We start from the raw sequence: 42,379 nt of genomic DNA, 5'->3' as shown, positions 1-42,379 counted from the left end.
CGCAGTTGTGAACTCGTTCTAAATAAACCGTCATGCGGTATCTAACTGATTAACAATCAAACAAAGAGACTGTGGCTGGACACTTTCTGAAACCATCAGGTGGTAGCGAGGTGACACCAGTCCACAGTATCTCCAATATCATAGCCGTACCTGTAGAAAAGGTAAAGAATGGTTATGAAAATATAGTATCAAGACCTTGGAGAGGGTCTATAAACACTACTACTATATAATACGAGCGAGGTAAGGATTATGTATGATATATGTATCATAGGTGCGGGACCTGCGGGAATCAGCAGCGCGGTCTATGCGGCGAGCCGGGGGCTTGATACGGTCGTCCTGGAAGAAAAGGAAGTAGGAGGGCGGCTCGGCGGCGTGTCGACCGTAACCCACTACTCAGGAATCATAGAGGGAGAGACGGGCGCGTCGTTTGCAGAGCGGCTGAAGAAGCAGGCGGAATCCTATGGGATCGAGATACGCAATGAGAAAGTGGTATCCGCCGAACTGGCTGGAGATGTGAAGAAGATTACGACGGACAGCGGAAACTATGAGGCGAAAGCAGTAATCATAGCCGCAGGCACTACGCCGAAGAAGCTCGGGATACCTGGAGAAGCGGAACTGGAAGGGCATGGAGTCGGAATGAATGCGGCGAAGGCGGCAAAGGAGTACGAAGGCAGGGACATCTTTGTCGTCGGCGGCGCCGACGGAGCGGTGAAGGAGGCGCTGTTTCTGGCCGGGTATGCGAAGAAGCTCACGATAATCCATTTTGAGGATCAGCTCGGAGCAATCCCGGAATTTACCGAGAAGGTAACGAGAGCCGGAAACATCGAGCTGCGCCTGCATACGAGGCTTGCAGAGCTTCAGGGCGACGGCCGGGTAGAGATCCTGAAGCTGAGAGATGAACATACCAAAGAGACGGAAACGATCTGTTGTGACGGCTGCGGCGTATTTATCTATGCCGGATCCACGCCGAACACCGGCCTGTATCCTGAACTCGACCAGTCAGACGGCTATCTCGTGACAGATGGCAGGCAGATGACGAGTATTCCCGGCGTGTATGCGGCAGGAGACATCTGCGCGAAACAGGTGCGGCAGGCGGCGACGGCCGTTGCGGACGGTGCGGTGGCCGCAATCAATGCGGCAGCCTGGTGCAGAAGCAATGAATAAGGATATGAAAAAAGCAGTGTTGACAAAAACTGCTTTTTCTCATATTATATGATATATATGGTAAAGACAGGGAACGAAAAGAGTAACATGTCGCGTAACTAACAGAGAGAGGCTGTCACTGGCTGAAAGCAGCTTTGAGGGAAGGGCGTGTGAAGTGCATTCGGGAGTCTGTCCGGCGAACCGGTGAAACGGGTAGCCGGACACGGGTAGCACACGTTACGTGTTTCGAGTGGAAGCGTACGCTTCTATAAGAGTGGAACCGCGGGCATGCCCCGTCTCTTAATCTATGTTAAGAGACGGGGCATTTTTTATTTCAGAGGTGTTTATTATGGGTATACTGTCTTATGTAAGAGAAGAAGTGAAAGTAATCAGGGAGAGAGACCCTGCCATCAAATCGAATATGGAAGTGTTCCTGTATCCGAGCTTCAAGGTCATATTGAGATATCGGATCGCCCATAAGCTGTACCGGAAAAAGCACTTTTTCCTGGCCCGGTGGATCTCCCAGCGTGCGGCCAGGAAGACCGGGATAGAGATCCATCCGGGCGCGAGGATCGGCAAGGGGTTTTTCATCGACCACGGCAGCGGCGTAATCATCGGAGAGACGACGGAAATCGGCAACAACGTCACCTTGTACCAGGGAGTGACCCTGGGCGGTACCGGCAAGGAACAGGGCAAGCGGCATCCGACGCTGCGGGATAACGTGATGGTGAGCGCGGGCGCCAAGATACTCGGTTCCTTTACGATCGGAGAGAACTCTAAGATTGGAGCCGGTTCGGTCGTGCTTGAGGAAGTGCCGCCCAACTGTACGGTGGTGGGAGTGCCCGGCAGGGTAGTCAAGATGGGAGACCAGAGGATACCGCGTGTAGATATGGATCAGGTACATCTGCCGGATCCTATCAGCAACGATATCCGGGAACTGCAAAAGGACAATATCCGTATGCACCGGCAGATTCAGGAGATGGAGAAGCGCATGAGGTGCATGCGGGAAGACAATATAGAAGTGTTGGATGAGGAGGAAAAGGAATAATATGAAACTGTTTAATACGCTTACAAGAAAAAAAGAAGAATTCGTACCAGTGGAGGAAGGAAAGGTCAAGATGTACGTGTGCGGCCCCACGGTCTATAATTTCATCCATATCGGCAATGCAAGGCCGATGATCGTATTCGATACGGTAAGAAGATATTTTGAATATAAAGGATATGATGTGAACTATGTGTCCAACTTTACTGACGTGGACGACAAGATCATCAAGAAAGCGATTGAAGAGAGGGTGTCCGCGGACGAGATATCCAAACGCTATATCGCAGAGTGCAAGAAGGATATGGAAGGCATGAATGTAAAACCGGCCACGAAGCATCCGCTGGCTACGGAAGAGATATGCGGCATGGTGGAGATGATCGGCGACCTTATCGAGAAAGGCTATGCGTATGAGAAGAACGGTACCGTGTACTTCCGTACGAGAAGCTTCAAGGATTACGGGAAGCTCTCCCACAAGAATCTGGATGATCTGCGTACGGGGGAACGTTCTCTGCTGGTCACAGGTGAAGAGGAGAAGGAAGACCCGCTTGACTTTGTACTCTGGAAGCCGAAGAAGGAAGGGGAGCCGGCATGGGATTCGCCGTGGAGCGACGGACGTCCCGGATGGCATATCGAGTGTTCCGTCATGTCCAGGAAGTATCTCGGAGAGCAGATTGATATCCATGCAGGCGGCGAGGATCTTGTATTTCCTCATCATGAAAATGAGATTGCCCAGAGTGAGGCGGCAAACGGCAAGGAATTTGCGAAATACTGGATGCACAATGCATTCCTCAACATCGACAACCATAAGATGAGCAAATCTCTTGGCAATTTCCGCACGGTCAGGGAGATCAGCGGACAATATGACCTGCAGGTGCTTCGGTTCTTCATGCTGAGCGCCCATTACAGGAGTCCGCTCAACTTCAGCGCCGACCTGATGGAAGCATCCAGGAACGGACTGGAGCGTATCGTCAATGCGGCGGATAACCTGAAGTTCCTCATGGGCAATGCGAAGAACGAAGAGATGTCCGCAGAGGAACAGGAGGCGTATGCAAAGTCAGAAGCGTTCGTAGAAGGCTTCGAGGCCGCGATGGAGGATGACTTCAATACGGCTGATGCAGTTGCAGCAGTGTTCGATCTGGTCAAATATATCAACACGACGGCAGACGGGGCAAGCTCCAGAGCCTATCTGCAGGCGCTGTTCGGACGGCTTGTCAAATTAACGGACGTATTGGGGTTGATTGTTGACAAAAAAGAGGATATGCTGGAAGAAGACATAGAAAAGCTTATTGCCAAGCGTCAGGCCGCGCGTAAGGAAAAGAACTTCGCACGCGCGGATGAGATACGCGACGAGCTGCTTGAGAAAGGCATTATATTAGAAGACACACGTGAAGGAGTAAAATGGAAAAAGGCATAGAATGGCAGTTTGATTCATATATGCGCGAGACTTTTCAGATGAAAGAGGTGGATATGAACGAGTATTCACCTCTTACTTTGGCGTATATTGGTGACAGTATTTTTGATCTGATAATCAAGAGCCTTGTAGTGAATGAAGGCAACCGGCAGGTGAACAAGCTGCATAAGGAGACGAGCTCCTATGTGCAGGCATCCGCCCAGTCCCGGATGATGCGGACGATTCAGGACCAGCTGACGGAAGAAGAGCATACGATCTATAGAAGGGGCAGGAACACCAAGAGCGTATCGCCGGCCAAGAACCAGACGCTGGCAGACTACAGGCGGGCCACCGGCTTCGAGGCTCTGATGGGGTATCTGTATCTGAGGCAGGATTACAGGCGGATGATGGAACTCGTCAAGCTGGGGCTTGACAGTATAAAAGGAGAGGACAAATGAGTGAACGTCAGGTAAATGAATTGATGATCGAGGGGCGCAATGCGGTGCTGGAGGCATTCCGCTCAGGCAGGCCGGTGGATAAGGTGTTCATCCTCGATGGATGCCAGGACGGCCCTGTCCGCACTATCGTAAGGGAGGCGAAGAAGCACGATACGGTGCTGAATTTCGTGACAAAAGAACGGCTTTCGCAGATGTCGGAGACAGGGAAGCACCAGGGGGTCATCGCTTATGGTGCGGCCTATGAGTATGCGGAAGTAGAGGACATGCTCGCCCTTGCCCGGGAGCGGGGGGAAGACCCGTTCCTCTTCGTGCTCGACAACATCGAAGATCCGCACAATCTCGGCGCGATCATCCGTACGGCCAATCTGGCCGGCGCCCACGGAGTCATCATTCCAAAGCGCCGGGCGGCAGGGCTTACGGCGACTGTGGCAAAGACATCCGCGGGAGCCTTGAACTACACGCCGGTGGCGAAGGTGACGAACCTGTCCAAGACGATGGAAGAGCTGAAGGAAAAGGGGCTCTGGTTCGTCTGTGCAGATATGGACGGGGAATCTATGTACCGCCTGAACCTCACCGGCCCGATTGGCCTCGTGATAGGCAGCGAAGGGGAAGGGGTCGGACGTCTTGTAAAGGAAAAGTGCGATTTTGCGGCAGGCATCCCGATGAAGGGTGACATAGATTCCCTCAACGCATCGGTGGCGGCAGGAGTGCTCGCCTATGAAATCGTAAGGCAGCGCTTGCAGAAATAGAGAGGTGTGGTTATGTCCGATTATGAGAAGATGACAGACGAACAGCTGATCCGGAACCTGAGGGGCGGGGAAAAGGCGATTGTCGATTATATTATGGACAAGTATAAGAATCTCGTCCGGAAAGAGGCGAACGCCATGTACCTTCTCGGCGGTGAAAACGACGACCTGATCCAGGAGGGGATGATCGGCCTGTTCAAAGCGGTGGAAGATTATGACGTGGAACAGGAGGCGTCTTTCTTCAGCTTCGCAAGGCTGTGCATCACCCGGCAGATGTATTCTGCCATCGAGGCGTCCCGCCGGAAAAAGCACAGTCCGCTGAACTCTTATATATCGCTCTACGACCAGGAGGATGAAAAGGGCTCCCTGCTGGAGACGATGGAGGCGGGGGGAGAGAGCAACCCGGAGGAGCTGTTTTTGAGCAAGGAGTATGTTGCGCTTTTGGAGAGCGAGCTGGAGGAACAGCTGAGCGATCTGGAGAGCAGGGTGCTCTATCTGCATCTGATGGGGACGGATTACCGCACGATTGCCAAGCTGATCGACAAAAGCCCGAAGACGGTCGATAATGCCCTGCAGCGCATCAAGAATAAGACGGAGAAGATTCTGGCCAGGGAAGAGACGAAGTAAGAAAATAGTTAAAAGATATTGACAAACAGTCATGTGATATTGTATATTATTAACGTTGCATATTACATGTATGCTGTCTTGGCGCAGTCGGTAGCGCGTCGCCTTGGTAAGGCGGAGGCCGGGGGTTCAAGTCCCCTAGACAGCTTTCAAAACATCGGAAATAAGGGCTTTACAGGGAATACATCTTCGAGAGGCCTTTCTTTCATTTATGTTGTAAAGAAGCTTTACATTCAAAGAATTTATGCTATAATAATCATAGAAGTAGGAGCAACCGCCCACAAAGTGGTTAGCCTCTAGTTGGCAAAAAGCCTACCTATACCGCCAAGTACAAAGGTAGGCTTTTTTATTTTCGCTTGTTATTCCTATCTATGTAGGCAAGCAGTGCGATGAGAAAAGTACCGCCTAAAAATAAAAGGCTGAGAACTTCGTATGTATTCATACGCACCACCTCCCCTCTTCTGTAAAGTATGGGAGGCTACCACCTTGTTGTACACGATTGCTCCGTGAATAAATGATATCATAGCAAAGATGAAAATACAATCATGTAATGTGTGTGGATTATTTGTTGTAAATGAGCTGTCAAAGTGTTCAAGTCCCCTAGACAGCTTGATTACTCCCTTTCAGGGAGTATTTTTTTCGTTGTTATGAGAGAGGGCGAAGGCTAATGAGAAAATCAACAGTTATGACAGAGGGAGTTATATGGAAGGAGATGCTGTTCTTCTCTATTCCGCTTATTCTGGGCAACCTGTTCCAGCAGCTGTATAATACGGTCGATTCCATCATCGTGGGTAATTATATCGGCAGCGAGGCGCTGGCGGCAGTCGGATCCAGCTCTTCCATCATCAACCTGCTCATAGGGTTCTGTATCGGAGCTTCGGCGGGCGCGGGCGTAGTCATCTCGCAGTTCTACGGGGCGAGGGATGAAAAGGGTTTGAAAAAGGCAGTGCACACGACCGTTGCCATATCCATAGCGGCAGGCGTCATATTGACCGTGGCGGGGATCCTGCTGGCCCCCGTCATCCTGAGGGCTATGGGGACACCGGCGGAAGTGTTCAGAGAGGCGGTCATCTATCTGCAGGTGTATTTCGGCGGAATCGTGTTTTCCGTCATCTACAATATGTCCGCAGGAATCCTGAATGCGGTCGGCAATTCCAAGCGGTCCCTCGTATACCTGATGATAGCCGCGTTATCGAATATCATACTTGATATCTTGTTCGTCATCGTGCTTAAGATGGGAATCGTGGGTGCCGCGCTTGCCACGGATATCAGCCAGCTTCTGTCCTGTATCTTCATTATATTATACCTTGTCAGGAGCAAGGAAGTATATCATGTGAACATCAGGGAAATCCGCTTTTATGACAATCTGCTGTCCAAGATCATAAGGATCGGGCTTCCGACCGGAATACAGAATATCGTCATCTCATTTTCCAACGTTATCGTCCAGTCCAGCGTCAACAGCTTCGGGGCTGTGGCGATGGCAGGATTTGCCGCCTACATCAAGATAGACGGATTCAATATCCTTCCGGTGCTGAGCTTTGGCATGGCGGCTGCCACATTTGCAGGGCAGAACGTAGGTGCCGGCAGATATGACAGGGTGAAGAGGGGCATGTTCGTCTCGGTCGGGATGGGTGTCATCTATACGATTCTGACAGGTATACTGCTGCTTACCTTTGCGCCTCAGGTCATAGGCGTATTTACGAAGAACCCGGACGTAGTTGGATACGGGGTATATATCATGCGGTTCTTCTGCCCGTTCTACTGGCTGCTCGGAATACTGCAGGTACTGTCCGGCACGATACGTGGGACGGGAAAGACGATGGAGACGATGCTCGTATTCCTCTTCTCCCTCTGCATCTTCCGGGTGGCCTGGATATGGGGGGCGCTTGCCATCGAACACAAGCTCGACTGGGTCATGACCGCTTATCCGCTGTCCTGGCTTGTAGGAGCCGTCCTCATCCTGCTGTATGCATGGAAAGGGAACTGGATGCCCATCCAAAAACGTGAATGAACGACCTTGTTCTGCCCGCTGTTTTATGATAAGATAAGGAACACAAATGCTACTGTATCCATAAGGAGGATTAATAATGGGAGAAGAGATGATTTCCAAGAATTTTATTGAACAGGAGATAGATAGAGACCTGGCGGAGGGAGTATATTCGGAGGTATGTACGAGATTCCCGCCGGAACCGAACGGTTATCTCCATATCGGACATGCCAAATCCATTCTGCTTAACTATGGGCTGTCTCAGAAATATGACGGCACGTTCCATCTCAGGTTCGACGATACGAACCCGACGAAAGAGGACACGGAATTTGTGGAGTCTATCAAGGAAGATGTGAAGTGGCTCGGAGCAGACTGGAAGGAGCACCTGTATTTTGCATCGGATTACTTCGATGTCATGTATGATTGTGCGCTCACGCTGATTAAGAAAGGGAAGGCATATGTGTGTGACCTGAGCGCCGAAGAGATCAGGGAATACCGTGGTACGCTGACAGAGCCGGGGAAGAACAGCCCTTACCGGGACCGCACTGTGGAAGAGAACCTTGCCCTGTTCGAGGCCATGAAGAACGGCGAGTATAAAGACGGGGAAAAAGTGCTCAGGGCGAAGATCGATATGGCCTCTCCGAACATCAACATGCGCGACCCGGTCATCTACCGGGTGGCACGAATGGCACATCACAATACGGGGGATAAATGGTGCATCTACCCGATGTATGACTTCGCCCATCCGATCGAGGATGCGGTAGAGAAGATAACCCATTCCATCTGTACGCTCGAATTTGAGGACCACAGGCCCTTGTACGACTGGGTGGTTAAGGAGTGCGGATTCGATCCGGCACCGCGCCAGATTGAGTTCGCGAAGCTCTACCTGACTAATGTGGTGACAGGAAAGCGCTATATCAAGAAGCTCGTGCAGGACGGAATCGTAGACGGGTGGGACGACCCGAGGCTCGTCTCTATAGCGGCGCTCAGAAGAAGGGGCTTCACTCCGGAATCCATCAAGATGTTCGTGGAGATGTGCGGCGTGTCCAAGAGCCAGAGCTCTGTCGACTATGCGATGCTGGAATACTGTATCCGTGAAGATCTGAAGCTCAAAAGGCCGCGCATGATGGCGGTGCTGGATCCAATCCGGCTTGTCATCGACAATTATCCCGAAGGTGAAGTGGAATACCTGGACGTGGACAACAATATGGAGAATCCGGAGCTTGGGACGCGCAAGGTGCCGTTCAGCCGGGAACTGTATATAGAACGGGATGACTTTATGGTCGAACCTCCGAAGAAATATTTCCGTCTCTTTCCCGGCAACGAGGTAAGGCTCATGCATGCGTATTTTGTCACGTGCCAGAGTTATGAGACAGACGAAGCCGGCAATGTGACGGTCGTGCACTGCACATATGACCCGGAGACGAAATGCGGAACCGGATTTACGGGACGCAAGGTAAAAGGGACGATCCACTGGGTTGCGGCGCCATATGCAAAGCCGGCGGAAGTACGGCTGTACGAGAACCTCGTAGATGAAGAAAAAGGGGTATACAACAAGGAGGACGGGTCGCTGAACCTGAATCCGAATTCCCTGGAAGTGCTTCAGAACTGCTATGTAGAAGACAGCTTTGGCAGTGCGAAGGGATGTGACAGCTTCCAGTTCGTGCGGAACGGATACTTCTGTATCGACTCAAGAGATTCTTCGCCGGAGCATCTGGTGTTTAACAGGATCGTATCCCTTAAGAGCTCCTTCAAGCTGCCAAAATAGACGAAAATAGACGATTATGAATAAACTGACGATAAACCTGAAGAGCGATTCCAAAATTCCGCTCTATGAACAGATATATGATTATATCAAAAATGACATCCAGACAGGACGTATCGCTTACGGGGAGAAGCTGCCTTCCACAAGGTCGCTGTCCAGGCATCTGGAAGTGAGCAGGAGCACGGTAGAGCTGGCATACGAGCAGCTCCTGTCGGAAGGCTATATAGAATCAAGGCCGTGCAGAGGATTCTTCGTATCCGAGATCGAAGAGCTGTATTCCATCAGGAAAGCGAAGCCGCAGGCAGAGCGGCAGGAAAAGGAGCAGAGGAGATACCGGTATGATTTTACGCCGAACGGGGTAGACTTGAAGAGCTTTCCGTACAATGTGTGGAGAAAGCTTTCAAGAGAGATTCTTACCGACGACAGGACGGAGCTGTTCCGTTCCGGCAATTCCCAGGGCGAATACGGCTTCCGCTGTGCCATATGCAGCTACCTGTACCAGGCGCGCGGGGTGAACTGCACGCCGGAGCAGGTAGTCGTAGGGGCGGGGAATGATTATATCCTCATGCTGCTCAGTACGGTGCTCGGGCCCGGGCATAAGGTTGCCTTCGAGGATCCTGCCTACATGCAGGCATACCGCCTCTTTAGAAGCCTGTCCTATGAGACGGTCTCCGTAGGGATGGACAAAAACGGCATGTGCATCCCGGAGCTGGCGCGTTCGGGGGCAGATGTGGCGTACGTGACCCCATCGCACCAGTATCCGACCGGTACGGTGATGCCAATCCGACGGAGGCTTGAGCTTCTCAAATGGGCACAGGAACGTGTGGAACGCTACATCATCGAAGATGATTATGACAGTGAATTCCGTTATAAGGGGAAGCCGATTCCGGCGCTGCAGGGTTATGATGCAGACGGAAAAGTCATCTATCTCGGCACATTCTCCAAATCGATAGCGCCTGCCATCCGTCTGAGCTATATGGTACTGCCTGAGCCGCTTCTGGACGTGTACGACAAGAAGAGCAGGTTCGTCAATTCGACCGTTTCCAAAGTGGATCAGCTGATCGTGCAGAAGTTCATCGAAGAGGGATATTATGAACGTCATCTCAACAAGACGAGAGCGCTGTATAAGAGCCGTCATGATGTCCTGATCGAAGAACTGAAGCCGCTTCTTGACATATGTACGATATCAGGAGAACATGCGGGAGTGCATCTGCTCCTGACATTTGCCAACGGACTTACGGAGAAGGAACTGATCCGGAGGGCGCAGGAGAAGGACATCCGCGTATATGGGCTTTCCGATTATATGATACGGTACCCGAAGGAGACGAGCCATACGGTTCTGCTTGGCTATGCGAACCTGACGGAAGAACAGATCAAGGAAGCAGTCCACATCCTTGCCGGCTGCTGGAAATAAACAGTATCTCCCAAAATGTGGTGGAGTACAAGAAAAAGATTGGGGGAAGAAAGAATGGTTAAGAATCTCACGAACGGCAGGCTACTTAAGCTGCTGTTTTTTTTTGCGATGCCGATGGTGCTTGGCTACCTGTTCCAGCAGCTCTATAATATGGTAGACTCGATGGTGGTAGGAAAGTTTGTGGGCGAGGATGCACTGGCAGCAGTCGGTTCCTCGTTTCCGGTCGTATTCCTGTCCGTAGCCATAGCGGCCGGCCTCTCCATGGGATGCACGGTTGTCATATCACAGCTTTTCGGGGCGGGGCAGATCAAAGAGATGAAGACGACGGTATTTACGGCTGTGATTGCCCTTGGTGCAATCGGCTTGCTTCTCCAATGCCATGTCGAGCTACACGGCCCAGAATATCGGTGCCGGTAAGGACGAACGGGTAGAGGAAGGATATAAGGCGAGCCTTCTGATGGTACTGATTAGGTTCAAGCGCAATCTGGTGGTCCATACCGATTGGATGGGGCATCGGAGCGATATTTTCATATGTGCGAATCAGAAGCGGGAAATGGAAGAGCAGGAAGCTGCTTGAGGAGAAGGAAGACGTAACGTAAAAAGAGCCGCCGGCAGACAGCCGGCAGCTCTTTTTCCCCTTCCGCCCTGCCTGATGGCAGAATGGGCCGGGACTGATAACTGTATATTACTTCTCTTCGGTGTCAGAAGAAGCGTCTTCTTCATTCTTTCCTGTTGAATTTAAAGGTACGTATTCCCGGTCTGCGGTTGATTTCAAGTCAGTGTCAAGGTCGAAGTCCTCGTCCTCGAAATCATCTTCAAACTCATCTTCCTCATCACAGATGTTTTTCTTCTTAAAATAATAGACAAGCCCGGCGATAGCACTGCCAATTGCGGCCAGTCCCAGTATTCTCTTACCCCATTTAGACATAATCGTAACTCCTTCCTGAATTTTACATTCATATACTATCCCTTATTGTAATACTTTTTGCTGAAAAAGGAAAGGGAAAAGGTCTCTTTTTTGGTAAAAAGGGGACCTTCATCTGTATTGTAGACAGAAAAAAAGTATGTTAAACTGTACAGATAGCGAGATAAGAAAGGAAGTAACGGATTTATGCAGAATGAAGCACCGGGTACGGCCAAAAAGGGCCTGTTCAGGATTATATTCAGCAGGATGGGCATCATCTTTCTGCTGCTTATGCTGCAGATAGGCGTGTTCATAGGAACTACGATATATCTGACAGAATATATGGCATATATATACGGTGCATTTACCATATTAGGTATCATCGTACTCATATATATCATCAATTCAGAGGGGAATCCGGCGTTCAAGATGACGTGGATGCTCTGCGTGCTGGCGCTGCCTGTCATTGGCACCTTGTTCTACCTGTACGTTAAGACCCAGTTCGGTACACGGTACATGAAGCACCGGCTTGCCCACCTCAGGCTTGAGACGGCTCCGTATATGGAACAGGATCAGGATATCGTGGATGCCATCTGGGCGAGCCGGTCTGCCAATGCGCAGCTTGCCTACTACCTGTCCAACCAGCTCGGATTTCCGACCTACCGGAATACGCAGGTGAAGTATTTTCCACTGGGCGAGGACAAGTTCCGCGCGATGGCGGCCGAGCTGAAGAAAGCGAGGAAGTTCATATTCCTGGAGTATTTTATCGTGGAAGAAGGGCACATGTGGAATACGATCCTTGAGATATTGAAGGATAAGGTAAGGGAGGGGGTCGAGGTACGGTTCATGTATGACGGCATGTGCGCCATCTCGATGCTTCCGTACAATTATCCGGAGCAGATACGCAGATATGGAATCAAGTGCAAGATGGTGAGCCCCGTGAAGCCGTTCCTCTCTACGGTACAGAATAACCGAGACCACAGGAAGATCTGTGTCATCGACGGGATGGTGGGATTTACCGGAGGGGTGAACCTGGCGGATGAGTATATCAATGAAAAGGTCCGGTTCGGCCACTGGAAGGACACTGCGGTCATGCTGAAAGGCGACGCGGTGCAGAGCCTTACGATGATGTTCCTGCAGATGTGGAACGTGGATGAGCGGCGCGCGGAAGGCTACAGCAAGTACCTGACGGAGAAGACGCCGGGGCTTAGGCGGGAGCTCGGCTATGTCATCCCTTATGGGGACAGCCCGTTTGATGATGAAAATGTAGGGGAGGAAGTTTATTTCCACATATTGAACCATGCCAAGAAGTATGTGCATATCATGACCCCTTACCTCATCATCGACAATGAGATGATTACGACACTTACCCGTGCCGCGAAAAGCGGAATCGAGGTTGTCATCATCATGCCGCATATACCAGACAAGTGGTACGCGTTTGCCGTCGCCAAGACTTATTATAAAGAGCTTATCGAGGGCGGCGTGCAGATATATGAGTATACGCCGGGGTTCGTACATGCCAAGATATTCGTATCGGATGATGACACCGCGACCGTCGGTACGATTAATCTGGATTATAGAAGCCTGTATCTTCATTTTGAATGCGGCGTATTCATCTATAACAATTCAGAAGTGGACAAGATTGAACGGGATTTCCAGAGGACGCTTGTAAAATGCCACAAGGTGACGCTGATGGAAGTGAAGAAGCGGACGATGCTGACCAAGATCATGGGACAGGTGCTGCGGCTGTTCGCACCGCTCATGTAGAATAGTCAGCCAGAAGATACGGCCCGGGGCAATATGCTCCGGGCCGTCATTTTATTGAAGGGCAAGCTTAAAGATTGCTTTCTCTTCTTTCAGCTTACTGTCTGTCTGTGTGACCGTTATCGTGATGGACGAACTCTCTGTTTTGAGTCCGTATGCCGCCTGTACGCCTGTACACTTGGCTCCGACGGGCGTCTCCTGCGGATAGTTGGAGATGGACAGCGGATAGGTGGACGCCACCTCGCCGCCTTCGTCTATGACGGTAAACTCATTATCGCTGAAATATAAGTCCATGAATCCTTCAAAGCCGATCTTTAATTGTTATTTTTTTTGTCTTTACCGCGGCAATTACATATACGATGCCGAACGCGCAGGCGATGAAGCCCCAGACAGGCAGGTCGCCAAAGGAACTGCCTGTCCCGATAGTCAGAGCCGCCCCGATAAAGTAGAACACGCTGCAGACGGCAGGTCCTGCGGCGCCGGCAGAGTTTCTCGTCGCAACGCCGATGATGCCTGCAATCAGATAAACGAATGCCAGCAGCAGCCCCGCGGTACCGCTTGTCGCATTATTCTGCTCCAGAGCATTGCTCAGCCCCGCGGCACAGGACTGAAACGATATCAGTGCAAAGAGCACGATGGAAATGATGCCTGTGACCAGCCGTCCGGTGGCGAGGGCCCCTTTTTGCTGCTTGTTTTTTTTGTCCGGATTCATAATCTCCCCTCCTCTTTCTAGTATGATAGTTTAGTTTTTGTGGCTTGTTGAACTTTGTCGGTTCAGCAAGTATATATTTTATCAATTGTAATAATGCTATGAGCATACTGATATAATGCGATTGGCATATTACAACTGTAAAATAATCGATGTAAAATTGCAGTAATAGGATGTGAGGGTTGTCATATGGATTACGTAGCACTTGGAAGAAGAATAAAAGAAGAACGTTTGAAACTGAATATGACCCAAGAACGGCTGGCGGAAGAAGTGAACCTCTCCACCTCGTATATCGGGCAGATTGAGAGAGGGGAGCGGAAACTGACGCTGGACAGCCTTATAAATATCACGAATTGTCTTGGTGTTACTGTCGATTATCTTCTTCAGGAATCCATAAGCCAGGAACAGTCATCCTACAGGGATATCTGGATGAACCTTTTGTCAGACGCGACACCTAAGGAAAAAGAGATGGTGGTGAATCTGACAAAATTGCTATTAAATTATATGGATGAATAACCAAAAAGAACTTCTGCCATTACTATACAGAAGTTCTTTTTTATATTGGTATGCACAGAGCATACACGGATCTTTTTATGGAAAAAACAAGAGCTGCAGCATCAAGAAGAAGATACAGGCGGAGAAGGACAGGAATAGAAGGCCTGCTTTCGCCGCTGTTATTTTTGCACGCGTCATGCTGCTAAATACCGAAAAGTGTTTCGTGTAATAGCCCCAGTCGGTCACGATCGCCCATGGCACATACAAAAACCAGATGGAATACAGCCACATTTCAAACCTTGTATTGCCGCTGCTCAAGGGGGCAGCCGCAGTGCGGTAGCCTATGTAGAGCATAATCATATATCCGAAGACGCCCACGGCCATCTTCCATGGCTTCCGTGTCCGGAATCCGGGAAAGAAACGAATCCAGCCGGTGGACGCGACCGCTTCTTTTGACAGAAACGGCACTTCGCCCGGAAGGATGCGCCTGTCCAGTACAGCGGCCAGTGCTCTGACGGTCTGGTACCGGGCGTCCGGATCGATAGCCGTACACCGTTCCACGATGCTCCGGTAGAAGAGTTCCTTGGGCAGCTTCTGCGAAGGGAGGGATCCTGTCAGCAGAACGTTCAGCAGCACGCCTGCCGCATAGATGTCCGTGCGTTCATCCGTCTGGCCGAAACCGAACTGTTCCGGAGCCGCGAAGCCCGCGGTGCCCAGTATCGTCGTGTCCTGGTTCCGGTCTTCTTTCTTCGTCCTTGATATATCAAAGTCGATGAGCTTCAGGACGGCATCTGTGGAGATGATGATATTGCCGGGCGAGATTCGGATGGTCCAGTATGGTCATCTTCTGATAGATGGGAAACTGTGCGCCGGACACCTGCTTTCTGACGGCAAGCGCACCGCTGGAAGCATTTTTCACGAGATAAGTGGTGCACGGCTCCTTCTCCTGGAGAGGGGCGAGCACGGTATAATTGTAATCGAGATAGCTGTTTTTTAAGTTTTCCATGAGATTCGTATCCTTTGTCCTTGATTTTTCCTGATATTCATTTTATCATATCTCATTGAACATTAGTAGCTGATTTCGCAGGAGTGCTGTTTAGGACGGGAGGATAAGATGGTGGAGAAGAATAAATCAACGGAAGAATTACTGGAGCTGTTAAAGAAGAAGCGGAGTTTTGACGAATATCTGAAAGAAACGCCGGAATTTATAACGGGCGGGCTGCCTGCTTGCCTGGAACAGATGCTTGTCCAAAAGGGCAGGAAGAAGGCGGATGTTATCCACGGCTCGCAGCTTGACCGCAATTATGCATACCAGATATTTTCGGGGACACGCAAGCCGACCAGGGATAAGCTGCTGGCGCTCGGATTCGGAATGGGGCTTTCTATCGAAGAGATGCAGAAGGTGCTTAAGACATCGGAATATCCTGTCCTATATGTGAAGAATAAGAGGGACAGCATCATACTGTTCGGCCTTGACAAGCAGATTTCCATCGGAGAGATGAACGAACTGCTGTACGAGATGGGGGAAGATATCATCGAGTAGTTTTGGAAAATAGCATTTTACACGGCAGATAAAATATAGTATAATGCTATAGGCAAAGTTAGTTGATAACACAGGAGGAATTGAAATGGTTAAAGCAGTAGTGGGTGCTAACTGGGGAGACGAAGGAAAAGGCAAGATTACCGACATGCTCGCCGAGAAGGCCGATATCATAGTGAGGTTCCAGGGCGGGGCCAACGCAGGGCATACGATTATTAACAATTATGGAAAATTTGCGCTTCATACGCTGCCGTCGGGAGTGTTCTATCATCATACGACGAGCGTAATCGGCAATGGCGTCGCTCTTGATATACCGGTCCTGTTCAACGAGATACAGTCTGTCATAGAGCAGGGCGTCCCTGCGCCGAAGATTCTCGTATCCGACCGGGCGCAGATCGTCATGTCTTACCATAAGGCCTTCGATGCATATGAAGAAGAGCGGCTTGGGGGCAGATCATTCGGATCGACGAAGTCCGGCATCGCCCCTTTCTATTCTGATAAATATGCCAAAGTGGGCTTCCAGGTGAGCGAGCTGTTCGATGATGAACTGCTGAGGGAGAAGGTAGTGCGCGTGGCGGAGCTGAAGAATGTGCTGCTTAAGCATCTCTATCATAAGCCTGCAATGAATCCTGATGAATTATATGATGAATTACAAGAGTATAAGAAGATGGTAGAGCCATATGTATGTGACGTATCGCTCTTCCTTGACAATGCAATAAGCGAAGGCAGGGAGATACTGCTGGAGGGGCAGCTCGGCTCTCTGAAGGATCCGGACCACGGAATCTATCCGATGGTGACGTCATCGTCTACGCTTGCCGCCTACGGTGCCATCGGGGCAGGCATCCCGCCGTATGAGATCAAGAAGATCATCACCGTATGCAAGGCCTACTCAAGCGCGGTAGGAGCGGGCGCATTTGTCAGTGAGATCTTTGGCGAGGAGGCGGACGAGCTGAGACGCCGCGGCGGAGACGGCGGAGAGTTCGGCGCCACGACAGGACGGCCACGAAGAATGGGATGGTTCGACTGCGTGGCATCCAAATACGGGTGCAGGATGCAGGGAACGACAGATGTCGCGTTTACCGTGCTGGACGTGCTCGGCTATCTGGACGAGATTCCGGTGTGCGTCGGATATGAGATCAACGGGGAAGTGACGACAGACTTCCCGACGACCCATCTGCTTGAGAAGGCAAAGCCTGTGCTGGAGACGCTGCCGGGCTGGAAATGCGATATACGCGGCATAAAGGAATACGGCAAGCTGCCGGAAAACTGCCGCAGATATATAGAATTTATAGAAGGACAGATCGGTTATCCGATCACGATGGTCTCTAACGGACCAGGCAGAGAGGATATCATATATAAGTAATAGAGCAGGACGGATGCCATCAGGCATCCGTTTCTTGTCATCTGGGTACACCACAAAATGCAATTTGGGACGTAACCCTTTTTAAAAAGATCACGTCCCTTTCTGCTTCAGCAAATTTTAAGAAACGTGCCACAGTGTAGACACATTTTATGATTATAATGGATTTGTGCTTTTAAAACAGGCATAATGCGAGGGGAGCCACAATATAATAATAAAGCCGGGAGTCGGGGCTTCACGGCTGACGAGTATGAATAATGGAAATGGAGGTATCTACTATGCAGCAGAGAAATGAGTCGAATTACCCAGAAGTGATATCAATGGAAGAATACCTTACAAAGAGACGAAAAATAAGGGAAAAAGAACAGAAGAGGCAGGGAAAGGGCGCAGAAAAAAAACGCCCTGCGTGGATGCTGGCGGAGCTTTATGTGTGATATTAAACAGAATCGTCGTTCCCGCTCCCGCTACCTTTCGTAATCTTATATACGAGGGTATAGGCGTACAGAAGTACGGGGAGTATGACTGTGCACACGATGGATGCCTTTAGAAGCCCCATCGTTTCGGAGCTGTCCAGCAAGGCGAAGACAAGTGTGCTGATATACATGCCGACAAGCAGAACCGCGCCGGACAGAGCTATGATACGTTTTATCTTTTTCATCGGAATCATCCTTTACATCTAATCGAGTCTTTAGTATATTATATAAAGAGCAAGATAAAATTGCAAATGAATACAGAAGGAGTATGTTATATGAGTCGTACGTTATTAGAACAGTGGAGAGATACAGCCTATAATGAACAGGCAGACAAAGGAGAGCTGCAGAAGTTCTGGTCCACATATTTTCAGATTGAGAAGGAGATATATGAACAGCTTCTGGAACAGCCGGATGAAGAAGTAAAAGGGACGGTGAAAGAGCTTGCCGAAAAGTACGGCCAGGAAGTATTCACGATGGCCGGTTTCCTCGATGGCATCAACGACAGCCTGAAGGAGCCGAATCCAATCGAGACGATGGAAGAAGATACGGTGGTGAGCCTTGCCTTTGATAAAGAGACGCTGTATAAGAATATGGTTGCGGCCAAAGCCGACTGGCTATACGAGCTGCCGCAGTGGAAGAACATATACACGGAAGAGGAGCTGAAAGCTCTGTACAAGGAGCAGAAGCAGTCCGGCACGATCCGGAAAGAGAAGGAACCGGGGCGAAATGACCCATGTCCGTGCGGTTCCGGCAAGAAGTATAAGAAATGCTGTGGAAGGTAGCACTGCCTGCGGCAGGCGCCGTCTGCCTCCTGTACTATGGGGCGGTCAGCATACGTCTGCGCAGATGGAACTCTACTTTTGCGAGATTCTGGCTGGCGGCCGGGGCTCTGTGTGCCGTGCTGCTGGTGCTGTTCAAGATGCGACCGGTACTGGCGAAAAGCCCGCTGTGGAAGCTGATTTGGATTCCTGCGGCCGCGTTCGCCTTCGTAGAGATACGCATAGCCGGTGGAATGGTTTCTACCGAGGAGAAGGGCATACCGTATCTCATCGTCCTCGGTGCCCAGGTAAGAGGGACGAAGGTTACAGATTCCCTGAGGAGAAGGCTCAGGCGTTCCGCCGCATATCTGTCTGAGAATCCGGAGACGACGGTGATAGTATCCGGAGGACAGGGGCCGGGAGAGGATATCTCGGAAGCGGAGGCAATGGAGGCATATCTTATCGGCTGCGGAATAGAACGAAGCAGAATCCTTCTGGAAGATCAATCAAAGTCGACGGAGGAGAACCTTGCGTTCTCGGCACGATATCTGCCGGATAAGGCCGTGAAGGTAGGAATCGTATCAAATAATTTTCACATGTACCGCGCCTGCTTATATGCCAGAAGGATTGGCTATAAAGATGTGTGCCGTATCCCGGCAGGGTGCAGCCCGCTGCTTTTCGTCAACTATATGGTCAGGGAGTTCTTTGCAGTGTGCAGGTTATGGCTGCCTTAGCAGACATCAAAGGCCGATAAAAGTATTTATTGGACATTAACAGTTCAATTCTACATAAACTTTTGATTTAAGAATAGTAATATGCTATATTATAAGGTATAGCATATTGCTATTTTTTTCTATTTTCTTTTACTAAAAAGTGAGGACAGGGAGGCCAAAAATAAAAAAAAGAATTGTGTATGCATGCATCATAGCCTTGCTAACGGGTATGACGGCAGGATGTACGGGAAAGACCGGTAAAGGGGCACATACCGATAAACTTACCGTGATAGAGATAGAGACATATTACAACGGGGCCGCCAAAATAGCGCTTGATGAACTGGTAGAAGAATTCAACGATACCGTTGGAGATGAAAAAGGGACCTTCCCGACATATTCAGCTGCTATGGTTCCAACGCCATGGAATTTGAGGAAGAAGGGCTGCTGGCTGATCTGGATGATTACTTTACGAAAGATGAGCTGGACGAGTATATCGAAGAAGGCAGGATAGGAAAGGATAAGCCGCTCGTCGTGTTCCCGATAGCAAAGTCGACGGAAGTGATGACGATCAACAAAATCGACTGGGATAAGTTCGCACTCGAGACCGGTGCCGATCTGAGGCAGCTTTCTACATGGGAAGGCCTGGCCGACACGGCGGAAGCTTTTTATGAATGGTCCGGTGGCAAAGCCCTGTTCGGACGTGACGCATTTGCCAATTATATACTTACAGGCGCACTTCACCGTACAGCAGGGAAAAGTGGGCGATCATAGGCGTGCTCCCGGAGAGCACGCTGTTCCGGTCGTCAGACCGGCTGCAGATGACAGTGATGATAGCATTTGCAGCGTCTATCGTGCTCGGCATTGCTGGAGCGGTGGTCGGCAGCTACTTCTTCACCCGTCCGATCAGGCAGATGGTCGATGAAATCCGCAGCAAGGATGTCAACGACGAGCTGAAGTTCCAATCGTCCAACGCGCAGGAGATAGATGCCCTGGAGAACGCGATTGTCTCGTTCTATGTCAATGTGAGGCAGAATGCGTCTAAAGAATCCCAGATCATCGAGCTGGTGAACCTGCCTCTCGGCGTCGTGGAATACCAAAGAGGCACGGAGAAAGTGTTCTGTACAAAGAAAGTCATCAAGATGTTTATGATGAATAAGAAGTATTACAGCCGTGGCTACCTTGACCGGAAATACTTTGAAGATTATCTGAAAGAGGCAGGACTTGAAGAGCTGCTTGACAAATCCTGGGAGAAAGACTACCAGATTGCCCACACGATCCAGCAGAGATGGGTACATCTGAAGTCGCTGGCGGACGAGGATAAGACGTTGCTTACTGTTCTGGACATCACGAAAGACATCTATGAGAGGCAGAAGATAGAGTATGAGAGGGATTACGATATCCTGACCCATCTGCTGAACCGGCGGGCCTTTAACAGGAGGATGAAGCAGCTGCTGCAGGAGGGCAGCAGCCTGACGCTTGGGGCGATGATCATGTGGGACCTTGATAATCTGAAATATGTCAATGACACATACGGACATGATTATGGCGATCAGTATATACAGAGGGCCGCGGTCGTATTCGGCGGCCTGGCGCGAGACGGCGGCATCATCGGACGCATCTCCGGGGATGAATTCCTGGCCTTTGTTCCAGATTGTGGAAGTAAGGAATGGCTTCTGGAAAAAGTAGAGGAAGTCAAAAGACAGCTGAACAACACAAGGGTCGTCATGCCGGACGGAGAGTCGATAGCAGTTCGTGCTTCCGGCGGCATCGCATGGTATCCGCACGACGGCAGAAATCTGGATGAGCTGAGGAAGTATGCGGACTTTGCCATGTATGATACGAAAAACAGCTATAAAGGCGTATTTAAGCAGTTCGACAGGAAAGCCTATGAAAAAGATGCTTTTCTGCTGCAGGGCAGGGAACAGCTGAACAAGCTGATTGAGGATGAACTGGTCAACTATGCGTTCCAGCCGATCGTAAGTACGAAGGATGGAAGCGTGGCCGCCTATGAAGCATTGATGCGTCCCATCATGGAAGACCTGGCTTCCCCCGCCGATGTCATGCGTCTGGCAATCTCCCAGTCAAGGCTTCCGGACATTGAAAAGCTTACGTTCTGCAAGGCATTTGAGGAGTACGCGTCACAGCGGGACGCGTTTGGCGACAGGAAGCTGTTTGTCAATTCCATACCGAACCAGATACTTTCAGAAGAGCTGCTATATAGCCTGTTTGAGCGGTACCAGATAGGAATGGACACGCTCTTCGTGGAAATGATTGAAAGCGAACAGACGGATATCGGGATTATGGAAGATAAGATCCAGATGCTGAAAGCATTCCACGCACAGCTTGCGGTCGACGACTTCGGTGCCGGATACAGCTCAGAATCGACACTCCTCTACATGCAGCCGGATTATGTCAAGCTCGATATGAGCATCGTAAGGGACATCCACAGAGACAAAGACCGCCAGGCACTTGCGGTGAGCACGCTCAACTATACGAGGCCGAGAGGGATAAAAGTTATCGCAGAAGGAGTTGAGACCGCAGAAGAGATGGAGACGCTCATATCACTCGGCATCGACTATCTGCAAGGCTTCTATGTCGGCAGGCCGGATACTGTAGTGAAGGATGTGGATGAGAAGATACAAAGGGAGATAAAAGAGCTGAACGAAAAAGCCGGCAAAAGGATATGAAAGGAGCAGTATGAACAGCATATATGATTGTTATAGATTGAATAACGGTGTCATGAATCCATGTCTTGGTTTTGGGACGTACAGAGCATCAGACGGTGACGATTGTGAAGTAGTGAAGACAGCCATAGAAGCGGGCTACCGGTACTTTGACACGGCGTCTTTCTATGGAAATGAAAGACAGATTGGCAGAGCGCTGGCAGAGTCCGGAATCGCCCGCGAAGAGTATTTCCTCACATCGAAGGCATGGAGGACAGAGATGGGATATGGGAATATCAGGAAGGCATTCATGGAATCGCTGGAAAGGCTTCAGACAGACTATCTGGACTTGTATCTCATCCACTGGCCGCTTCCGGAGGACGGCTTCACGCAGTGGCGGCGGCTTGATACTGAATCATGGCGGGCGCTTGAGGAGCTGTACCATGAGGGGAAGGCCAGGGCTATAGGAGTCAGCAATTTTCTGCCTTACCATATAGAGAACCTTCTGGAGAATTGTGACGTGGAGCCTGCGGTCAACCAGATTGAATTCCATCCGGGCTACACGCAGGAGGTTACGGTACGTTATTGCCAGGAACATGAGATTCTCGTACAGGCATGGAGCCCTATGGGTAGAAGCAAGGTGCTGAAGGAGCCGGCTATCCTTGAGATGGCGGGACGTTACGGAGTCACGGCAGCCCAGATCTGCCTTCGCTACGCGCTGCAAAGAGGAATCGTGCCACTTCCCAAATCGTCCTCTATGGATCGGATGAAACAGAATCAGGACATCTTCGGGTTTGCATTGAGCGAAGAGGATATGTATATCCTTGGTACAATGCCGCAGACAGGCTGGTCGGGCCAGCATCCGGAGAAGTTCGGAAGGTAGCGGACGGCGGAAGAAGCATCAGATAAAGGACAGAAGGTGAAAAGATGAGCATGATAGAACCATATAAGCATAAAGTACAGTATTATGAGACGGATCAGATTGGGCAAGACGGAGATGGTCCATTGCAGAGGACTTACGAAACACTGTTTCATCAATGAGGCGGGCAAGCCGGTATCCTTGAAGCAGAGCTGCCTGGAATTCCACGATATGTTCGCAAAAGGGCTCTGTGATTATAAAAATCAACAATAAATTGAAAAAAGAATATTATATTCTGAATATGCAGATACTACTTCTGATATCAAACTAAGGAGGTAGGATCATGCCAGAATTAAAATGTACCGTACAGACCTGTACACACAATAAGAACTTTTACTGCGACCTTGATAAGATCCAGGTAGGAGGAAACTCTGCAAAACGTTCAGAAGAGACGTGCTGCGACAGCTTTGAAGAGCGAAAGGGCGATTCATACAGCAACGTAAGCCAGAACAATGCTACGGCCTGCAGCAACATCGACTGTAAGGCGACTGAATGTATGTATAACGAAGAGTGCAAATGCCATGCAGGAAAGATCAGCGTGGAAGGCAGCGAGGCCTGTAAGTGTGAACAGACGGAATGTGCCACATTCCACTGTGGATGTTAAGAAAAAGGGAAGCGTAATGCTTTCCTTTTTCTTGTAACGCGGGAAATATGGTCAGGCCGTCAGTTCTAAGATAAAAAGTGCGGTCAGCTTGCATCTGGAGAACAACGTTTTAACAAGCATGTATTCATCCTCCCCTACCGCGAGGGGGACTGAGCCGCCCGGACAGTAGCCGTGGTAGACGGATAACAGCGTCTGGACAACACGGCTGTCCTTTTCCTCATACAAAGGTTCGCTGTTCAAGTCGATGTGCATCGCAAGGCCTGCATCTGCGGCGGTGTCTGCGAGAAGCCTTTGGATCTGCACGCCGGAACAGGTGACCGGATAGCGGATATCCAGCTTCAGGCTCGCATGCTGTGTATCCATATACAGAAGGCCGGCATTCAGCACGAGCTTTCCGGAAGGCTCGTCGCAGATATCGCCGAATAAGCCTGAGCCATCGGTTTCAGCGCCGATGTGTGAACGATAGAAACTTATAAAACTGCTCTGGAAGGAATCACCTTACATAAAGGGTTCCAGAAGCAGCATCATGTTCGACACCGCGTTCACCCCGTTCTCCGGTGTACTTCCGTGAGATGTCTTCCCGGTCGTACGGACCTTGACGACAGGTCCGCCGGCACAGATGTGGGTGCCGGGTATAGTGGAGGCCCCCAATTCCAGCAGCCGTACGAAAGAGCCGTCAGGCTCCGGAACGACGAGTTCGGCATGGCATTCATCCGGCACCATATTTGCCCTGCGGCCCCCGCTCAGGTTCCGTATATAGGGTTTATCTTCCTCTACGGTCCCTTCCTTATCCAAGGTGGCAAACAGGATTCCCTTTTCTGCGTATATGACCGGGAATTCGGCGTCCGGAGAGAAGCCGGTGCAGGGAATCTCTTCGTGCTCCTTATAGTAGTCCATGCATGTCCAGGCGTTTTCTTCATCTGTACCGAAGATAATCCGTATCCTTCTGGAAAGAGGAAGCCCGCTATCGGCAATCGCCTTCAGGGCAAAGACGGAAGCGATGGCAGGACCTTTGTCATCTACCGTACCGCGCCCGTAGGTCTTGCCGTCCTCCATAATCCCGCCGAAGGGCAGGTGTTCCCACCCATCTCCAGCGGGGACGACATCCAGATGTACGAGGACGCCGCACAGTTCTTCGCCACTGCCGATTTCAGCCCATCCGGCATAACCTCCGCAGTTTTTGGTGCGCATTCCAAGAGAGCTGCACAGTGCCAGCATCTCATCGAGGCACTGCCCGATGGAAAGGCCGAAGGCATGTGCGGCCGGGGAGTATCTTTGATGCTTGGAATGCGGACGAGATTCCGGGTATTGCGGATAATGTCTACACGGTATCCATCAATCAATGTGTCTAAGACAGTGTCCATCATAATCCCTTTCTATGTATATCAGTTCAACTCGGTTACAGGTATATAGCCGTCCTTATATCCAAAGTAGTCATATGCCGTCTGGAACACGGATACAGAGTCCCCTTCCAGCCATTTCGGGTTGCACGGCACGCCCACGAAGGCCACTTCCATGCCAGGCTCCAAATCAGCATTCGTCAGAGGCGTTCCGTAGGACTGGAAGACGCAGAGTGCATCCGGTGTGACGCAGCGTACCTTTCCGTCCTGGTCAAAGGCAAGTATATTTTCATTTTATATCATGATCTTTATGCTTTTTCCGGTATATGTTCCCGTACCTTCAATGATCTCATATCCCCAGTCATGGCTGTTCTCTGTCTCCATGCGGAGCTCCGACAGCTTCCCTTCGATAATCTCGATGCCTCCGGTGGCTCTTGCGATGCATTCGACAGGGCGCTCGACTGCGGCAATTCCTTTGCGCACGGCTTCCCCGATAGAGCGGGCCAGCTCGTAAGAACCTGCCACAAGCGCTTTTTTAGCGGTTGCGCCGTCCATGATATAGTTGGCGACTCCAGCGGATCCTCCGAATACGTTGACGATGGGACGGCCGATCAGCTCGCAGCCGCTGCTGTCCTCATAATAGAGCACGGCGCTTAAGTTCTCCTCATTCGCCATCGCGAAAGGGGCTGAACGCACGTTGTGGATTTCCGGCATGATCATGAATGATTCAGGAACCGCACGCCCCACGCCATCGGCATTGATGACTTTGATTCCCGTATAGCATGCCGTGTATATAGGAGGCATGAAATTACCTCCTCCCACCTCGAAAGCAGCGACATAGTCGATCTTTTTACCGGTTACGGCTTCCAGCCTCCTCAGCGCGTGGACGCAGGCGATACAGTCAAAGCCCCGTTCCTTTGTGGCGGCAGGGGAGCCCATGCCGGATATGATGGCTACATTTGCGTCGTCCGGCACTTCATCAAGCCATATAGCTGCTCTTTGTTCATTTTTACTGACATGTCAAGTCCTCCTTAACATACGGATGATGAATAATCTTTTCCGTGATTTTTGTTGAATAGTTTTACACAGGCTATCTGCATGATGAAGGCCGCCACGAAGGAGTCGATTGCGGGGATCGTGGTAATCTGGAACCATGCGAATCCCGGAAAAGTCTGTGTCGTCATAAATCCTACCGCGGCTGCGATGAGATAGGCGGCCATACTTTCAAGGCGCACCTTTTTAAGCTTATCCAGCCGGTCAAAGCTGTAGAACTTCTTGCATAGATAGAAGTCGGCCAGATAACATCCTCCGAGGGGAGGCGTGAAGATTCCGAGTACGGAGAAAAACGGGATCAAACACGACGGAGAGGCCGAGGGAACCGCTGTATACGTTGTTGTCATTGGAGGTCCACTGCGCCAGAACCAGGACGACCATGGCAAGCACGCCCCATCCAAGGCCTATCATGACGGTGACGATGTTGGCATCCCCCACTGCTTTGGCACAGGCTGCGGCAATTATGATCGTGATGCCGTAGCCGATGACAAGAGAGATGCCGGTACCAAGCGACATCGGATTCGTGATAAAGGATGTGTTCAATTCACTGTACGTATGCCCCTTGAGTACCATGACAAGCGATGCTACCATAAGGATGGCGATGGCCGGTATGGCTATCCAGCTCAGCTTTTCTATAGATTTGAAGCCGAAGATGGCGGAAGTTGTCATCAGAAGTCCGCCAATCACTATGATTACTTTTACCCCCGCGGGAGACAGGGCGTTGCCGGTCATGAGGCGGAACATCTGTCCAATCGTGTCACCGAACAGGCCGGCCTGCACGCCGAACCAGCCCCAGGCACACCCGGCATAGAGGAGGCCGACGAGAGCGGCTCCCTTAAGCCCGAACGTAAACTTCCCGATCATGCTCGTCGACAGTCCTGTGTACATGGCCGGTTCCGCACAGAGACAGGCCATGGCGGCCAGGACGAGGGCGCCTGCCAGAACGGCGATGATGGATTCGTTCAGTGTCAGGCCGGTGGCAAGGCTTCCGCCGAGCGTAAAGGCCGATATGCTGATGGCACAGCCGATGCACACGACGGCGCTGCTGGCCCATCCGCGCTTCTTATCTTCCGGAACCGGTTTGCTCGCAAAATCGTCGTCACCGCCTGCGTATGCTTTCTCTTCAAGAAATTTCCATAATGATGCCATCGTTCGCCTTACGTGTGGCAGGAGTATCTGCCACGGGAATAATCCATTTTAATTTCATCATTTCACCTCCTGAATTATTATTGTCTGTTTATTCGCCCGAGCTTTGATATATTGTCAGTATTCTATCACCTGTCTTACTGTGAAAAAGTAGCCTGCGCTACAAAATGGAGGAAAATTTTTCGGAATGGCATATATAAGCATGGATGATATAATAAAGATGGTTTTTCAATGGAGGTGGTTTAAATATCAACACTAAAACAGACCATGGCTGATTTTGACGTCCTTTTGCCGGAGTATGAATCGCCATGGTTATTTTTTTATGAAAAAATGCCATCTTTACTGGAGGATGTCCAGGCAAAGATGGAACTATGTACTTACAAAAGGAATACGATATTATTTACCCGGGGGAAGAAATCCATACGTGTATATCGTGGGAACCGGTGTCGTCAGGATTCTGACCGGTGATGAGAACGGAATCGAAAAGCATCTGATGATTGCCGGACCGGGAAGCCTTCTCGGGAACCTGTCCAGCCTTGATGGATACCCGTCCCTGTTCACTGCGGCTACGGCGGAAGAGAACTGCCGCCTTTACCGCACGACGGGGCCGATATTTACGAGGATGACGGCAGAGATACCCGGCTTCAAAGACTTTCTCATACAGGACCTCTGTGCCAAGATGAGGATACTTGCAGGGAATATATCGTCCCTCTCGTTCCAGACGGCGGACGTCAGAATCGTACGGGCATTCCTGTACCTGATTCGGGAGAGCGGGACACGCTGCGGCAGGGGAATTAAAATCAACATTCCCTTCACTCATCAGGAGATGGCCGACCTCGTCTACTCGAACCGCGTGACCGTATCACGCTTTTTCAGCAGGCTGAAATATCTTCACATGTTCAATCCTTGCCTGACCGGATGGGGGATAAAGGCGGATACGAGCATCGAAGTGTCAAGACTTGCGGTGGAGAGCAATTTCTTCCCGCTCTATGAAGTGGAAAACGGATCCTTTACTATCAATAAGACATTCAAGGAGCCAAAACCGGTGAAGGAATATCTGGGCCGGATGAAGAAGTTCAAACATCTGAACGAGGAAGAAGCGGAAGAAATCCAGGAACTGGTCGATTACAAGTGGAACCGGCTCACGAAGCTTGCCGGCCTTTGATGGGAAAGGAGGGAATACATGGTACATAATCTAGACGCATTATTCAATCCTGAGAACATCGCGGTCATCGGTGCAAGCAATAACCCGCTGAAAGCTGGATATACGGTTATCTATAACCTGAATCAGATTGGATATCCAAAGCAGGTATTTCCTGTTACGGTGTCAGCAGATGAGATTCTGGAACGGAAGTGTTACAAGAAGCTCTCAGAGATTGAAGAGACGGTAGAGCTTGTCGTGCTTGGCACACCAGCGAAGATGATATATGACATTATGGACGACCTTACGTTACGGATGGAGAGAAAGCGGGATGTCAAGGTAATCGTCTGCATCGCCGCAGATTATGGCGAGACGAAGACGGAGGAAGGATTGCGAAGGCAGGACTGCCTCATCGGGACTGCAGCAAAGTACGGGATCCGGGTGGTCGGGCCGAACTGTATCGGAATCATCGACAATATCAACCGTGTGGACACGACTTTTGTTGAGACGCTTATACCGAAGGAGATGAGGGGACAGAAAGGAGACATCAGCTTTATCTCCCAGAGCGGGGCCATGGCGGCTTCCATCCTGATGATGGGCGCATCCGGGCCGGCCCCGATATCCATGAATAAATTCATCTCCATAGGAAATATGGCGGATGTAGACTGCATCGACATGCTGGAGTATTTTGAGCAGGACAGAGATACGAAGGTCATCGGCATGTATCTGGAGGGATATCCGGACGGCAGGAGGCTGATCGACACGCTGGCAAGAATCGCCCGGAGGAAACCGGTCGTAATCCTGAAGGTCGGCCGCAGCAGCATCGGGGCAGAAGCTGCCAACTCTCACACAGGCTCCCTTGCCGGGGCAGATTCCGTATACGACGCGGCATTCCGCCAGTTTGGCATCATAAGAGTATACACGATAGAAGACATGATGGATACGCTTCAGGCTTTTGAATCGATGAAGATTCCAGATGGCAGGAACTGCTTTTTGCTTACGCAGGCCGGAGGGCCGGGGATCTACTGTACGGATGCATTTGTAGATGAGAAGGTACTTGAGTTTCCGTTCGTATCAGAAGAGACGAAGAAGAAGCTGGCAGGCGCCCTGCCTCCTATGGCAAATGTCTGTTCCCCGGAGGGATATGCAGATATCACTGCAGCAGCCACTGTGGAACATCATGTAGAAAGCCTCAGGATTGTCATGGATGATGATGCGGTAGACAGCGTCATATTCGTGACCGTGGTGCCGACGTTCCTGCCGAGAAGAGAGCTGGCCGAAGGGCTGCTCCGCCTGCTGGCGGAAGAAGGATACGGGGAGAGAAAGCCGGTCTGCATCTGTATCATGGCCGGGAACTACGTATGGGAATGCCGGCAGATTCTGGAGCGGGGAGGGATACATACGTTTGATACCCCAGCCCACTGTGTGAAAGCGATGAGCCATATGACGGCATACGGCCAATTCTTGAAAAGTCAGGAGGAAGAGGCGGATGAGTAGATTTTTAAATGAACTGGATGCGAAGAATCTTCTTTCTGAATACGGGGTGCCAATGGCCATGAGTAAGGTTGCCGGATCGCAGGAGGAGGCTGTACGGATAGCGGGAGAGATAGGGTGTCCTGTTGTCATGAAGATACTTTCCCCGGATATCCAGCACAAGACAGAAGCAGGTTGCGTATACATCGGGGTCGGAGAAGAGCATGTAGGGAAAATATATGAAGAAATTATGGAGAATGCGTCAGCTTATAAGGCAGATGCAGCCATTGACGGGGTGCTCATACAGGAGATGGCGGCAGAGGGTCTGGAGGTTATAGTCGGGATGAAGAAAGACCCGCAGTTCGGACCTGTGCTCATGGCAGGCAGCGGCGGCATCTACGTAGAGGTATTTCAGGACATCGCGCTCAGGCTGCTTCCCATAGATGAGAAGGAAGCAGTTAAGATGATAAAGGAGACGAAGCTGTACCAGATTATCAGAGGAGCCAGAGGGACGGAATATGACATGGACGCTCTGGTCGGCTGCCTCCTGAAAGTATCGGAACTCGCAGTAGATCAACCATCTATCGAGGAAATAGACATTAACCCGCTGTTCTTGTACGAGAAGGGCCAAGGAGCGAAAGGGGTAGATGCTTTAATCAAGATTACCGAGGAGAAATAAGCCTATGAAAGAGAAAGTGAAATCGATAAGAGAGAGAAAGTTTCCCCATATATTTGCCATCCTGTTCCTGATGATGGTCATAGCGCTCATCGCTACATGGATCGTACCATCCGGGACGTATGAACGGGCGGCGCTGGAGGACGGCATGTCCCAGGTGGTGGTGACGGATTCCTTCCGATATACGGATAAGGATTACCTGAACCCGTTCTTCCTGCTGAAAGCCGTTACGCAGGGACTGACAGGAGCGTCCCTCGTGGCGTTCACCATCCTGATCATCGGTGCGTGCTGGCAGGTTATCAATGCGACCGGAGCGATTGCGGTCGGCATCAACTCCATTGCGAAAAAACTGAAAGGGAAGGAGATGCTTATCTTCCCGATCCTCATGTTCGTGTTCGCGCTGATCGCAGCAATCATCGGAGGCGCGGAACTGATGCTCGTATATCTTCCGGCAGTCATGCCCCTTATGCTTGCCCTTGGATTTGACTCTATGACGGCGACAGGCATGGTAGTCGTATCTGCATTATCTGCCTTCTCCGTGTCGGTCACGAATCCGTTTACCGTTGGAATCGGGGATGAGATTACAGGGCTGCCATTGTATTCGGGCGCATGGTTCCGCATTATCCTCCAGGTCGTATTCTATGCGGCAGGCGTCCTTTACGTCCTGCACTATTCCAAAAAGGTAAGGAAGGATCCAAAGAGCAGCCTCGTGTACAAAGAGAGCGCGGCACAAACTGATTGGCGCCGCGCTTGTCGTCATTCTGGCGGTCATGGTGTACGGAATCATCTCACGGGGCTGGTATATGGAAGAGATCAACGGCCTGTTCATCATTGCGGCCCTCATTGCAGCCGTCATCGGCAGGCTTAAGGCCGAGGATGTCTGTACGAATATGATTGAAGGCGCCAAAGGTGTGATAGCAGCGGCAATCGTATGCGGGCTTTCCAGAGGCATCATGGTCATACTGGATGAAGGAAGCATCTATTCTTAATACAGCTATTGTTCAACTTCCTTGTAAACTCAGGTTCCGGACAGTTCCTGATCACGATGCCTATCTTGGCCCCTCTCGGGGCGCTGGTCGGCATCAACAGCCGGACGATGATACTGGCCTCCCAGATGGGTGAAGTTTATCTGGAAGTACATGTTGATAGTGACGGTTCTCGGCAGCATCAGCCTCGTGATAGCGCAGCTGATTGACTATGGGCCGTTTTAAGAAAGACGGTGGTGTGAATGTATGTAATCAGGAATTGTTTTCTTATAGACGGGCTGGCAGATGAGGGCATGGCGCACGCCATGGTGGCAGTGGAGGGAGGCCGGTTCTGCTATGTGGGAAAAGAGACAGAAGAGGCGCTTGCGTTATACCGGGATTGGGAAATGATAGATGCCGGCGGTCGGACAGTGATGCCGGGCATGATCGATGCGCATGTACATCTCTGTATGAACGGGGAGCCGGATAACTTCCGCAACATGATCATGGAGCCGGCCGGCCTGGCGGCTATCCATGGCGTCAAAAGAGCACAGGAAGACCTGAAGGCCGGCTTTACGACAATCCGCTGCTGCGGTGAAAAAGGCGAGATAGATATGGATATCCGGCAGGCCGTGCGGGAAGGGGCAGTGAGGAAATGCGCGAGAAAACGGATCAAGCGCAGGGCAGACAATATCAAGCTCATGGCGACCGGCGGGGGGATGTCCCCGGGGCCTGCCACGGTGGCACAGTTCAATATAGAAGAGATGGCTGCCGCAGTGAAGGAAGCAGAAAAGAACGGCATCTGTACAGCGGCACACTGCATCGGGGAAGAAGGCTGTTTCAATGCGGTGGAGGCGGGTGTCCGTACGATGGAACACGGAACGTTTCTGAATGAAGTGACAATCCGCAGGATGGCTTTAAAGGGAACGTATCTCATGAGCACGCTTTGTGCGTTTCGTACCATAAAATACGGTGCGTCTGCGGGCGTGCCGGAGGACCATCTGAAAAAGGTAGAACTGTTCGCACGGCACCATTATGTGAATCTGCACAAGGCACTGGACGCAGGCGTAAAAGCCGGTGTCGGGACAGATACAGGAACGCCGTTCAATTACCATGGTGAGAATGCGTACGAATTGGAATGCCTGACAAATAACGGGATGACACCCATGGATGCCATCAAGGCGGCTACGTCCGTGAATGCAGAGGCGCTCCTGCAGGAGGACATTGGAAGCATCGAACCGGGTAAGACCGCAGATATGCTCCTCGTAGACGGGAATCCCCTCCTGGATATCAAAATACTAAGGGACAAGGAACGCATACGAAAGGTATTCAGGGGCGGCGTGGCTTACGTAGACCGGGATATAGGGAAAATGCCTGCATTTTAAAATATGGGAACAGGAAGAGGGGCTATATGAAAAAAACAGGTATTCTGCCTTATGCGGCAGGTGTCGTGATGGCTGTGTTTTTCGGGTTGTCATTTCTCGTGACGCAGCAGGGGCTGGCCGAGATTCCGCCGATGGTTCTGATGAGCTTCCGGTTTGCGCTGGCAGCAGCCTTTATGACAGTCCTCAGGGCATTCGGCGTCATACATATCAGCTATAAGGATAAGCCGGTGATGGGCGTCCTGGCCCTCTCGGTGTTCTATCCGGGAATCTCATTCTACTTTGAGACGATCAGCCTGCAGTATGTATCTTCTTCGCAGGCAGGCATATTAGTGTCGATCATGCCTATATTTGTGACGCTGTTCGGGATATGGATACTGAAGGAAGAACCGATGCGCATACAGGTGTTTTTTATCATCGTATCCGTAACAGGAGTGACGGTTACCGTCGTATTTGCAAAGCGCAGCGGAAACGATGGTACATTTTTCGGCATACTGCTGATGCTCGTATCTGTGCTCGGAGGGTCAGTCAACAACGTGCTCTCGCGGAAATATTCCAAGTATTTTTCATCCGTGGAGATAACATACACGATGATATGCCTGGGAGCCGTCATATTCACGTGCATATCGCTTATACAGGGAATCTTCGACCGGGCGGTGCTTACGGCGTATCTCGTGCCATTTCGTTCTGCGAAAATGATGTTCGTGGTCGTGGAACTGAGCATCGGTACTTCAGCGGTGGCATTTTTCTGTATGAACTATATGCTTTCCAAGCTGAAAGCGGTCAATGCGGCGGTATTCATCAATCTTGCCACAGTGATATCCATCGCGGCCGGCGTGCTCATCGTGAAGGAGCATCTGTACTGGTATCAGGTCGTGGGCGGGACATTGATCGTGTTGAGCGTGTGGGGGACGAATTATTTTGAAAACCGTGTAAAAAATTTAAAGGAAAAGGAAGGTGAATAGTTTATGGAAGATAAGAAAGAGAAACGTTTGGAATTCAGAGGAGGGAGCTTTTTTGCCGTACTGCCGCTCATATTGTTCGTCGTAGTCTGTATCATGCTTTTCGTCGTCTTTAAAGTGTTCGAGATGGAAGGGCTCTGCATGGGCGGCATTCTCGTAATCATTATCGGAAGCCTGTTTGCGAAGGACTGGGCCCGCTACTGGCGTGCCGTCGTCAAGGGGATGACTTCTGAGATGATGAATACGCTTGCACTGATACTTACGTCCATCGGGACATTGTTTTCCGGATTCCCGATTCTCTATCCGTCGGGAATCCTGCTCGGGGCCCATCCGCTGTACCTGGCAGGTGCTATCCTGTCCGGAGCCATTTTCGGGGATAATATCGCCCCGATATCTGACACGACGATTGCATCAGCAGCATCACAGAGCTACAAGAACAAGAAGGGTACGGCTGATATCGGCGTCGTCGTAGCGACACGTCTGAAATATGCTCTTGTAGCCATGGCTATCGCTTGCGTGCTGTTCCTCGTGCTCGGCAACGCAGGTGCAGGAGACCCGGCAGGGAAAGAGATCCTGGAAGCATATAAGGATCCGAAAGGCCTCATCATGCTCATCCCTGTCGCGGTGCTTCTAACGGTTGCAATCATCAAAAGAGATATCTTCATCGCGGTTACGTGGGGCATCATATCCGGTACGGCCATCGGACTTGCCGCAGGCATCCTTACGCCGGCTGATATCGTATCTGTGCAGGACGGAGCTTTGGCCGGGTTTGCCATCGACGGTATCAAGAACATGCTCGGAACGGTCGGCTATCTGTATGCGGTTGCCGGAATCATCGGGGTACTAAGCGAGAGCGGGATGATGCAGAAGATGATAGATGCCCTGCTCAAGAGCAAGCTGAACAAGTCGATTATCGGCACCGAATTCATCATAGGCTTTGGTATCATCCTGACTTCCATATGCCTGGGCTCAGCCAACGGGCCGGCAATCATCATGTATGGGCCGATTGCAGACAAGATAGGGCAGGAGAGCGGGCTGCACCCTTACCGGCGTTCCAATCTGCTGGACGGTTTTGCAAGTACATTGTCCGTCATCATACCATTTACGAGTTCGTTCATCTTTATCGTAATCAGCTGCATAACTGGGCTGTTGGAAGAATATACCTTTATACACGCCATAAACCCGATTGCCCTGGCGGGGGCGACCTTCCACTGCATCGCGCTGTTCGGAGTATTCCTGTTTTCCGTGCTCACAGGATGGGGCAGGGAATATGAAGGCCCGGACGGAGAGCGTGTCAAAGCGAAAGAGCATAGATAAGATAGCAGAAAAAAGTGTCGTATAAAAGGGAAGCGCAGGCTTCCCTTTTTGGTTGACGAGGTTTTGCACAGAGGGTATAATGATTTTAATTGTGTAGAGAGGTGCGCGTATATATGGAAAATGAAAATAAAAACATTCACGAGGGCGGCCAGGAGAAGGAAAAACGTTCCGACTATTATGCCAAGCAGCCCAGATTCGGGGGAAAGGGCCCGTCAAAGATCCGTCAGCAGTTCAACCGGGGAATGACGGCTTTTCTTGTGGTGGCGGCGAGTATATTATTCTACTTCGCACTCCTTCGGCTTACGAACCTGTCCGAAGGATTCACGAAGATATTCGACGTGCTCAAGCCGGTCATCTATGGCTGCGTGTTCGCATATCTGATGAACCCGATCGTCAAGCAGGTGGACAGGTATCTGATTCCGGTTTTTGAGACGAAGATCAAGAAGCGTGACGGAGCGAGGAAGCTATCGAGGGCGTGCGGCATATTCCTGTCCATCGTCATCTTATTTATATTGATTATCACGCTGTGTAACCTGCTCATCCCGGAACTGTATTCCAGTATACGTAATCTGGTCTATACCCTTCCCGGACAGCTGAATGACCTCGTAGACAAGCTCAACAATGTGAAGCTTGAGGATTCGACGACAGGTGCCCTTATCAAGACGGCAGTGGAGGAAGGTACGGATATGCTGCAGACGTGGCTGCGTACGGACCTTCTGACGAAGGCGAACGATATCATGTCCAACCTTACGGTAGGAGTTATCAATATCATCAGCGAGATCGTCAACGCGCTGATAGGAATCATCGTGTCCATCTACATCCTGTTCAGCAAAGAGACGTTCTCCAGGCAGAGCAAGAAGGCGGTATATGCGGTGATGAAGCCTGAGCATGGCAATATGCTGCTCCATCTTGCGACTAAGAGCAACGAGATATTCGGCGGCTTTATAATAGGAAAGATCATTGATTCGCTTATAATCGGCGTCTTATGCTTCATGGGGCTTTCCATCCTGAATATGCCTTATACGATGCTCGTCAGCGTCATAGTCGGCGTCACGAACGTCATCCCGTTCTTCGGCCCTTACATCGGTGCCATACCGAGTGCGGTGCTCATATTGCTGTCCGATCCGGTAAAAGGGGTGTATTTCATCCTCTTTGTCCTGCTCCTGCAGCAGTTTGACGGCAACATTCTCGGACCGAAGATTCTCGGGGACTCTACGGGCCTTTCCGCTTTCTGGGTCATCGTGGCCATCCTGCTCGGCGGCGGCCTGTTCGGATTTGTCGGGATGATTATGGGCGTTCCGACATTTGCGGTCATCTATTATATCGTGCAGATGATCTTGAACAACAAGCTCGAGCGGAAGAAGCTGCCGGCGGATTCCAAATACTATGACACTATGAGTTACGTAGACAATTCAGGAAAGTATGTCCATTCCGAAGTACAACAGCCAGATAAAAGGGAGGGAAAGTAATCTATGCCAATCAGAGTACAGAACGATCTGCCAGTCAAAGAGATACTGGAACGTGAGAATATATTTGTGATGGATGAGTTCCGGGCGACGCATCAGGATATCCGTCCGATCAGAATCGGGCTTTTGAACCTCATGCCTCTTAAGGAAGAGACGGAACTCCAGATACTCAGGTCGCTGTCCAACACGCCGCTGCAGGTAGATGTGATATTCGTCAACGTATCGAGCCATGAGTCGAAGAATACGCCGACGAGCCATCTGAACAAGTTCTATCAGACATTCGAGGAGATAAAGGACCAGAAGTTCGACGGCTTTATCATAACCGGGGCGCCGGTCGAACAGATGCCTTTTGAAGAGGTGGACTACTGGGAAGAGCTGAAGGAGATCATGGAGTGGACGACGACCCATGTGACGTCCACGCTGCACCTGTGCTGGGGAGCCCAGGCGGGGCTGTACCACCACTATGGCATCGACAAGGTGCAGCTTAAGAGCAAGCTCTTCGGCGTGTTCCGCCACAAGGTGATGAACAGGAAGATACCGCTCGTGCGCGGGTTTGACGATGTGTTTTACGCCCCCCATTCCAGGCATACGGATGTACCGGCAGAGAGGATACATGCAGACGAAAGGCTGACGATGCTTGCGGAATCGGAAGAAGCCGGTGCCTTTCTTGTGATGGCCCAGGCCGGAAGGCAGATATTCGTGATGGGGCATCCCGAATACGACAGGATAACGCTGGACGGCGAGTACAAGCGGGATGTCGGAAAAGGGCTGCCGATTGATATCCCCGTGAACTATTACCCGGATGACAATCCGGACAACAGGCCGCTGCTGACGTGGAGGGCACATGCCAACAACCTGTACACAAACTGGCTCAATTATTACGTTTATCAAGCAACCCCTTATGATATGGTTGAGACATCGTTTTAATCTGCTTGGAAGTACTGTGGTTGACAGCTTTTTTAGTGTATTAATCTGTGGAAGATTTATTGATTTTTTTAAGTGAAAAGGCTCATATATGATGTAAATTCTTATAATTTATAAATCTTTTTGACTATCTTTTTATATCTTTGCAAATGTCCGCAAAGCCTTATTTTATCGGCTCTACGGGCATTTTGCTTTTGTGGTAAACCTCACATATCTAGGTCTATCTTCTTATATTTTTCCTGTCAATCGTGGTTAAAATCGTGGTAAATACTTCTTATGCGATTAGACGCTGAACCTCTGATTTTGCGGTATCTATGGACGCATGAGCATACCAGTTCATAGTGATACTGATATTTGAATGTCCCATGATATACTGTAAATCCTTTGGGTTCATGTTCTTGTTTGCCAGCCTTGTGCAGAACGTATGGCGTAGCGTATGCGGTGTGATATGTGGCAAGAGCTTGTCCTTGTGGTGCTTGTTATATTTCTTTACCATACGGACAAATAGTGTTGTGTAATCAATCGCCACCTTTGGCTTGCCTTTGGAATTGACAAACAGGAAGTTGCCCCGTCCGTCTATCACAAATGGTTCTGTCTTTAGGCGTTTCAATGTAATAGCCCTGTTCCTTGCTCTTTAGTGACTGGTGGTCGATAATGACAACTTCATTCTTGAAATCAATATCATCTGCTGTCAGTCCACACAGTTCCGAGATACGAAGTCCTGTCTTTAATAGTATCAGCACATCATCATAATACTTGTGATACACATTGTCTGTCTTGATGAATGACAGTAAGGCTTGTTCCTGTTCCTCTGTCAATGCGACTTTTTCTTTTGTATCGTTTTCTATGACTTCACTTAACTTGAAATCAAAGGGATTTTTCCTCACGCAATCGTCTTAGCTTGTTCTCTCCAATGCGGAAATACTTTGACGCTTCTTCAATGGTAAGGGTGTATTTTTCCCATACGGGAATGTCATGTACATTACTCATAGAACACCCCCTCACTTTCAATCACTTCGAATATATCCATACACATCTGCAAGACCGTCATTTCCTGCTTTTCCGACAGCTTGGAATTCTCGTCAATCTCTTTCATATAACTTGTGCCTGTCAGCCTGTCGATTTCTTCTAACATGACGAGTGAGGGCATGACCTGTCTTTCCAGCCATGGCAAAGTACGTCTAAATTGACAGGTACGGGGTTCATTTCAAGAGGCAGGCTGTCATGGGAAATAAATATCTCCCACAATGGATAGTCGGGAAAATCTACAAAGTCAGTAATCAGATAAAAGACCAGCTCACGAGGATTCTGTGTCAGTAACAGTTCCTCTACTGCCTGTACCGCCTTTGTGCTACGCAGACGGATTTCAAAGCGGTTTTTAATATCCGTTTTCTTGCCCTTTGCCTGTTGTTCCTTATCCTTTTCATACAGGCAGAAATATTTCGTACTTGACTTTGAGCCGATATAAAGAGTAACAGTGAAGATATAACGAGATATGGAGGGTTATGCGATGAAAATAAGCCATTTAGGAAATAATATACAGACCATAAGAAAATTCAGAGGAATGAAACAACAGGAGCTTGCGGACAAAATCGGTATCAATATGCAGAGCCTTTCCAAGATTGAAAGAGGGTTGAATTATCCTGCTTATGATACGCTGGAAAAGATAATGGAAGTGCTGGACGTAACACCGAACGAATTGCTATCGGGGGAATGGAAATATGTCAATCAAGCAGAAAAGGAAGTCTGCCAGTTTCTAAGAGCGGAAGAACGTTTAAATGCAGAACTGAAACATGGACATTATGATAACTTTTTTGACAGCGAAGAAGAATGGCTGGACTATGAATTAGAACAGCTACGCAAATATATTACTGATTATATCAACGGGAAGAATATCAAGGCAAGCGACCTTTACCCAATCAAAGAAGTTATCCAGCATTTGAAATTTCAGAAGATTTTAGACCGTTATGATGATTTATACAGCATGGATATGTTCGGGGAAAGCACAGAGGGACACAAGTATAAAACACCTTACTATGCTGTAAAAAGGATAAATCCAAATTCAAAGGAAGATGTGGAACTTTTACAGGAAGTATTAAGGAATAATTATTTTAATGATGAGGACGAGTAACTTTTTTCCTCTTGCGAGAAGATACAGCAAACAAAAAACCCGATTAAGAGTGCAAAGCACCACCAATGGTGGCAAAGCTCTTGACAGGGCTTTTTTTTCTGTGTTGAGTAATCAAGAGGAAGAAAGGGATAAAATCTGATTTGTGGTAAATAAGACGAAGGCAATGCAGGTATCGCAGTTTGAGCTTGTGCTACATAAGGATAGCAACTGGAAGATTGTAGGATAGATTTTTAACAGCGTGCATTTTTTGTAAGTCTGCACACTGTCCTTTGCTATTCATTCATCTTTTATCCTACTACCTTGATTATAATCTCCTTTGTGGATAATAGACAAAGGAGGAATTTAATATGGCGAAATACGCATATATCCGAGTTTCAAGCAAAGACCAGAATATCGCAAGGCAGGTGGAAGCCATGCAGGAAATTGGACTGACAAAGAAACAGATGTATATTGATAAACAATCAGGAAAGGATTTTATACGCAAGAATTATCAAAGGCTGATAAGAAAGCTGAAAGCAGGCGATGAGCTTTACATTAAGTCCATAGACCGTCTGGGACGAGATTATGATGAAATATTAGAGCAATGGCGTTATCTAACAAGAGTAAAAGACATTGATATTATTGTATTGGATTTCCCTCTGCTTGATACCAGAAATCAAGTAAATGGTATTACTGGGAAATTTATTGCAGACTTGGTATTACAGATACTTTCCTATGTCGCCCAGATTGAAAGAGAAAACATTAGACAACGACAGGCAGAAGGGATAAGGATTGCCAGAGAGAACGGTGTTCAATTTGGTAGACCTTGTACTAAAATACCAAATGAATTTGAAGAAGTTTATTTCATGTGGAAAGAAAAGAAAATCAGCAAGCGAGAGGGAGCTAGAATTCTTCATACTAACCATAACACCTTTTCCAGTTGGATAAAACGTTATACAGAGAAAATGGAAGAAAACACTTTTTAATGCAGCAAAAAAAGTAGACTTTACCTGCCATGAAAAGTAGACTTTTTTTCTCACTTATTTTTAGTGGTTTTTATGAAGAAAAAGCACTTTTTATCGTAAAATATCCCCCTTTTACCACTACACATTCACCCGATTTCATTCTATCATTGTTGGTAAAAAAAGTCTGCTTTTTGTGCCATGTATACTTCTACCATTCAATCCTTTTTATCCTGATGTGAATATCATAATCTACATTGAGGGGAGGGGGAAAACGAGATAACGGCAAAACGAAGATTTTTCATAATGAGAAATCGGGAGAGCGAACCAGAGAAACAACGGCTCATGGAGATGCAGGATTTGCCCTGTCTGGTTCAAGACCCCACAAAAATGAACAATCAAAAAAGGAGAAAACAAGATGAAATCAAAAAAATTAAAAAGCATTCTCGCCTGCACGCTTATCTTATGTATGGTCTTTGGTATTCAATCTAATCTTGCCTTCGTTTTCGCACAGGAAAATGAAGAAGCTATTGAATTTTCCAATGCGACAGCTCCCTATTCAGGTACATATTTAATTAGCACAAAAGAGTCCTTAGTTGCTTTATCCATAGCGGTTAATAGTGGGAACACCATGAAAAATATCAAATTTCAATTACAAAATGATATTATTTTAAACAATGGACAGTTTTCTGCGGAAGAAAATAACTTATATTATACACCAGATAAATCTTATACCGCTTATCCAGTTGACATTCAAAATGCAACCTATATGGAAAATGAACAGCTTATGACATTCATACCTATTGGATTTCAAGCAAAAAGCGACTCTTCTCTATGGGAAAATAATGGCTTTGCGGGAGAGTTTTATGGAAACGGATATGAAATAAAGGGGATTTTTATAAATGATAATAGTGGAGATAGCGAGGCTCATTATAAAGGTCTATTTGGAGCTTTGTTAGATGGCGGTGTAGTTTCAAATTTGAGTGTTTCTGGCTGTGTGTATAGTACTGGGTCAAACACAGGGGGTATTGTCGGAAAAAGTTCAGGTCTTATAGAACATTGTCGTTTTTCAGGTGTGGTTATGGGAGCCTATAACGTAGGTGGTATTGTTGGAGAATCTAACACTGAAAGTACAATAACTAATTGCATGAACATGGCACATATATCAGGTGGCAGTACAGGCACAGCTGGAGGAAATTGGGGTGGTATTGCTGGATGTGCAAATGGAAAAGCTATTCAAAACTGTATCAACCATGGAAATGTAACCTCAAACACCTTTGCTAATGTTGGAGGGGTTATTGGAGTAGGTAGTGCAAGTATTACTACTTGTATCAATTGGGGAAGTATCACAGGTCCTACAAACAGCAAAACTACTGGAGGTATTGCAGGAAGTGGTAGAAAAAATAATGCAGATAATAATTTTATTTGTATTACAACATCAGAGGAACTGGAAAAATATGCAGGAATACCGGCCTTGAACAATTTTTCTTGTGGAGCAGTTTTGTATCTCAATGGTGGTTCATTTTATGAAAACATTGTTGTAACTTCTGATACTTTAGCTATTCCTATCAAGAAAGGTTATGTTTTTGGAGGATGGTATGAAAATGCAGATTTTAGTGGGACTTCAGTTGAAAATATTGAAAAAGGTAATATCTATTATGCAAAGTGGAATGAAAAGGCATCTACGTCTATTTCTTTCAAAGATGGCTTAGATTTAAATAAAATCTATGATGAGAATGCTGTATCATTATCAGAAAATGATTATACCGTAACAGAAGGAGCAGGAAAAATAACTTTCATCTATCAAACTAAAGAGGATAATGAGTGGAAAAATATTGATACTGCTCCAATCAATGCAGGAACTTATCAAGTGAAAGCAATCGTTGAGGAAAATGATACTTATAAGAGTACAGAAACTGACTGGAAAGAGTTTACAATCAGCAAGGCAATGCCGACTTATGAAGTACCAACTAACTTGACAGCTATTGTTG

46 protein-coding genes, 1 tRNA gene, 8 pseudogenes and 1 other annotated feature are annotated in these 42,379 nt (G+C 49.2%); of the genes and pseudogenes, 40 read left to right on the top strand and 15 right to left on the bottom strand.

Annotation, left to right across the window (positions count from 1 at the left end; all coding sequences use genetic code 11):
* Window positions 1-249: 249 nt before the first annotated feature.
* The 7 genes from E1963_RS17810 to E1963_RS17780 all read left to right on the top strand — a co-directional run bounded on the left by E1963_RS17810 (window position 250) and on the right by E1963_RS17780 (window position 5,551).
* Window positions 250-1,164 carry an NAD(P)/FAD-dependent oxidoreductase gene (locus E1963_RS17810; RefSeq protein WP_132280976.1) on the top strand — a complete coding sequence of 305 codons (915 nt, stop codon included), beginning with the start codon at window positions 250-252 and terminating at the stop codon, window positions 1,162-1,164.
* Window positions 1,165-1,224: 60 nt separating this feature from the next.
* Window positions 1,225-1,447: a binding site (T-box leader), on the top strand.
* Between the two features lie 45 nt (window positions 1,448-1,492).
* Window positions 1,493-2,191, top strand: a complete 699-nt coding sequence (epsC, locus tag E1963_RS17805) for a serine O-acetyltransferase EpsC (RefSeq protein ID WP_132280973.1) — start codon at window positions 1,493-1,495, stop codon at window positions 2,189-2,191.
* A gap of 1 nt (window position 2,192) precedes the next feature.
* Window positions 2,193-3,599, top strand: a complete 1,407-nt coding sequence (cysS, locus tag E1963_RS17800) for a cysteine--tRNA ligase (protein ID WP_132280970.1) — start codon at window positions 2,193-2,195, stop codon at window positions 3,597-3,599.
* On the top strand, window positions 3,584-4,033 hold the full coding sequence (locus tag E1963_RS17795; protein WP_132280967.1) for a Mini-ribonuclease 3: 450 nt from the start codon (window positions 3,584-3,586) through the stop codon (window positions 4,031-4,033). Before cysS ends, E1963_RS17795 begins: the two co-directional genes overlap by 16 nt.
* Complete coding sequence (gene rlmB, locus E1963_RS17790; protein ID WP_132280964.1) at window positions 4,030-4,782, top strand: 23S rRNA (guanosine(2251)-2'-O)-methyltransferase RlmB; 753 nt, start codon at window positions 4,030-4,032, stop codon at window positions 4,780-4,782. The genes E1963_RS17795 and rlmB overlap by 4 nt, the downstream gene beginning before the upstream one ends.
* 12 nt (window positions 4,783-4,794) lie before the next feature.
* On the top strand, window positions 4,795-5,406 hold the full coding sequence (locus E1963_RS17785; RefSeq protein WP_132280961.1) for a sigma-70 family RNA polymerase sigma factor: 612 nt from the start codon (window positions 4,795-4,797) through the stop codon (window positions 5,404-5,406).
* A 72-nt stretch (window positions 5,407-5,478) separates the two neighbouring features.
* Window positions 5,479-5,551, top strand: a tRNA-Thr gene (locus E1963_RS17780).
* A 198-nt stretch (window positions 5,552-5,749) separates the two neighbouring features.
* On the opposite strand, the gene E1963_RS20860 is transcribed toward E1963_RS17780, so the two are convergent.
* Complete coding sequence (locus tag E1963_RS20860) at window positions 5,750-5,845, bottom strand: putative holin-like toxin (RefSeq protein ID WP_233441568.1); 96 nt, start codon at window positions 5,843-5,845, stop codon at window positions 5,750-5,752.
* 243 nt (window positions 5,846-6,088) lie between these two features.
* Here E1963_RS20860 and E1963_RS17775 point away from each other — a divergent pair, with 243 nt between their 5' ends.
* The 5 genes and pseudogenes from E1963_RS17775 (at window position 6,089) to E1963_RS19485 (ending at window position 11,146) form a co-directional block, all read left to right on the top strand.
* Entirely contained in the window at window positions 6,089-7,414 is a 1,326-nt protein-coding gene (locus tag E1963_RS17775; protein ID WP_330570884.1) for an MATE family efflux transporter, read from the top strand.
* Window positions 7,415-7,490: 76 nt separating this feature from the next.
* Window positions 7,491-9,158 carry a glutamine--tRNA ligase/YqeY domain fusion protein gene (locus tag E1963_RS17770; protein WP_132280955.1) on the top strand — a complete coding sequence of 556 codons (1,668 nt, stop codon included), beginning with the start codon at window positions 7,491-7,493 and terminating at the stop codon, window positions 9,156-9,158.
* A 16-nt stretch (window positions 9,159-9,174) separates the two neighbouring features.
* Window positions 9,175-10,569: a MocR-like pyridoxine biosynthesis transcription factor PdxR gene (gene pdxR / locus E1963_RS17765; RefSeq protein ID WP_132280952.1), complete on the top strand. Its 1,395-nt coding sequence runs from the start codon at window positions 9,175-9,177 to the stop codon at window positions 10,567-10,569.
* Between the two features lie 54 nt (window positions 10,570-10,623).
* Window positions 10,624-10,941, top strand: a pseudogene (locus tag E1963_RS17760) (MATE family efflux transporter); the annotation flags it as partial.
* A gap of 7 nt (window positions 10,942-10,948) precedes the next feature.
* Window positions 10,949-11,146 (top strand): hypothetical protein, encoded by a 198-nt coding sequence (locus E1963_RS19485; RefSeq protein ID WP_145964202.1) that lies wholly within the window; start codon window positions 10,949-10,951, stop codon window positions 11,144-11,146.
* Window positions 11,147-11,254: 108 nt separating this feature from the next.
* Here the strand turns inward: E1963_RS19485 and E1963_RS17755 are convergent, their stop codons facing one another.
* Complete coding sequence (locus E1963_RS17755) at window positions 11,255-11,497, bottom strand: hypothetical protein (protein ID WP_132280949.1); 243 nt, start codon at window positions 11,495-11,497, stop codon at window positions 11,255-11,257.
* Between the two features lie 183 nt (window positions 11,498-11,680).
* Here E1963_RS17755 and cls point away from each other — a divergent pair, with 183 nt between their 5' ends.
* On the top strand, window positions 11,681-13,240 hold the full coding sequence (gene cls, locus E1963_RS17750; protein WP_132280946.1) for a cardiolipin synthase: 1,560 nt from the start codon (window positions 11,681-11,683) through the stop codon (window positions 13,238-13,240).
* 51 nt (window positions 13,241-13,291) lie between these two features.
* On the opposite strand, the gene E1963_RS17745 is transcribed toward cls, so the two are convergent.
* Together E1963_RS17745 and E1963_RS17740 are read right to left on the bottom strand one after the other, a co-directional pair.
* Window positions 13,292-13,531 carry a hypothetical protein gene (locus E1963_RS17745; protein ID WP_132280943.1) on the bottom strand — a complete coding sequence of 80 codons (240 nt, stop codon included), beginning with the start codon at window positions 13,529-13,531 and terminating at the stop codon, window positions 13,292-13,294.
* Window positions 13,532-13,538: 7 nt separating this feature from the next.
* Window positions 13,539-13,949 (bottom strand): hypothetical protein, encoded by a 411-nt coding sequence (locus E1963_RS17740; RefSeq protein ID WP_132280940.1) that lies wholly within the window; start codon window positions 13,947-13,949, stop codon window positions 13,539-13,541.
* A gap of 186 nt (window positions 13,950-14,135) precedes the next feature.
* Here E1963_RS17740 and E1963_RS17735 point away from each other — a divergent pair, with 186 nt between their 5' ends.
* The gene (locus E1963_RS17735; protein ID WP_132280937.1) at window positions 14,136-14,462 is read left to right on the top strand and encodes a helix-turn-helix domain-containing protein; all 327 of its coding nucleotides are present in this window, start codon (window positions 14,136-14,138) and stop codon (window positions 14,460-14,462) included.
* 75 nt (window positions 14,463-14,537) lie between these two features.
* Here the strand turns inward: E1963_RS17735 and E1963_RS17730 are convergent, their stop codons facing one another.
* Together E1963_RS17730 and E1963_RS17725 are read right to left on the bottom strand one after the other, a co-directional pair.
* Entirely contained in the window at window positions 14,538-15,203 is a 666-nt protein-coding gene (locus E1963_RS17730) for a serine/threonine-protein kinase (protein WP_243117796.1), read from the bottom strand.
* A gap of 1 nt (window position 15,204) precedes the next feature.
* On the bottom strand, window positions 15,205-15,447 hold the full coding sequence (locus E1963_RS17725) for a hypothetical protein (RefSeq protein ID WP_132280931.1): 243 nt from the start codon (window positions 15,445-15,447) through the stop codon (window positions 15,205-15,207).
* A gap of 108 nt (window positions 15,448-15,555) precedes the next feature.
* On the opposite strand from E1963_RS17725, the gene E1963_RS17720 reads away from it, so the two are divergent.
* The 3 genes from E1963_RS17720 to E1963_RS19850 all read left to right on the top strand — a co-directional run bounded on the left by E1963_RS17720 (window position 15,556) and on the right by E1963_RS19850 (window position 17,775).
* Entirely contained in the window at window positions 15,556-15,984 is a 429-nt protein-coding gene (locus E1963_RS17720; protein ID WP_132280928.1) for a hypothetical protein, read from the top strand.
* Window positions 15,985-16,069: 85 nt separating this feature from the next.
* Window positions 16,070-17,344, top strand: coding sequence for an adenylosuccinate synthase (locus tag E1963_RS17715; RefSeq protein ID WP_132280925.1), 1,275 nt, complete (start codon window positions 16,070-16,072; stop codon window positions 17,342-17,344).
* 275 nt (window positions 17,345-17,619) lie between these two features.
* Window positions 17,620-17,775, top strand: coding sequence for a hypothetical protein (locus E1963_RS19850; protein WP_167482251.1), 156 nt, complete (start codon window positions 17,620-17,622; stop codon window positions 17,773-17,775).
* Between the two features lie 2 nt (window positions 17,776-17,777).
* Here the strand turns inward: E1963_RS19850 and E1963_RS17710 are convergent, their stop codons facing one another.
* Window positions 17,778-17,999: a hypothetical protein gene (locus E1963_RS17710; RefSeq protein ID WP_132280922.1), complete on the bottom strand. Its 222-nt coding sequence runs from the start codon at window positions 17,997-17,999 to the stop codon at window positions 17,778-17,780.
* A gap of 90 nt (window positions 18,000-18,089) precedes the next feature.
* On the opposite strand from E1963_RS17710, the gene E1963_RS17705 reads away from it, so the two are divergent.
* From E1963_RS17705 to E1963_RS17675, 8 genes are all read left to right on the top strand, one after another.
* Entirely contained in the window at window positions 18,090-18,596 is a 507-nt protein-coding gene (locus E1963_RS17705; protein WP_066577152.1) for an SEC-C metal-binding domain-containing protein, read from the top strand.
* Entirely contained in the window at window positions 18,581-19,306 is a 726-nt protein-coding gene (locus E1963_RS17700) for a YdcF family protein (protein WP_132280919.1), read from the top strand. Before E1963_RS17705 ends, E1963_RS17700 begins: the two co-directional genes overlap by 16 nt.
* 175 nt (window positions 19,307-19,481) lie before the next feature.
* Entirely contained in the window at window positions 19,482-19,796 is a 315-nt protein-coding gene (locus tag E1963_RS19845) for a hypothetical protein (RefSeq protein ID WP_167482250.1), read from the top strand.
* Entirely contained in the window at window positions 19,706-20,056 is a 351-nt protein-coding gene (locus E1963_RS17695) for an extracellular solute-binding protein (protein WP_132280916.1), read from the top strand. Before E1963_RS19845 ends, E1963_RS17695 begins: the two co-directional genes overlap by 91 nt.
* A gap of 2 nt (window positions 20,057-20,058) precedes the next feature.
* Window positions 20,059-21,972: an EAL domain-containing protein gene (locus E1963_RS17690; RefSeq protein ID WP_132280913.1), complete on the top strand. Its 1,914-nt coding sequence runs from the start codon at window positions 20,059-20,061 to the stop codon at window positions 21,970-21,972.
* A 10-nt stretch (window positions 21,973-21,982) separates the two neighbouring features.
* Complete coding sequence (locus tag E1963_RS17685) at window positions 21,983-22,831, top strand: aldo/keto reductase (protein ID WP_132280910.1); 849 nt, start codon at window positions 21,983-21,985, stop codon at window positions 22,829-22,831.
* 84 nt (window positions 22,832-22,915) lie between these two features.
* Window positions 22,916-23,080, top strand: a complete 165-nt coding sequence (locus E1963_RS17680) for a hypothetical protein (RefSeq protein WP_201272066.1) — start codon at window positions 22,916-22,918, stop codon at window positions 23,078-23,080.
* Between the two features lie 70 nt (window positions 23,081-23,150).
* The gene (locus E1963_RS17675) at window positions 23,151-23,471 is read left to right on the top strand and encodes a DUF1540 domain-containing protein (RefSeq protein ID WP_132280907.1); all 321 of its coding nucleotides are present in this window, start codon (window positions 23,151-23,153) and stop codon (window positions 23,469-23,471) included.
* Window positions 23,472-23,522: 51 nt separating this feature from the next.
* On the opposite strand, the gene E1963_RS17670 is transcribed toward E1963_RS17675, so the two are convergent.
* The 3 genes and pseudogenes from E1963_RS17670 to E1963_RS17655 form a co-directional block, all read right to left on the bottom strand.
* Entirely contained in the window at window positions 23,523-23,834 is a 312-nt protein-coding gene (locus tag E1963_RS17670; RefSeq protein WP_132280905.1) for a zinc-binding metallopeptidase family protein, read from the bottom strand.
* A gap of 135 nt (window positions 23,835-23,969) precedes the next feature.
* The gene (locus E1963_RS17665; protein ID WP_262201494.1) at window positions 23,970-24,803 is read right to left on the bottom strand and encodes a Sapep family Mn(2+)-dependent dipeptidase; all 834 of its coding nucleotides are present in this window, start codon (window positions 24,801-24,803) and stop codon (window positions 23,970-23,972) included.
* A 53-nt stretch (window positions 24,804-24,856) separates the two neighbouring features.
* Window positions 24,857-25,801 (bottom strand): annotated as a pseudogene (locus tag E1963_RS17655) (DUF917 domain-containing protein).
* An 81-nt stretch (window positions 25,802-25,882) separates the two neighbouring features.
* Here E1963_RS17655 and E1963_RS19840 point away from each other — a divergent pair.
* On the top strand, window positions 25,883-26,023 hold the full coding sequence (locus E1963_RS19840; RefSeq protein ID WP_167482248.1) for a hypothetical protein: 141 nt from the start codon (window positions 25,883-25,885) through the stop codon (window positions 26,021-26,023).
* Between the two features lie 45 nt (window positions 26,024-26,068).
* Here the strand turns inward: E1963_RS19840 and E1963_RS17645 are convergent, their stop codons facing one another.
* Window positions 26,069-27,013, bottom strand: coding sequence for a cytosine permease (locus E1963_RS17645; protein ID WP_132280893.1), 945 nt, complete (start codon window positions 27,011-27,013; stop codon window positions 26,069-26,071).
* A 421-nt stretch (window positions 27,014-27,434) separates the two neighbouring features.
* On the opposite strand from E1963_RS17645, the gene E1963_RS17640 reads away from it, so the two are divergent.
* The 10 genes and pseudogenes from E1963_RS17640 to metA all read left to right on the top strand — a co-directional run bounded on the left by E1963_RS17640 (window position 27,435) and on the right by metA (window position 37,319).
* The gene (locus E1963_RS17640; protein WP_167482247.1) at window positions 27,435-28,175 is read left to right on the top strand and encodes a helix-turn-helix domain-containing protein; all 741 of its coding nucleotides are present in this window, start codon (window positions 27,435-27,437) and stop codon (window positions 28,173-28,175) included.
* A gap of 18 nt (window positions 28,176-28,193) precedes the next feature.
* Window positions 28,194-29,648: an acetate--CoA ligase family protein gene (locus tag E1963_RS17635; RefSeq protein ID WP_132280887.1), complete on the top strand. Its 1,455-nt coding sequence runs from the start codon at window positions 28,194-28,196 to the stop codon at window positions 29,646-29,648.
* Entirely contained in the window at window positions 29,641-30,303 is a 663-nt protein-coding gene (locus tag E1963_RS17630) for an acetate--CoA ligase family protein (RefSeq protein WP_132280884.1), read from the top strand. Before E1963_RS17635 ends, E1963_RS17630 begins: the two co-directional genes overlap by 8 nt.
* Window positions 30,304-30,307: 4 nt before the next feature.
* A pseudogene (locus E1963_RS17625) lies at window positions 30,308-31,289 on the top strand (hypothetical protein).
* An 8-nt stretch (window positions 31,290-31,297) separates the two neighbouring features.
* Window positions 31,298-31,363 (top strand): annotated as a pseudogene (locus E1963_RS23170) (hypothetical protein); the annotation flags it as partial.
* A 165-nt stretch (window positions 31,364-31,528) separates the two neighbouring features.
* A complete protein-coding gene (locus E1963_RS17610) occupies window positions 31,529-32,650 on the top strand; it encodes a metal-dependent hydrolase family protein (protein ID WP_132280875.1) in 1,122 nt (373 codons plus the stop codon).
* A 26-nt stretch (window positions 32,651-32,676) separates the two neighbouring features.
* Window positions 32,677-33,612 carry a DMT family transporter gene (locus E1963_RS17605; RefSeq protein WP_132280872.1) on the top strand — a complete coding sequence of 312 codons (936 nt, stop codon included), beginning with the start codon at window positions 32,677-32,679 and terminating at the stop codon, window positions 33,610-33,612.
* Between the two features lie 3 nt (window positions 33,613-33,615).
* Entirely contained in the window at window positions 33,616-34,926 is a 1,311-nt protein-coding gene (locus E1963_RS17600) for a Na+/H+ antiporter NhaC family protein (RefSeq protein ID WP_132280869.1), read from the top strand.
* 113 nt (window positions 34,927-35,039) lie between these two features.
* Window positions 35,040-36,395, top strand: a complete 1,356-nt coding sequence (locus E1963_RS17595) for an AI-2E family transporter (protein WP_132280867.1) — start codon at window positions 35,040-35,042, stop codon at window positions 36,393-36,395.
* 3 nt (window positions 36,396-36,398) lie between these two features.
* A complete protein-coding gene (metA, locus tag E1963_RS17590; RefSeq protein ID WP_132280864.1) occupies window positions 36,399-37,319 on the top strand; it encodes a homoserine O-acetyltransferase MetA in 921 nt (306 codons plus the stop codon).
* Between the two features lie 271 nt (window positions 37,320-37,590).
* On the opposite strand, the pseudogene E1963_RS17580 reads toward metA, so the two are convergent.
* From E1963_RS17580 to E1963_RS20850, 4 genes and pseudogenes are all read right to left on the bottom strand, one after another.
* Window positions 37,591-38,212, bottom strand: a pseudogene (locus E1963_RS17580) (site-specific integrase); the annotation flags it as partial.
* A pseudogene (locus E1963_RS17575) lies at window positions 38,196-38,306 on the bottom strand (excisionase); the annotation flags it as partial. The pseudogenes E1963_RS17580 and E1963_RS17575, both read right to left, overlap by 17 nt.
* Complete coding sequence (locus E1963_RS20855) at window positions 38,299-38,451, bottom strand: hypothetical protein (protein ID WP_243117793.1); 153 nt, start codon at window positions 38,449-38,451, stop codon at window positions 38,299-38,301. The gene E1963_RS20855 and the pseudogene E1963_RS17575, both read right to left, overlap by 8 nt.
* Complete coding sequence (locus tag E1963_RS20850) at window positions 38,445-38,780, bottom strand: replication initiation factor domain-containing protein (RefSeq protein ID WP_479686854.1); 336 nt, start codon at window positions 38,778-38,780, stop codon at window positions 38,445-38,447. Before E1963_RS20850 ends, E1963_RS20855 begins: the two co-directional genes overlap by 7 nt.
* Before the next feature lie 46 nt (window positions 38,781-38,826).
* Between E1963_RS20850 and E1963_RS17565 the strand changes: the two genes are divergently transcribed.
* The 4 genes and pseudogenes from E1963_RS17565 to E1963_RS17550 all read left to right on the top strand — a co-directional run.
* Complete coding sequence (locus tag E1963_RS17565; RefSeq protein WP_425545258.1) at window positions 38,827-39,447, top strand: helix-turn-helix domain-containing protein; 621 nt, start codon at window positions 38,827-38,829, stop codon at window positions 39,445-39,447.
* 139 nt (window positions 39,448-39,586) lie between these two features.
* Window positions 39,587-39,673 (top strand): annotated as a pseudogene (locus E1963_RS17560) (conjugal transfer protein); the annotation flags it as partial.
* A 121-nt stretch (window positions 39,674-39,794) separates the two neighbouring features.
* On the top strand, window positions 39,795-40,412 hold the full coding sequence (locus E1963_RS17555; protein ID WP_132280858.1) for a recombinase family protein: 618 nt from the start codon (window positions 39,795-39,797) through the stop codon (window positions 40,410-40,412).
* A gap of 394 nt (window positions 40,413-40,806) precedes the next feature.
* Window positions 40,807-42,379, top strand: a pseudogene (locus E1963_RS17550) (InlB B-repeat-containing protein); the annotation flags it as partial.

The organism is Extibacter muris (assembly GCF_004345005.1).
Lineage (GTDB): Bacteria > Bacillota > Clostridia > Lachnospirales > Lachnospiraceae > Extibacter > Extibacter muris.
The sequence above is the reverse complement of the archived record's forward strand: the minus strand, read 5'-3'. Positions and strand labels throughout refer to the sequence as shown.

Coding starts and splice junctions, on each gene's coding strand:
- E1963_RS17695 (WP_132280916.1), top strand. CDS start 19,706: ATGGAATTTGAGGAAGAAGGGCTGCTGGCTGATCTGGATGATTACTTT.
- E1963_RS17740 (WP_132280940.1), bottom strand. CDS start 13,949: ATGAATCCGGACAAAAAAAACAAGCAGCAAAAAGGGGCCCTCGCCACC.
- cls (WP_132280946.1), top strand. CDS start 11,681: ATGCAGAATGAAGCACCGGGTACGGCCAAAAAGGGCCTGTTCAGGATT.
- metA (WP_132280864.1), top strand. CDS start 36,399: ATGCCAATCAGAGTACAGAACGATCTGCCAGTCAAAGAGATACTGGAA.
- pdxR (WP_132280952.1), top strand. CDS start 9,175: ATGAATAAACTGACGATAAACCTGAAGAGCGATTCCAAAATTCCGCTC.
- E1963_RS17795 (WP_132280967.1), top strand. CDS start 3,584: ATGGAAAAAGGCATAGAATGGCAGTTTGATTCATATATGCGCGAGACT.
- E1963_RS17645 (WP_132280893.1), bottom strand. CDS start 27,013: ATGGCATCATTATGGAAATTTCTTGAAGAGAAAGCATACGCAGGCGGT.
- E1963_RS17680 (WP_201272066.1), top strand. CDS start 22,916: ATGAGACGGATCAGATTGGGCAAGACGGAGATGGTCCATTGCAGAGGA.
- rlmB (WP_132280964.1), top strand. CDS start 4,030: ATGAGTGAACGTCAGGTAAATGAATTGATGATCGAGGGGCGCAATGCG.
- E1963_RS17755 (WP_132280949.1), bottom strand. CDS start 11,497: ATGTCTAAATGGGGTAAGAGAATACTGGGACTGGCCGCAATTGGCAGT.
- cysS (WP_132280970.1), top strand. CDS start 2,193: ATGAAACTGTTTAATACGCTTACAAGAAAAAAAGAAGAATTCGTACCA.
- E1963_RS17810 (WP_132280976.1), top strand. CDS start 250: ATGTATGATATATGTATCATAGGTGCGGGACCTGCGGGAATCAGCAGC.
- E1963_RS17705 (WP_066577152.1), top strand. CDS start 18,090: ATGAGTCGTACGTTATTAGAACAGTGGAGAGATACAGCCTATAATGAA.
- E1963_RS17635 (WP_132280887.1), top strand. CDS start 28,194: ATGGTACATAATCTAGACGCATTATTCAATCCTGAGAACATCGCGGTC.
- E1963_RS17715 (WP_132280925.1), top strand. CDS start 16,070: ATGGTTAAAGCAGTAGTGGGTGCTAACTGGGGAGACGAAGGAAAAGGC.
- E1963_RS17775 (WP_330570884.1), top strand. CDS start 6,089: ATGACAGAGGGAGTTATATGGAAGGAGATGCTGTTCTTCTCTATTCCG.
- E1963_RS19850 (WP_167482251.1), top strand. CDS start 17,620: ATGCAGCAGAGAAATGAGTCGAATTACCCAGAAGTGATATCAATGGAA.
- E1963_RS17630 (WP_132280884.1), top strand. CDS start 29,641: ATGAGTAGATTTTTAAATGAACTGGATGCGAAGAATCTTCTTTCTGAA.
- E1963_RS19485 (WP_145964202.1), top strand. CDS start 10,949: ATGTCGAGCTACACGGCCCAGAATATCGGTGCCGGTAAGGACGAACGG.
- epsC (WP_132280973.1), top strand. CDS start 1,493: ATGGGTATACTGTCTTATGTAAGAGAAGAAGTGAAAGTAATCAGGGAG.
- E1963_RS17670 (WP_132280905.1), bottom strand. CDS start 23,834: ATGGATACACAGCATGCGAGCCTGAAGCTGGATATCCGCTATCCGGTC.
- E1963_RS17725 (WP_132280931.1), bottom strand. CDS start 15,447: ATGGAAAACTTAAAAAACAGCTATCTCGATTACAATTATACCGTGCTC.
- E1963_RS17720 (WP_132280928.1), top strand. CDS start 15,556: ATGGTGGAGAAGAATAAATCAACGGAAGAATTACTGGAGCTGTTAAAG.
- E1963_RS17735 (WP_132280937.1), top strand. CDS start 14,136: ATGGATTACGTAGCACTTGGAAGAAGAATAAAAGAAGAACGTTTGAAA.
- E1963_RS17605 (WP_132280872.1), top strand. CDS start 32,677: ATGAAAAAAACAGGTATTCTGCCTTATGCGGCAGGTGTCGTGATGGCT.
- E1963_RS17710 (WP_132280922.1), bottom strand. CDS start 17,999: ATGAAAAAGATAAAACGTATCATAGCTCTGTCCGGCGCGGTTCTGCTT.
- E1963_RS17555 (WP_132280858.1), top strand. CDS start 39,795: ATGGCGAAATACGCATATATCCGAGTTTCAAGCAAAGACCAGAATATC.
- E1963_RS17770 (WP_132280955.1), top strand. CDS start 7,491: ATGGGAGAAGAGATGATTTCCAAGAATTTTATTGAACAGGAGATAGAT.
- E1963_RS17600 (WP_132280869.1), top strand. CDS start 33,616: ATGGAAGATAAGAAAGAGAAACGTTTGGAATTCAGAGGAGGGAGCTTT.
- E1963_RS20860 (WP_233441568.1), bottom strand. CDS start 5,845: ATGAATACATACGAAGTTCTCAGCCTTTTATTTTTAGGCGGTACTTTT.
- E1963_RS17785 (WP_132280961.1), top strand. CDS start 4,795: ATGTCCGATTATGAGAAGATGACAGACGAACAGCTGATCCGGAACCTG.
- E1963_RS17610 (WP_132280875.1), top strand. CDS start 31,529: ATGTATGTAATCAGGAATTGTTTTCTTATAGACGGGCTGGCAGATGAG.
- E1963_RS17685 (WP_132280910.1), top strand. CDS start 21,983: ATGAACAGCATATATGATTGTTATAGATTGAATAACGGTGTCATGAAT.
- E1963_RS17745 (WP_132280943.1), bottom strand. CDS start 13,531: ATGGACTTATATTTCAGCGATAATGAGTTTACCGTCATAGACGAAGGC.
- E1963_RS17700 (WP_132280919.1), top strand. CDS start 18,581: ATGCTGTGGAAGGTAGCACTGCCTGCGGCAGGCGCCGTCTGCCTCCTG.
- E1963_RS17565 (WP_425545258.1), top strand. CDS start 38,827: ATGAAAATAAGCCATTTAGGAAATAATATACAGACCATAAGAAAATTC.
- E1963_RS17675 (WP_132280907.1), top strand. CDS start 23,151: ATGCCAGAATTAAAATGTACCGTACAGACCTGTACACACAATAAGAAC.
- E1963_RS20855 (WP_243117793.1), bottom strand. CDS start 38,451: ATGTTAGAAGAAATCGACAGGCTGACAGGCACAAGTTATATGAAAGAG.
- E1963_RS17595 (WP_132280867.1), top strand. CDS start 35,040: ATGGAAAATGAAAATAAAAACATTCACGAGGGCGGCCAGGAGAAGGAA.